We start from the raw sequence: 57,671 nt of genomic DNA on the forward strand, positions 1-57,671 counted from the left end.
TGCGGATCGATGCGCGCGCAATCGCGCTCGCGGGCTGGCTTGTCACGCTGGCGCTGAACCCGGCACAAGCCGCGGACACGCAAATGACCGGCGATCCCGCTGCAACCTGCTCTGGCCTTACCGGTCCCGCCGACGGCGCCGTGAGCATCGACACGGCCACGCTGCAGGCGCCGACACAGCTCGCGGTCTCCGACAAGGCGCCGACACCGGCCGGCCGCATCGTCCCGGCCAATCCCGCGTTCTGCAAGGTGCTCGGCCACATCACACCCACCGATCCTGCCGCGCCGCCGATCAAGTTCGAGGTCAACCTGCCCGTCGAGTGGAACGGCCGCTCGCTGCAATATGGCGGCGGCGGCTTCAACGGCGTGCTGATCTCAGGCCTCGGACTGCCGCCGGCCTATCCGTTCGACAAGGCCTCGCCGCTGGCGCTCGGCTTCGCAACCTACGGCACCGACTCCGGCCACGAGTCTAAGCCCGGCGAACCGCCGCAGCTGTTCGCGCTCAACGACGAGGCGTTCGAGAATTTTTCGCACAAGGCCTACAAGAAGGTGCGCGATGCGGCGCGGGCGCTGATCACCCGCGCCTACGGCAAGCCGCCGGCGAAAATGTATTTCATGGGATCGTCCGAAGGCGGCCGCGAGGCGCTGACCATGGCGCAGCGCTATCCCGACGATTTCGACGGCATCTTCGCCCGCGTTCCCGTGATCAACTGGGTCGGGCTGCAGCATGCCGGCACCCGCTCCGGCCTCGTGACGATGGGCGACGGCTGGATCAGGCCGGCGCAAGTCAAGCTCGTCGCCGACGCGGTGCTGAAGGCCTGCGACACGCAAGACGGCTCCGACGACGGACTGGTGCAGGATCCGGTCGGCTGCAAGGCCGCGTTCAAGCCGGCCACGCTGGCCTGCGCCGCGGGCCAGAGCGGCGACGACTGCCTGACCGACAAGCAGATTGCCGCGATCGAGACGCTGCATGCGCCGTACAAATTCCCGTTCCCGCTCGCCAACGGCCTCGACGACTATCCAGGCTGGGGCGTGTCGGGCGAGAACACGCCGGCGCTCGGCCCGACCGGCGGCTGGAAGGCCTGGTGGCTCGGCAGCACGGCGCCGGCGCAGCCGCCGGCTCCGACCAACGGCATCGCCTGGATCTACGGCGCCGGCGGCATTCAATATGTCTTCGCCCGCGATCCGAAACTCGACGTCACGACCTACAAGCCCGAGGACCACAAGGCACGGGTGCTGGAAGTCTCCGCGCTGATGGATTCCACCGATCCGGACCTCAGCCGCTTCCACGCCCGCGGCGGCAAGCTCGTGATGCTCGAACACATGGCCGACTACGCGCAAAGCCCCTATGCCGGCATCCGCTACTTTGAGAACGTCGAGAAGAAGCTCGGCAAGGACAAGGCCGCGGAATTCGCCCGGCTCTACACCGCGCCCGGCGTCGATCATGTCGGCTCCGGCGCGCCCGCCAATGTCGACATGCTGGCCGCGCTGGTCGACTGGGTCGAGAACGGCAAGGCGCCCGGCGATCTCGAGGTGCGCGAGCAGAAGACCGAGGGCCCGACCTTCGACACAATCCGCGCGCTGCCGCTGTGCCGCTGGCCGGCCTGGCCGCATTACAAGACAGGGCCGGTGAATGCGGCGGCGAGCTTTGCTTGCGCGCCGTGAGGTGGGTTTCATCACAATCTCGGATCGTCTCTCGTCTTGTGGCGAGAGAGCGCAGCGGAGCATGCGGCGATGATGGGCGGCTCCGCCAGCGGGGCTACCCCCTCTTAGCCAGCGGCATCGCCCTGTCGCGGCGAGCCGGCGGCTCTCATCGAATGGTGGTGTGCTAAACCATCACGGTCCCGGCTGACCGAGACGGACACCCAACAATGATTTTGAGGAGGGGAATGCAATGCGAATGTCTTCCGCCTTATATCTGTTCATTGCGTTACTCGCGATGCCCGCGGCCGCAACCGCCGGCGACGAAAGCCTGAAGCAACAGGTCGAAAAGGTCGCGGCGGCCTACGCCGACAGCTTCAACAAGCAGAATGGTGCCGGGATCGCAGCGCTCACGCATCCGGCGGCATGATTGTCAATGCAGCCGGGCCGCACGCAGATATTGCGCAGACCTATGAGGGACTCTTCAAGGCCGGGTTCAACCACAATGAAATAACGGTGGACGAAGCCATGCCGCTCGGCACCGATACGGCCCTCGCAATCGGCGAGTATCACATCACCGGCAAGAAGCAGACTGGCGAGCCTCTCGATGTTGTTGGCCGCTGGACCGCTGCGTACAGCAACCAGGGCGGAAACTGGAAGATCCGGATGCTGTCGGCCTTCCCGAAGGCGCCTCCGGCGAAATAGTCTCTTGTGATGCACACAGCAGCGGGTGCTGCCGCCCCATCCCCGGAGTGAACCCCTGCCTTTCACCCTCCCCTGGAGCGGGAGGGTCGGATCGCAACGAGCGTAGCGACTGCGATCCGGGGTGGGGTGATCTCTCAACACCGGCACTGTTCGATCGGAGGGACCTTCACCCCACCTCGGTTCGCATTTTCATGCGAACCGATCCCAGAGCGAGCTTCGCTCGTCTCGCGCCTCCAGGGGAGGATGGAGTGCGCGGCGAAGAGCTCACTTCATCAGCAACCTCACTTCACCAGCGAACAACCGCCATCCGCCAGCGGCCGGAACGCTTGCTCGGCCGGGATGGTCGCGATCAGCTTGTAATAGTCGTAGGGGTACTTCGACTCCTCCGGCTTCTTCACCTCGAACAGATACATCGGGTGGATGACGCGGCCGTCCTGGCGGATCGCGGTGTCGCCGAACAGCCTGTCCTTGCCGTTGAAGGTCTTCATCTGCGGCACCACGACCTTGGCATCGTCGCTGCCGGTGGCGGCAACCGCGTTGAGGTAAGCGAGCGTCGAGGCGTAAACGCCGGCCTGGTTGCCGCTCGGCATCTTGCCGTTCATGCCGGGGCGCGCCGCGAAGCGTTTTGCGAACGCGCGGGTGTCGTCGTTCATGTCCCAGTAGAAGGCTTCCAGCAGTTGCAGGCCCTGCGCGACCTTCAGGCCCATGCCGTGGACGTCGTTCACAAACAGCAGGAACGCGACCATGGTCTGGCCGCCCTGCTGGATGCCGAACTCGGCCGCCTGCTTCACCGCGTTGATGGTGTCGCCGCCGGCATTGGCGAGCCCGATCACCTTGGCTTTCGAGCTCTGCGCCTGCAGCAGAAAGGAGGCGAAGTCCGACGTACCGAGCGGATGCTTGCTCGATCCCAGCACCTTGCCGCCATGCTTCTCGATGTAATTCGTCGCCTCGGCCTCGATGCCCTTGCCCAGTGCATAGTCGACCGTGACAAAATACCAGTCCTTGCCGCCACGCTGCATCATCGCGGCCGCAGTGGTGTTGCCGGTCGCCCAGGCGTCGTTGACCCATTGAATGGTGTTCGGCGAGCAGGCCTTGCCGGTGAGATCGGAGCTTGCGGTCGATGACGCCAGGAACGTCATCCTTGAGTCGCGCAGGACGGTATTGATGGCGAGGCCGACGGCCGAGTTCGGCACGTCGACGATGGCGTCGACGCCCTCGACATCGAGCCATTTGCGCGCGATCGCCGATCCCACGTCGGCCTTGTTCTGGTGATCGGCATAGACGATCTCGACCTTGATGCCCTTGCCGCCGCCGTTGAAATCCTCCGCCGCCATCCGCGCGGCTTCCACCGAACCCATGCCGTTGGTGTCCTGGAAGATGCCGGAAATGTCGTTGAGCACACCGACGCGCACGACATCGCCGGAAATCTCCGCGCGCGCGCTGCCCGCGGCGCAGGCCAATGCCAGCGCAAGTCCAATCCTCAATCGTCCGACCCCAAAGCGCCTCATCCTATCCCCTCCCTTTGCGTCATGCCGCAGCCAGCGAATGTCGTCAGGCCGGCGTGATTTCAACCGGCAGCCTCTCGAGCCCGCGCAGCGTGTTGTTGAACAGGCGCTTCGGCTCACCCGTCATTTCGATCTTGGCGACCCGGCGCGCCAGCGCCGCCATCATCACCTCGCCTTCGAGGCGGGCGACCAGCTGGCCGACGCACATATGGATGCCCGAACCGTAGCCGACATGGCCCGAGGTGCGGCGCGTGATGTCGTAGCTATCGGGCGCCTCCCAGCGGCGCGGATCACGATTGGCCGCAGCCAGGAACATCAGCACCTTCTCGCCTTCGGGGATACTGGCCCCGCTGAGCTCGACGTCGCGGGTCGTGGTGCGGAAGAAAGTCTGGACCGGGCTCTCGAACCGCACCGCTTCCTCGAAGGCATTGCGCGCCAAGGTCGGATCGTTGCGCAGCTTCTCGAACTGGTCGGGAAAGCGGGCGAGACAGTAGACCGCAGCGCCGATGCCGTTGACGGTGGTGTCGAGACCGGCCGACAGCAGCGAGCGCACCAGGAGCGGCGCCTCGGTCGCGGTGATGGCACCGCTGTCGACATGGGCGTGGATGCAGGCGCCGATGCCGCCCGGGGTGAGATTGTCGCGCTGACACTGCTCGGCAATATAGTCCTGGTGCGGCGCCGAGCGCTCGATCGCCTGCTTGCGCAGCTCGTTCGGCGGCCCGAAGGCGTTGAACACCAGGCTGGCGTAAGGCAGCAGATGCTCCCGGCCCTCCGGCTTCAGGCCGAGCGCATCCGGGAAGATCGACAGCGGATAGGCTTCCGCAAGGTCCTCGATCGCATCGAACCTGCGCTTGTCCAGCAGTGCATCGACGCAGGCCTCCGCCGCGGCGGCAAATCGTCCGCGGAGCTGCTTCATCACGGTCGCGGACAGCACCGAGCTCAGCACAGTGCGGGTGCGGGTGTGGGCGGGCGGGTCGGCCTCCAGGATCAGGCTCGGCGGCCGCCACGGCTTTTCCTTGGAAAAGTCGCTGAGGCCGACGCCGCGGCTGGAGCAGAACGTGGCGGGATCGTTCAGGACGGCGTACACCTCGGCGTAGCGCGCCACCCCATAGACATTCCACTTGTCCAGATAAACCACCGGCCCGGCCTCGCGCAGCCGCTCATGGGTCGGGAATGGATCGGCGAAGAATTCGAGCGCGAACGGATCGACGTCCAGATGCGGGACGGACGCATCGTCTGTTGCAGTCATCGGGACCTCCCGAGGTTTGATCTTGTCAACACGGGCCGCATGTCACTTGCTCCCGAACAGTTTCGCAGCGATGATTTGAGAGATGAGCAGTCAGCCCCTCCCCCGAAAGCCCCGCCGGCCGAGACCGGCCGATCCCGCAGATGCCACCGACGGGCCGCTGCTGGACCTCAATCGCTATGTGCCGGCGTTCATCACCTTCATCGGCAATAAGCTGTCGAACAGCGCCACCGCATTTTACCAGAAGAATTTCGGCGTCAACGTCACCGAGTGGCGAATCATCTCGCAACTGGCGATCGAGCCGGGCATTCCCGCCTCCCGCATCTGCCAGGTGATCGGCTTCGACAAGGGCCCGGTCAGCCGCAACCTCGCAGCGCTGCAGAAGCGCGGCCTGTTGACGATCCGCACCGCGCCGGATGACGGCCGCACCCATTCGATCACCCTGACCGCGCGCGGCCGCGCCGTCCACGACAAGGTCATCGTCGCGGCGCTGGAGCGCGAGCGGCGGCTGCTGTCGTGCCTGAAGAAGGACGAGCGCGAGGTGCTGATCGACCTGCTGCGCCGGCTGCACGAGAATCTCGGCGCCGTGACCGGGCAAAGCACGACCTGACCGCATAGCGGCGCCCTGCGCCACCGCGGCATTCACCGGCTGTTCCAAGCGTGCTGCTCGCGCGCTGCTGCGCAACATTGTCCTCCCAAATGCGAGGCCGTTGACCGGCCCTGTCCCGATTGGGTGCAAACTCGCACAGACTAGTTGCCTTGGCAACTAAAAAGGCGGCCTTGGGACGTCGGAGCCATTCAGCGAACTGTAGGGAACGCCGCCCACAGGTCAGGTAGGCACGCTGCTCAGGCTCCCTCCCCCCTTGCGGGGGAGGTTGGGGAGAGGGGTAAGCCCCGGGCGAGGCGATCAAAGCATGCATCGCCCTCGCAACGTGCGTCGGCGTGACACGAATGAGGATAGCGCGTGCCGTGCGGTACCCCTCTCCCTAACCCTCCCCCGCAAGGGGGGAGGGAACCCTTCCGCCGGAGCCTTTCTTACCAAGCTGCTCTATCGGCCCTCAGCCCGCGCACCCAATCGGCTCGGGCGCCCCATCATCCTCCAGGACCGCCACTGCTGCGGCGCGGCGCGTCAGCACGGCGCGCTGGTTGATGTAGCCCTTGTCGGTGATCTCGCCGCCGTCGACCGAGGCCGGTTCGGCGAGCAACAGCGCACGGGTGGCATGGCCGGAGGAATGGCCGCCTTGCGCCTTCAGCCGTGCCAACCCCTGCCCGATCCCGGACCGGACCGCCGGATGTCTGATCACTTCGCGTGGGTCGGCGGTCTCGGGCAGTCCCGCCAGCGAGCGGCAGGCGGCAAGGTTCGGGAACACCAGGAAGCGCACCTCATCGCGGCCGTGGCCCGTCACGACGATATCCTGCGCGAGCGGTGCAAGCGCCGCGATGCCCGCGACGCGCAACGTGCCGACGCTGACCCAGGTGCCGGAGTTGAGCTTGAAATCCTCGGCGACGCGGCCGTCGAAGAACAGGCCAAGATCGGGCCGGTCGGGATCGGCGAAGGTGACGGCATCGCCGATCTGGTAGAAGCCTTCGTCATCGAAGGCCTCGGCGGTAAGTTCGGGCGCCTTCCAATAGCCCGGAGTGACATTGGGCCCGCGCACACGGACCTCGAGCTTGTCGCCCGACGGCACGAGCTTGAGCTCGGTGCCCGGGATCGGCACGCCGATATTGCCGGAGCGCTTTGCGAGGAAGTGGCAGTCGGTCGCGAGCGGCGAGGTCTCGGTCGAGCCCCACGCAGACACCATCGGCAGCCTGCGGCCGACCGTCTGCAGCGACAATTCCTCCAGCGCATCCCACAGATTCTGCGGTAGCGCCGCGCCGGCATAGAAGGCGAATTTGGTGCCTTCGAAGAACTTGCGGCGCAGCTCCTCGTCGGTGCGGAGTGCCGCGATCAGCATGTCGAAGCCGCGCGGCACATTGAAATAGACCGTCGGCACCGCGCTGCGCAGATTGGCGAGCGAGGTCGCGAACAGACCCGGAGCCGGCTTGCCGCCGTCGACATAGAGCGTGCCGCCATTGCGCAGCACCAGGTTGAAATTGTGGTTGGCGCCGAAGGTGTGGCTCCACGGCAGCCAGTCCAGGATGATCAGCTCTTCGCCAGCCTGCTCCAGGAACGTCCAGGTCTGCGCCTTGGCCTGCTGGCTCGAGGTCAGCATGCGCTGGGTGTTGATCACGGCCTTCGGCGTGCCTGTTGACCCCGAGGTGAACAGGAATTTTGCGATCGTGTCCGGCGTCACCGCGGCGAAGGCTTTTGCCACGTCCGGCTTTTCTAGCGTCGCCGCGATGGCTGGGAATGCCAGCGCGTCGGCATCCTCGGGATTGCCGCTGATGATGACGGCGCGATGCAGCGGCCTGATCGCGGCAAGCGCCGCGGCGAACGGCTTTGTGCCCGCGACATAGATCGCACCGGGATCGAGCAGGCCGATCATGCTTTTCAGCTTGTCGAAGTCCTTCGACATCAAGGAATAGGCCGGTGAGATCGCGGCCGAGGCCACGCCGACATGCTGGGCTGCGAGCGCGAACAGCGCGTGATCGATGCCGTTGTCGGAGAGGATGACGAGCGGCCGCGCGGTGCTCAGCCCTTGCGCCAAAACCCACGATGCAGCGCGCCGCACGATTCCGAGCGCGTCGCGATAGCTGACGGTGCTCCAGGGTAGTTCGGCATTGGCGCGCTCGCCGAGGAAGATGCGATCCGGCGCCTGTCGCGCCCAGTGCTCCAGCCAGTCGCCGACGCAGCGCGCACTTTCCTTCAAGGGCGTGGTGGAACGAACCAGGATGCTGCCGTCGCCACGTCGATCCGCCACGATGGCAGGCGTCGCAAACAGGCGGTGCGGATCGTCTCCGCTGGCGGCGGCTATCGTCATGGTTTCCTCCTCGCCCATGTCGTTTCGGGATCGCGCTGCAACATCGTGCCGCGCCGCGCTCCCGGCCGGGCGCTTTGGCGATAATGTTGCGGACATCAATTGTTGTCGTCAACAACAATCTTTCCCTCCGGCCTCAAGCGCGCTAGCCTCGCGGTATGGCAAGCCAGCAAAAGACATCGCGCAAGGCGGCAGCAGCGGCAATCCGCCGCCCCCAGGCGCGCGCCGCGAATGGCCGGGCGCATGCCGGCGACGCCGGTGACGACATCGGTCTTGACGCACTGGTCGGCCATGCCGGCTATGCGGTGCGCCGCTTCCAGCTCTGGATCTTCCAGGACTTCATCAAGACGCTGGCGACCGTCGATATCCGTCCGACCCAATATTCGGTCATGACCGTGATCGGGGCCAATCCAGGCCTCAGCCAGATGGCGGTCGCCAAGCGGCTCGGGATCGAGCGCGCGCGCCTCGTGCATCTGCTCGACAGCCTGGAGGAACGCGACTTCGTCAGCCGCATCCCCTCGGCCACCGACCGCCGCTCCCACGCGCTGCATTTGACCGCGCGCGGCAGAAGCGCGCTGGCGCAGTTCAAGCGGCTCGCCGCCGAGCACGAGCGGCATGTCGCCGACAAGATCGGCAAGGACAACCGCGAGCGGCTGCTGCAAATCCTTGCCTGCTTCACTTGATCCCGCGGCCGGATTTCCGCTTGGTCATGCCTGCTCTAGAATTAGGCATCGATACTCGCAAGCCAGCTTGCATCAGCTACCAGCGAGCAATTCAAACAACTGATATCGTGCAATAATTCGTCGCGTCGCGACCGCGGATGGATTGTACACAATGGCACATTGCTTGCTTCGATCGGGCTGCAATTCCCTCGCGACGGGCATCCGATGCCTCACCGCGCCAGAGACGAGGCCAACCACGTGACTGAAACTGTCGCCGCGATCGTTGCCGCACACCGCTCCAAGACCATGACGCCGGCGCAGACCGTGGCGCGCAGCTACCAGCGCATCCGCGCGCACAACGACCCCGCCATCTTCATCAGCCTGCGCGACGAGCAAGACGCGATCGCCGAGGCCGCACGTCTCACCGATCCGACGCTGCCGCTCTACGGCGTGCCGGTCGCCGTGAAGGACAATATCGACGTCGCCGGGATGCCGACCACTGCCGCCTGTCCGGCATTCGCCTATACGCCGGTGAAGGACTCCACTGTTGTCGCCAGGCTGCGCGCGGCCGGCGCCATCATCATCGGCAAGACCAATCTCGACCAATTCGCCACCGGCCTGGTCGGTGTGCGCTCGCCCTACGGCATTCCCAAGAACCCGGTGCGCGACGACCTCGTGCCGGGTGGATCGAGCTCGGGCTCCGCGGTCGCGGTATCGGCGGGCCTCGTGCCGTTCGCGCTCGGCACCGACACCGCGGGCAGCGGCCGCGTCCCGGCGATGCTCAACAACATCGTCGGCCTCAAGCCGAGCCTCGGGCTGATCTCGAACGCCGGGCTGGTGCCGGCCTGCCGCACACTCGACTGCATCTCGGTGTTCTCGCTCACCGTCGATGACGCATTGGCCGCGCTTGCCGTGATGGCCGGGTCGGACGATGCCGATCCGTTCTCGCGCGACCGGCCGCTCGGGCCGCTCGCGGCGTTTCCGGCGAAGCTGAAGCTCGGCATTCCCAGGTCCGGCCAGCTGATTTTTTTCGGCGACCGCGAAGCCGAAACGGCCTATGGCGCGGCACTGACACGCTGGCAGACGCTCGGCGCCGAACTCGTCGAGTTCGACCTCGAGCCGTTCTACGAGACCGCGCGGCTGCTCTATGAGGGCCCGTGGGTCGCCGAGCGCTATCTCGTGATCCGCGACCTCTTGGCATCGTCGCCGGATGCGATCCATCCGGTGACCCGCGAGATCACCATCGGCGGCGCGCGGCCCACCGCAGCCGATACCTTCGCCGCGCTCTATCGCCTGCAGGCGCTGCGCCGCGTGGCCGCGCGCAGCTTCACGCAATGCGATGCGATCGTGCTGCCGACCGCCCCGACGGTCTATTCCACCGCCGACGTGTTGGCCAACCCGATCGAGCTCAACTCGCGGCTCGGCACCTACACCAACTTCGTCAACCTGCTCGATCTCTGCGGCCTCGCGCTGCCGGCAGCGATGCGTCCCGACGGCGCGCCGTTCGGCATCACGCTGCTCGCGCCTGCCGGCTGCGATGCGAAGCTTGCCGGCATCGGCCGGGTGTTCCATGCCGATACTGCACTTGGCCTCGGCGCAAAATCGCTGCCGCAACCCGCGCTCGCTCAAGTGCCGGCGCAAGCGACATCGAACGAGATCACCATCGCGGTGGTCGGCGCGCATCTCTCCGGCATGGCGCTGAACCACGAATTGACCACGCTCGATGCGCGCCTGCTGGAGGAGACCACCACCGCAGCGGACTACAAGCTCTATGCGCTCGATACCACGCCGCCGAAGCCCGGCATGCTGCGTGTCGAGGCCGGCGCGGGTGCATCGATCAAGCTCGAGCTGTGGGCGATGTCGGCCGCCGCGTTCGGCAAATTCGTCGCCGCGATTCCGCCGCCGCTCTCGATCGGCACGATCCGGCTCGCCGACGGACGGCAGGCCAAGGGCTTCATCGTCGAGCCCGCCGCGATCCATGGCGCGAAGGATATTTCCGCCTATGGCGGCTGGCGGGCGTTCATGGCGGAGCGGGCGAAGGTGTAGCCGCTAGGCTGGCGCACTCCCTTGCTTCGCTCTTGCGGGGCAGCAAGATCTCACCTTCGTCATTGCGAGCGAAGCGAAGCAATCCATATCTCCGCGTGGATCGACAGATGGATTGCTTCGTCGCTTCGCTCCTCGCAATGACGGGAGGAGCGAGAGCTACACCGACACCGCGTAGGTCTCGTATTCGCCGCGCACCTGCGCTATATGAGCGCGCATCGCAGCCGCAGCGCCGGTTTTGTCGCCGCGCAGGATGGCGACGACGACGCGGTCGTGCTCGGCATGGGACTTTGCCAGACGCCCGAGGTTGCGGAACTGGGCGCGGCGGAACGGCTGCACACGCACCCGTGTCGCCAGTGTGATCTCGGCGATATAGGCGTTCTGCGAGCCGGCGTAGATCGCGTTGTGAAAGCGCTCATTGACCTCGTGGAAGCGCTCGGGATTGCCGGTGTAGCTCAACACCCGCAGCTCCTCGTGGATCGCCTCCAGCGCATGGCGCTCCGCCGGAATCATCCGCTCGGCGGCAAGGCCGGCGCAGATCGCTTCCAGCTCGGCCATCGCCTCGAACATGCCGGTGAGCCGCTCGAGCGAGGGCCGCGCCACCACCGCGCCGCGATGCGCGCGGGCATCGATCAGGCCGCTCGCAGCAAGCTGCCGCAATGCCTCCCGCACCGGGGTGCGCGAGACATTGAAGCGGCGCGCAAGGTCGGTTTCATCGAGCCCGGCGCCGGGCGGCAGCGTGCCGCGCACGATCTCGTCGGCGAGTTGCAGGCGCAGCTCTTCGGCGCGCGTGACCTTGTCGACCAGCGACGACGGGCGATCGACGCGCGGCACGACCGGCTCGGATTCAGTGGCTTGCTGCGCGCGGGTCGGAAGATCGTCCAGGCTCATGGCTCAAGCGCTCTTGTTCAAACGCCTTTGGGCTCGTCGATGACGCTGACATGGGCCGCGACGATTCTCCAGCCCTCGGGGAAGCGAATCCACGTCTGCATCTGCCGTCCCACCCTACCCGGCGTGCTGTCCCGATAGAACAGCGTCGAGGCGATCGCGGTGTCGCGGCCATAGGTCGTGATGACGGTACGGTCGATCTTGCGCATCAGGCCGACCGGCGAGCGCCCGGCGCGAAACGCCATGATCTCGGCATAGCCATAAAGGTTCTCGCCGATGCCGTAGCGCAGCGTGCGAGCGTCGTTGTGGAAGAGCTCGTCGAGCACGGCCACATCGTTCGACACCAGCGCCGTCTCGTAGCGCTCGAACTGCGCGGTCACCTCGGCAACCACATCGGGGAGATCGACGTACATACTAGAATCCCTTCGGCGCAGGCGCGTTCGCAACGCCCATCTGTTCGAGTGCGTAGGCGACCCGCAGCGCGATGTCCTCGCGCCAGGGCGCGGCAATGATCTGCACGCCGATCGGCATTGGTTCAAGCGGCACCGGCACGGCAGCCACCGGCAGGCCGATGAAGGAGATCGGCTGGGTATGGATACCGATATTGGGACGCACCGGAAGCTCGACCCCATCGAGCGTAAAAGTGGCCTGACCGATCTTCGGCGCGGTGCACGGGGTTGCCGGCGCCAGGATCACGTCGACCGACTGGAACAGCTCCAGCACCCTGGCACGATACCAGCGGCGGAACTTCTGCGCCTTGTCGACATGAACCGCCGGGATCATCGCGCCCGCAAACAAGCGGTCGCGCACCGCCGGATCGAAATCGCCCGCACGCTTGCGCAGCCGGTCGAGGTGCAGCGCGACGCCCTCGGTCGTGGTGATGATGAAGGCCGCCGCACGGGCACGCGCCGCTTCCGGCAGCTCCACGGTCCGCGTCGCGCCGAGCGCCTTTGCCACGCGCGCGACCGCTTCGACAGCCTCCGGCAACAGATTCTGCTGGAAATAGCCGCCGGCGATCGCAACCCGCAGCCCGCTGATCCCCTCGGCAAGCAGCGGCATCGTGGGCTCGAGCGGCCGCGCGACGCAGGCGGGATCATCCGTGTCGGGCCCCTGCATGACGTCGTAAGCGAGGGCGAGATCCGTCACGCCGCGCGCAAACGGACCGAGATGATCGAGGCTCGCGACGAACGGAAAGGATCGCGCGCGCGACAGCCGGCCATAGGTCGGCTTCAGGCCAAAGATGCCGCAGAATGACGACGGCACCCGGATCGAGCCGTTGGTATCGGAGCCAAGCGCGATCGGCACCAGCGCGCCGCCGACGGCGCTGCCGGAGCCGCCCGAGGAGCCGCCGGCCATCCGCGTTGGATCGTGCGGATTGCGCGATGGACCGTCATGCGCGTTCTCGCCGGTGAAGTCGTAGGCGTATTCGCCCATGTTGAGCGCGCCGACCAGCACGGCACCGGCCGCCTCCATCCGCTCGATCAGCGTGGCATCGCGCGGCGAGGCCGGCAGGTCGCGATTGATCTTCGAGCCGGCGCGGGTCGCGAGGCCCTCTACGTCGAACAGGTTCTTCACCGCGAACGGTACGCCGGCCAGCGGACCGACGGATTTTCCCGCTGCGATCTCCGCATCGATCGCACGCGCCTTTGCACGGGCGCGATCGGCGGTGACGTCGGTGAAGGCATTGAGGACCTTGTCGTGAACAGCGATGCGCACGAGCGCCGCCTCGGTCGCCGCAACGGCGGTGATCTTGCGGTTCGAGACGGCCTGCGCGATTTCGCCGGCCGACATGGACGCGGGAGCTTCGGACATCGCGATCTCAGGCCGAATAGATCGCAGCCGATGCGGCGTCATCGGGCAGCGGGAAGTCATCGACCAGTTTCGCCAGCCGCAGCGCGACCTCGAGATTGGCGCGCACCGCGGGACGCCAGGCGTCATCCAGCGGCAGCTCCAGCGCGCGGGCGGCGGCATTTACGTAGTCGTCGAGTTGATCGGCCATTTCGCTCCCAACGATTTTGCGCATGATCTGTTCGGAAAACCGGTTCCCACTTTTCCGGATCATGCGTCAGGAAACCGGCAACGGCGGATGCGGGATCGCCGTCAGCAGTTCTTTTGTATAGGCATCCTGCGGATTGCCCAAGACGCCTTCGGATGTGCCCTGCTCCACGATGCGGCCGGCGCGCATCACGATGACGCGATCACACAGCAGGCGCACCACGTTGAGATCGTGCGACACGAACAGATAGCTCATGCCCATCGACTGCTTGAGGTCCTGCAGCAGATTGAGCACGACGGCCTGCACGGAGACATCGAGCGCCGCGGTCGGCTCGTCGAGGATCACGAGCTTCGGATGCAGCGCGATGGCGCGTGCGATACCGACGCGGGCCTTCTGGCCGCCGGACAGCTGGTGCGGAAAGCGGTCCAGCAGATTGACCGGCAGGCCGACCAGCCGCGCGAGGTCCTCGCAGCGGTCGCGGAGCGCGTCGCGCCCCCTGATATCGCCGAGCTGCATGATCGGGTCTGCGATCGCGCGCGCCGCGGTGAAACGCGGATTGAGGCTGTCGGTCGGATCCTGGAACACCATCTGGATCTGGCTGCGCCGCGGCAGCCGCGCAAAGGATTGCGGCATGATGCCGCCGATGTCCTCGCCGTCGAACATGATGCGGCCGGAGGTCTGGTCCAGGAGCCGCATCACCATCATCGACGTCGTCGACTTGCCGCAGCCGGATTCGCCGACCAGGCCTACGCTCTCGCCATGGTCAACCGAGAAACTGATGCCGTCGACGGCGCGGAAGATGTCCTCCTCGGCCGGCGGCTTGCGGCCGAACAGTTTTGTCAGCACCGAGCCCGCGCCCTGGCGGGGGTATTCCTTGACGAGCTTTTCGACTGACAGGAGGGGCTCGATCCGCTCCCTCTCCCCGTTCTTTACCGGGAGAGGGTCGGGGTGAGGGGCTGCATCCAAGAACACGGCTCGTGGAGAGTCCCCCTCACCCGCCCCGCTCAGGCGCGCAGGTGCGCTGCCGAGCGGGTCGGCCTCTCCCCGCGTGCGGGGAGAGGCGAGAGAGTCCTCCTCCGGCAACAAATCGCGCAGCGACACGCCGAGCCGCGGCGTCGCGCGCATCAGCTTCTTCGTGTAGTCGTGCTGAGGCGCGGCGAAGATGTCGGCCGACTTTGCGGTCTCGACCACGCGGCCCTTCTCCATCACCACGACGCGGTCGCAATAGGCGGCGGCGAGGCCGAGATCATGCGTGATCAGGATCGTCGACATCGCGCGGCGCTTTGTCAGCTCGACGATCAAATCCATCACCGCCTTCTGGGTGGTGACGTCGAGGCCGGTGGTCGGCTCGTCGGCGATCAGTAGCTGCGGGTTGCAGGCCAGCGCGAGCGCGATGACGACGCGCTGGCACATGCCGCCTGACAGCTCGAACGGATAGGCGTGATAGCGCTCGCGCGGCCGCGCGATCTTGACCTGCTCCAGCGCCTCGATCGCGGTCTCGCCGCGGTCGGTGACCTGGGCCTGCTGCACATGCTGGCGCAGCACGTCCTCGATCTGGTGCCCGACCTTGCGGATCGGATTGAGCGCGGCGCGTGGGTTCTGGAAGATCATCGAGACTTCGCGGCCGCGCAGATCGCGCATCTGGCTCTCGGAGGCCGACTTGACGTCGATGCCGGAGAACATCACCGAGCCCTCGGCGATCCGCCCCGCCCGGTCGAGGATGCGCATCACGGCATATGAGGTCACCGACTTGCCGGAGCCGGACTCGCCGACGATGCCGACGGTCTCGCCCTTGCCGACGGATATGTTGACGTGCTGCACCGCCTTGACGATGCCGCGGCGGGTGGTGAACTCGACGGTGAGGTCCCTGACGTCGAGCAGCGGCTGGGCGGTCATGCGCGCCTCCCCGCATGCGAAAATCCGCAAAACAACCCCATGCAAAGCAAGGCGGGCACCGCTCTCACGCTCCCTCCCCCACGCAACCGGGGTTCACCCCGGTTGCGTATTATTGAACTGCGCAAGTCGGGCAGGCCCGACTTGCGATGGGGGAGGGTTGGGGAGAGGGGTGGCCCCAGGCAAGGTCGGAGTTCGTGGCTACCCCTCTCCCTGCCCCTCCCCCGCAAGGGGGGAGGGAATGAGAGAGCAGTGCGCTCCTCACTTCCAAACGTTGCGCTTCCCTCCCCGCATTTGCCTATCATCACGTCCTCCGCTGCGGGTCGACGATGTCGCGCAGGCCGTCGCCGAGCAGGTTGAAGCAGAATACCGCGATCATCAGTGCAAGGCCGGGGAATAGCGCGATCCACCATTCGCCGGACACCATGAAGCCGGCACCCTCGGCGACCATGATGCCCCACTCCGCAGTCGGCGGCCGGACGCCGAGGCCGATGAACGACAGGCCCGCAGCATTGAGGATCGCATAGCCCATGGTCAGCGACATCTGCACGATCATGATCGGCATGATGTTGGGCAGGATGTGCCCGAGCAGGATGCGGTATTCGCCATTGCCGGACAGCCGCGCCGCCTGCACGAAGCCGGCGTTGCGGCGAACATTGGCTTCCGCGCGCGCGACGCGGGCATAGAGCGGAAAATTCACGATCGCGGTCGCGATGATGATGTTCTGCACCGTGTTGCCGAGCGCCGCGACGATGCCCATCGCGAGCACGAACAGCGGAAACGCCATGATGGTGTCGGCGATCCGGCCGACGATACGGTCGGTCCAGCCGCCGAAATAGCCGGCGGCGATGCCGGCGAGCCCGCCCATCAGGAACACCAGCACGACGGAGGCCACCGCGATGAAGGTGTCCAGTCGCGTGGCGACGATGACGCGGCTGAAGATGTCGCGGCCGAGTTGATCGGTGCCGAACCAGTGCGCGGCGGACGGCGGTTTCAATGCCGCCGCAGTGTCGGACGCGAGCGGGTCGTATGGCACGACGTACGGACCGAACAGCGCGGCGAACATGATCAGGATCAGCAGCGCGAAGGCAAAGCCGGTGACCTTGTTCTCGCTCAGCACATAGCGGGTCTGTTCGAAGACTGCGGCAAGCCCGGAGGTGCGGGCGGGACCTGCGGGTTCGACGGTCGGTGCAACGCTGCTCACGCTCTAGCCCTCCAGCCTGACGCGCGGATCGATCACGCCGTAGAGGATGTCGATCAGGAGATTCAGCAGCACGTACATCACCGCCATGGTCAACACGAAGCCCTGGACGGGCGCGAAGTCGGATGCGATCAGCGCCTCGACCGCGTAGGAGCCGATGCCGGGCCAGGCGAACACCTTCTCCACCAGCACATTGGCGCCGAGCAGGAAGGAGAACACCATGCTGAGCGTGGTGATGACCGGCAGCATGGCGTTGCGGAAGGCGTAGGTGACGATCACCTTGCCGGGCGACAGGCCGCTGGCGCGTGCGGTGCGGACGAAATCCGACGCCAACACCGCCAGCATCGAGGCCCGTGTCATGCGCGCGATCGGCGCCAGCGAAAAGATCGCAAGCGTCACCGCCGGCAGGATCAATTGGCTGAGCGCCGAACGAAACGCCTCGACGTCGCGCGCGATCAGCGTGTCGATCAGATAGAAGCCGGTGACGGTCGGCGGCGCGCTATAGAACACGTCGAGCCGGCCGAGCGGCGCCGGCGCCCAGCCGAGCCGGAAATAGAACACGTAGACCAGCACGAGCCCGGTGAAGAACACCGGCAGCGATACGCCGGACGTGGTGGTGACGCGGCAGAGATGATCGATCCAGGAGCCCGGCCGCGTCGCGGCCAGCACGCCGAGCGGAATCGCGATCAAGATCGAGACGACAAGACCAAGCAAAGTGAGCTCGGCCGACGCCGGCAGGCGGTTGCGCAGCTCAGCGGCGACCGGCTGGCCGGTGGTCAGCGAGGTGCCGAGATCGCCATGGGCGAGATCGCCGGTGTAGCGGACGAACTGCTCGATCAGCGGCTTGTCGAAGCCGAGCTTCTTCCTGATCTGGTCCACAGCTTCCTTCGTTGCCGCAGGTCCCGCGAAATACGCCGCGGGATCGCCCGGTAGCGCGCGTGTCAGCAGGAACGTCACGATCACGACCCCGATCAATGACGGAATCGCGAACAAGAGCCGCTTGCCGATCAGGGTCAGCATGGCGCTCTCCCGATCCAAACACGCAAAGCCACAACGGTAGTGGCCGGGCTCCCTCCCCCCTTGCGGGGGAGGGTTGGGGAGAGGGGTAGCCACGAGCACCGCCGCCTGGGCTTACCCCTCTCCCTGCCCCTCCCCCGCAAGGGGGGAGGGAATGAGAGAGTAGTGCTCACCTCACTTGGGTGAAGAGCCGACACGGCGTCAGGCAAAGCCCCGACGGGATTGGCAGGGCTCCCTCCCCCACGCAACCGGGGTGTACCCCGGTTGCGCATCATTGATCTGCGCAAGTCGGACAGGCCCGACTTGCGGCGGGGGAGGGTTGGGGAGAGGGGTGCCGCTTGCTCAGAGGCCAGACGGAACGCACCTCTCGTCCGCGCGTGATGCAGCGAATGATTTGGCGCGATCTTGCCTGACGTCGTCCTTCCGAGTTCGCGGCTTACCCCTCTCCCCACCCTCCCCCGCAAGGGGGGAGGGAGCCTGAGAGGTGTGCTCACCTCACGAAACGCGGCATGCACCAGAGTGTCGTGGACGAAGCGCATCACCCCTCACCCCTTCGCCATCGCGCGATAGTCCAGCCGGCGGTGGAACCAGTACTCGTAGCCCGAGATGTTCTTCTGCATCGCGACGTTGACGAAGGGCTGATAGAGCGGGATGCGCGGGATGTCGGCGAAGGCGAGATCGACGAAGCCCTTGACGTCGGCGTCGTAGGCCGCGGTGTCGCCGTTGGCGGCGGCGATGCGCGCGCCGTCGATGAGCTTGTCCATCTCGGGCGACTTGTAGCTCATCGTGTTGAAGATCGAATTGTTGCCGTGATAGCACCAGTAGAAGAAGTACTCTGGGTAATCGAGCCAGCCCGAGAACACGTTGGTGAACAGCGGCATCTCCTTCTTGGTGAGCTCGGTGCGCCAGTTGGCGCCGGGCACCTTGTTGATCGTGGTCTTGATGCCGAGCTGCGCGAGGCTCTCCTGCACCAGCACGCAGAGCGGCTCGTTAACCCCTGCGAAATTCAGGTCGAACGAGATCGTGGTCTCGAAGCCGTTGGCGTAGCCGGCCTCCGCGAGCAGCGCCTTGGCCTTCTCCATGTCGGTGAAATATTTGGTCGGTTGCGGCCAGGCGACCTCGGTCGGCTTGTCCTTGGCGGCACCGAACATCGGGTTGGCGAGACCGAACAGCACCGCATCCATGATTTTTTGGTAAGGCATCGCGTAGGCCATCGCCTGCCGCACTTTTGGATTGTCGAACGGCGGCTTGGTGACGTTCATGCCGATATACTGGATGCCGTTCGAGAACGGCAGCGAGACCACGTTGAGCTTGCCGTTCGCCTTCATCTCCTGGAAATCCTTGAACGGCAGCTCGTAGGAGATGTCGGCATCGCCGCGCTCGAGCAGCGCACGGCGGTTGCCGGCCTGCGGCACCATGCGCCAGATCACGCGCTTGATCTTCGGCAGCGGACCGCAGACCCAGTCGTCGTTGCGCTCCATGACGACTTCGGTGCCGGCGGTCCATTTGGTCACCTTGTAGGCGCCGGAGCCCGCGGTCTGCTGCTTGGTGAATTCGAGACCCCAGGGATCCTTCTCGCTGGCGTTCTTCTTGACGAGCTCGGAGTTGACGACGCAGGGCACGATGACCGCGAGGTCGGGGATCGTGAGCTTGTCCTTCCTGAGGAAGTCGACGCGCACCGTAGCGTCGTCGACGACGACGAATTGCTCGGGCTTGGTCAGCGAGCCTGCGCTCATCTGGAAGGTCGGGAAGCCGCCGACGCTGACGGCACGATCCAGCGACCATTTGACGTCCTTTGCCGCGACCGGCGTGCCGTCATGGAATTTGGCGTTCTTGCGCAGCTTGAAGGTGACCGACATGTCGCCGATGTTGAAATCCTCGGCGAGCTCGGGCTTGAACTTGTCGCGGTCGTAATAGGGCACGCCGCCCGGACCGCTTTTCATCTCGTGGCTGATCAGCCGGTCGTAGCAATTCCACGACACCTCGTAGCCGGGCACGTTGGTGCCGACGCCGTGGATGTCGAGGTTGTTAGGGCCGCCTTCGGAGACGATCAGCAGCGTCTCGGCGCGCGCATCGGCCTTGGCCGGCGACCAGATCGCGGGCGCGGTCGGCGCCAGCGCCCCCGCGGCCAGTCCGGACACCGATTTGAGGAAATCGCGACGCTTCATGTGATGCTCCAACGCCCCGGGAACGGGCCTTGGAACTCAGTTCGCAAGGATTATGCCAGCTGCCCATCATTGAGCTGTTGGTGTCCTAACCCGCTGACGGAACCGCGGAATGCCATGAAATTGACGTTCCGTAGGGCAGCAGTGCCGCGCCGAATTGCATACAAAGAACGATCGTCTGCTCAAATTGTATGCATCACCCTTCGGTTGGACTCAATCGTTCGAGCCGGTCAGATGGTCCACCGCAACAGCACCAGCACGGCGGTGACCGTGATGGCGCCGCCGATGCGCGTTGCGATCTGCGCGAATGGCATCAGCTGCATCCGGTCGGCTGCGGTCAGGATCGCGACGTCACCGGTACCACCCTGCCCCGAATGGCAGGCGTTCACGATGGCGGTCTCGATCGGATACATGCCCATCAGGCGCCCGACCAACGCTCCAGTGGCCATCAGCGTGAACACGGTGGCAACGATCGTGATCAGATTTGGTACTGTGAAGGCAGACATCAGCTTGGCCCATGGTGTCATCGCCACACCGATTGCGAACAGCAGCGGATAGGTCATCCCGATCTGGACAAACCGAAACACGATCAAGCCGCCCGACTGCAGCCGGGGCGACACTGCGCTCGACAGCTTGGCGGCGACGGCAAGAAACAGCATTGCGACCGGCGCGGGCAAGCCGATCAGATGGTTGAGCATGACGCCGAGCAGGTAGAGCACGATCGCGGTCAGCCCCGCGCCGGCGATCGCGGGGATATCGATCGTGGACACCCTGTCGTGCGCGTCAGTCGAAGCGGATTCCAGCACGTCGGCACCGCCCGGCTGCAGCCGCCCCTCTCCCGTGAGGTGCGGATATTTCTTGCCGACGTAGTTCAGCATGCCGCTGAACAGGATCGCCGTCAGGCTTCCGAGCATGACCGGCGGCAGCACCATCGCGAAGAAATCCCCCTGCGGTTGGCCGAGGATGGCCGAATATCCGATCGACAATGGGATCGCGCCCTCGCCGACGCCGCCGGCCATGATCGGCACGACAATGAAGAAGAAGGTCTTGTAGGCGCCGAGCCCAAGCAGCATGCCGACCAGCGTTCCGACCGCGCCGGCAGCGATCGAGCCGACGCCAAGCGGCACGAAAATCTTGAGGAAGCCCTTGATGAGGACGTTGCGGTCCATGCCAAGGATGCTGCCGACGATGATCGCGGCGATGTAGATGTAGAGGAAGTTGGTGAACTTGGTGAATTCGACGATCGATTTCTCGATCGGGCCGGGAAGCAGTTTGTAATAGACCAGCGCGGACGGAATGAAGGTTGCGAAGATGGCAGCGGCGCCAACGTTGCGCAGAACCGGCAGCCGCTTGCCTAGTTCCGCGCAGGAAAACCCGCCGAGCACCAGCACTGCGATCATGGTCGGCGCGTCCGGCTTGATCTGGCCTTCCATCGTCAGGATAGCGAGCAGGCCGACCAGGATGGCAAAGATCGGAAGCGAGATGATTCCGATCTTGTAGTCCATCACGCGCCACCAGCCGGTCGGCCAGAACGGCGCAGGCGTAGGCGCCTCGACCGTGACATCGGTCGCCGTGCGCTCGTTCCAGACCGCGGTCCCGGATTGGGATTTGTCCAACATTACGCTCTCCCGTTGATTTCAACCGGCGACCGGAATCGCCGGCGCGTTTTCGAACGCGATTGTTCGGCCGCGGCGCAGGGCAGCGCACCGAAATTCCCTTGATCTTGGATAGTCCCCGATTCCCCTGCCGTGAGCCGTTCGGCAGGGGAATGGGATGGCCCGACGCCGCGCGAGGGGCATCTCTCCGGCGTCAGGGCTCGGCGCGAGGCGCGGAGCCAAAGCTGCAATCCGCTACCACTTGTAGCGAACGCCGGTGGAAACCTCGTTGGCGGTGTTATGCAGATGCGCCTGGCTCGCGCTGTACCCACCGGTGGTCTGCAAGTGGTCGCCGGCGACATAGACGTCGACGTTCGGAATCGGGTGGTACATGAACGATGCGTAGGTGGTCATGCGCGTGCCGGTCCCGGTCGCCACGCCTCCAGTGGCGTCCTGGAACGGCGTAATGGTGTAGCCTGCGGCGTTGATCGCCGCGTTGTGGGCAAAGAAGTCCTGCCAGCCGAGTTCGAAATCATAGAACTTGGAAGGCGTGATCTTTCCCGACACCGTCACGACGTCATCGGACCGCGTGCCGAGAAGGGTTCCCTGGTCTGCGGTGTAGTGCATATAGCCGGTGTTGAGGCGAAGCAGCCCGCCGTCCCAATTGCCGCCGATACCGTAAGACTGATGGCTGTGCCCGATATTGCCCGAGCCAATCGTCGGAATTTCCAGCACGTTGGCTTGGGTGTAGAAGGACGACACGTGGAATTGGCCGGCATTGTAGCCGACAGCGACCGCCTCGGTGCTTCCCTTGTCGACGCCCGCGCCCGGGATCGGGCCACTGCCATTCGGGCCACCGGGGCCGTTGCCGTCACCGAAATTGTAGGCTGCGCCGAGATAGAGCCCGTTGTCGAACACCTTCTTCCAGACAAAGCCCTGATCGTAGCGGGTATCGCCCTGACCGTTCGCGCCGTTGCCGCCGCCGGTATAGAAGATGAGCTGCTTGAAGTTGTTGTTGTTGGTGAAGCCGCCTTCACCCGTATTGAGCGCCGAGGCCCCGTAAGGGTCACCCCAGATGTTGGCGACGTCCCGCGGCAGCGTGTTCTGGCGACCGACGCTGAACTTGCCGAGCGTCGGGCTCTCGAAACCGACCCAGGCGTCGCGGTTGAAGAGCACGCCGGGCGTATCCATGTTGCCGCTGGGCAGCTCGAACTCGCTTTCCATCCGCGCCAGCAGGTTGAAGCCGTATTCGGGGAAGACCTTCTGGGTGACGTAGAGACCCCACCGATTGCCGCTGAACCAGGATACGTTCAGACCCACCTTGGAGCGTCCGGCGGTGTCGGTATTGGTCTGGTAAAAAAGCGATGGCTCGATGAGGCCGTAGAGCAAAACGTCCGTATTATCGGTTTCGACGATGTGGACGGGCCTCCCGGTCTTGAGGCTTTCCCACGGTCCGGCCTTGGCCGGCATCGGGCCGGGAGGCGGAGCCTCGGCGCGTGCCTCCTGCGCGCGCTCGACCTTCTGGACCCGGTCGTCGAGCTTCTTGACCTTCTTCTTCTGCTCTTCGATTTCGGTCAGGCGCTTGCTCAGCGCCCTGATCTCGGCCTTCAACTCACTCACGTCATCGGCGGCCTTCGCCGGCGCCGAGGTCAGCATTGCAATCGCCACAAGTGAAGCGCCCGCCCAGAAATATCTGCTCGCGACGCCGGGCCTGCCGCGCGCGCGGCTGCGCGCCACAGCCTCGGCACACGGCTGCTGGAATTGCACGTCCTGCTTCATATCACCCCCCTTGAGAGAATTTTGGTTCGCTCGGGGAAATTGGCGGCGATAGCTGTCAGAACCCTGTCATCGCCGCGCCGGCGCATGCCAGGCCGCCAATCGATGAAGGCCGTTGCAGGATCAGCACACCTTGCGACGCGACGGCCGCGGCGGCGCGATCACCTCGCAGTTGCGTGAAAGTCGACTTCCGGCCGGACGTCGACGCGCGATCTGGAACCCGGTGGGTCATGAACAATGCTTGACCGGATCGCTGCAGCTGATTTAGTTGAGCAAAAGGTGAAGAATGCGCGCCAACGCAATGGCGCCCGACCTAGAGGGAACGATCGGCTGCGAACAGCGAGGTTCTGTCGCGCCGACTATGAAGACGGAACCTGCCGTCTTTGAGGGGTGCGTCACGTGCGCAAGATGTCATGCGTGCGCTTCTGATCGAGGACACCGCCGATCTGGGAGCTGCGATCGCCGCGCGCCTGCGTGGCCAGGGGCACGCGGTCGAATGGTTGACTGATGGCGGAGACGCGTCCCGCCGCATTCAGGAAGATCCCTTCGATCTGATCATTCTCGATCTGATGCTGCCCGGCATGAGCGGTTCGGATCTGCTGACGCTGTTGCGTAGCCGGCGGATTCGCACGCCAGTCCTTGTGATCACCGCCCGGGGCGATATCGGCGACAAGATCAACGTGCTCGACATCGGAGCCGACGACTATCTCGTCAAGCCATTCGACCTGCGCGAGCTGGAAGCAAGAATGCGGGCCGTGGTGCGACGGCACAGCGGCGTTTCGACCAGCAGGATCGAGATCGCCGACATCGCCATCGATATTGCGGCACAATCGATCACCGCGGCCGGCGCGCGCATCGAGCTGACACGGCGCGAATTCCGCCTGCTGGAGCTTCTGGTCCTGGCGCCGGGTCAGGTCGTGCCGCGAGAGCGCCTGATCGATCAGCTGTTCGGTTACGAAAACGCCGTAAACCCGAATGCGCTCGAGTTGTACATCTCGCGCATCCGGCGGCGACTGAAGGCATCGAGGCTTCGCATCGAAACGGTGTGGGGCGTCGGCTATGTGGCAAAGACCGACGATGCAGCGGCCGCAGACCTCAATTAAGCGCGACATCCTGCTCGGCGCCATTTCGCTGCTGGCGATCCTCGGCGTCGGCCTGTTCCTCTATGTCCGCAATTTCTCCCTCAACGCCGCCGACACGGCATTTGATCGCGTCCTGGCCGCATCGGCCTTCTCGATCGCCGACAGTATCCGGGTCGACGACGGGAATCTCACCGTCGAACTGCCGCTGGCCTCGCTGGAGATTCTCGGCGCGGCACGCGAGACGCGAGCCTTCTATGCGGTCCGCGCGCCCGATCATTCCCTGATCACCGGGTATGCCGATCTGCCCGACGCCGCAAAGGCGAACGAGCTTGACCGATCGCCCGCTTTTTCCGACGCCGTCTATTCGGGCGCACAGGTCCGGATCGGCACGGTCTGGCGCTATATCGACTTCGGCGAGAAATCCGGCTGGGTCAATGTCAGCGTCGCCGAGACGCGGGAAGCCCGCTCGCAGCTTGCCTCCGACATCCTCAAGAATTCGCTCGCGCCGATGATGCTCGCCGGGCTGGTCATTTGCCTGCTCATTTCGAAGGGCCTCAACCGGGCGTGGGCGCCGCTGGTGGCGCTGGAGGCCGAGCTGACCGAGCGCGCGCCCGGCGACCTGACCTCGATTCGGACGCCGGTCCCCAAAGAGGTCACATCGCTCGTCTCCAGCCTCAACGGCTTCATGCAACGGCTTGACGGCGTGCTCAATACGTTGCGCGGCATTGCCGTCGACACGACGCATGACATGCGGACGCGGCTGGCCTCAATTCGCGCCCTCGCGGAGGTCGCGGCGACCGAACCCGACCCGGGGCTGCTGCGAAGCTACGCCGGCCGAATCCTGGCCAACGCGGTCGACGCCACGCGGATCGTCAACCAATTGCTGGCAGATGCCGCGATTGCCCATCACATCGAAACGTCCGGCAACCCGCGTTGCGATTTTCTCGAGCTCTATCTGGAGGCGGTGGAACGCCTGCCGACCGAGAACGTTCAGCGCTGCCGGTTGGCCGATCTGTCGACCGCGCACGACGACTTTCCGGTTAGCGGGGCCCCCTTCGCGCTGCGCGAGTTGATCGACAACCTTCTGGACAACGCGTTGAAATACGCGCCCGACGGCACGATCGACGTCGATCTGCGCACGTCGGTCGATGGTTCGACCATCGAATTCGACGTGGCCGACCGCGGGCCGGGCATTCCCGACAAGGACAAGTCCCGTGTGCTGGAGCGCTTCCAGCGGGGCTCGGAGCAAGATCATGTGGCTGGCAGCGGGCTTGGCCTGAACATTGCCAAGAACGCGGCCGTCTCCGCTGGTGGCAATCTTGCCTTGCTCGATCGCCCAGGCGGCGGTCTCGTGGCGCGCGTGACGCTGCCGAGGTCACCATGACCCCGCGCCATTCAGGGCTGCAAGCTCGGCGGCTGGCGCTATTGGTGGCCCTCGGTGCGGCACTGCTGCTCGGCAGCCTCGATTGCCGCGCAGACCAGTCAAAATCCACCAACGAGTTGAAGAGCTTCGCCGCGCCGGCGAGCGCTGCCGCTTCGCTGCTCATTCACGGAACGGCAGATATCGCCGCCATGGCCCCCGTCATCGAAGGGTTCCAGAAGGAGCACCCGGATATCGAGGTTCAGTACCGCCTCTACGAAACATTGCCGCTTTATCAGGAGGCCGCCGGCCTGCCGAACGACAAGTCCGCCGCGGACCTCCTGATCAGTTCGGCGATGGACCTGCAGGTCAAGCTGGCCAATGACGGCCATGTACAACCAGCTGCGATTGCCAAGCGCGGCCTGCCCAGCTGGGCGGTCTGGCGCGACGAGATCTTTGGCTTCACCGTGGAGCCGGCGGTCATCGTCTACAACAAGGATGTGCTGGATGGCAACGAGGTCCCGAAGTCGCATCAGGACCTGATCCGGCTTTTGGAACGATCGCCGGAGAGATTCCGCCGCAAGATCGCGACCTACGACATCGGAGTCAGCGGCGTCGGCTATCTGTTCGCGACGACCGAGTCGACGCTGTCCGCGAATTTCTGGCGTCTCGCCCATGCACTTGGCGTTGCGAAGGCGAAGCTCTTCTGCTGCACGCAGGACATGCTCGACTCGCTTGGCCGCGGTGACACGCTGATTGCATATGACGTCCTCGGCTCCTATGCGCTCCGGCAGGTGCAACGGCATCCAAACCTCGGCATCGTGCTGCCTGAAGACTATGTGACGGTCGTGTCCCGGACCATCGTCATCCCGCGGCGGGCGCAACATCCCGCGCTGGCCCGAACCTTCGTGGACTATGTGCTCTCCGAGGCTGGCCAGGCTGTCGTCGCGGAGGGCTTTGGACTATCGATCGCCGGAGTGGGTACCGATCGCGAGCAGTTGAAGACGCGGTATGTCGCCGAAAAGCCCGGCCTGCTCAATTTCCCGACGCTCGGCCTTCCTGCACTTGCCTATCTCGATCTCGTCAAGCGCGAGCAGTTCGTAAGGACCTGGCGCCAAATTGTATCGCCCTAACTCGCCAGGGCTGGACTCTGCGGCCAGATCAATTCCTGCAACTGCACGAAATCATCGACCCGGTCCGGCCAGCCCGCGATGCAGATGTGCCGCAGCGGATCGCTGGCGGAGTGCAGCATCATCAGCGCCATCAGCCGCCGCTTCAGCGTGAAATTCACCTCACTGCGCGGGATGCCGAAGCCGTCGAACAGGCTGCGCACAAGGCGGGGATGCCCGACGGCCATGAAGGCGCTGGGGCCGAGCAGATCGTACTCGCCCCATCCGGTGCGGACGTCGCCGAAGTCGAACAGGCCTGCGACATGCCAGCCGTCGGGGCGGCGCGCCAGCAGGAAATTCTCCGGGATGTACTCGCCGGTCAGGATCACCGGCGGCGCGTGCATCGGGATCAATTCAGTGGCGTCGCGCAGGAGATCATCGAGCGAGGTGAGGAATTTCGCCGGCAGGCCGAGCCGTTCATGCCGCGCCCGGCACTGCGCGATCTGGGTGCGCATGAAGGCCTCCCAGCGCGGCTCGAGCGCCAGCAGACCGCCGGGCGGCACGCGCTGCACCTCGGCGATCACGGCGCCGATCTCGCCGAGCACGCGCTCCCGCTCGGCCTCCGGCAGTGATGGCCAGACCTCCGAGCCGACAGTGCCAGACAGGCGGGTGATGACGAGATAGGGCCAGCCGTCGCGCTCGCCCTCCGCGATAAGATCGGGAATCGGAATGCCGAGCCGTCCGCGCAACTGCGCGAGCGCGCCGCGCTCGGACACGAATTGCGAACGCAGGAATGGCGGGAACAGCTTCAGGATCACGCCGCCGTCGAGCCCGACGACGAGATTGGTGCCGGTCGAGAACACATGCGGCGTGCCCCAGGATAGCCCGTGGCCATCGGCAATCTCGCGCACGACCGGCAGCCAGCGCGACGTGTCGCCGCGCCAGGCGCGGTAGGTGTCGTAGGTGGAGAGGGGTGGAAGGGATATCATTTCAAAGGAATCTCGTAGCCCAATCTATCTCGTCATCCCCGCGCAAAGGCTTGTTCAACTGTCGTCCCTGCGAAAGCAGGGACCCATACTCCGCGGCGGATGTTATGAGAGAGACTCGTCGTCCCAGCGGTACGCAGCTATGAGCTTCGGTGGTTATGGGTCCCTGCTTTCGCAGGGACGGCACCGAATCTGTTGCACAGTCACTGGGTCATACACCCATCCAGGCTGCTCGACTGCTTCTCCGTCATCTGGGGAGGATGTTTGCCCATCACCGGTCCGGATTGGCGCGCTCGAACTGGCGCAAGAGGCGGTTGCCGCGCTCGACGGCGTTGTCCATCGCGGCCTGCGCCGAGCGCTTGCCGGCGAACACCTGCTCGAGCTCCTCCTCGATCACGTCGCGGATCAGGACGAACGAGCCGAGCCGGATGCCCTTCGAATTGTCGGTCGGCGGCTTCAGCGTGACTTCCTCGATCGAGATCGAGGCGCCGGGATTGCGGTCGTAGAACCCCTGCGTGCGGCTGAGATCGAATGCGGCGCGGGTGATCGGCAGGTAGCCGGTGTTCTGATGCCAGGCGGCCTGCACCTCGGGCCGCGACAGATAGGCGAAGAATTTCGCCACCCCGGCATATTCGGCGCGCGGCCGGTCGCGCAGCACCCACAGCGTGGCGCCGCCGATGATCGAGTTCTGCGGTGCGCCCTGCACGTCGGGATCGTACGGCATCATGCCGTAGCCGACCTCGAACTTCGAATTGGCCTTGATGTCGGCGCGGGTGCCCGACGAGCCGATGAAGACGCCGCACTCGCCCTTCTGGAAGCGCGGCTCGGCCGCCTGGCCGCGGCCGCTATAATCGAAGGTCTTGTCGGCCTGCCATTGCGCGAGCTGCGCGATGTGGCGGATCACCAAGGGGTTGTTGAAGATCAGCTGCGCGTCGAGCCCGGAAAAGCCGTTGGCCTTGGTCGCGATCGGCAAATTGTGGAAGGCGGAGAAGTTCTCGACATTGATCCAGGACGGCCATGACGTGGTCACGCCGCACATCGCACCGGCAGCGCGCAGCCGCTTGGCGACGACGCCGAGCTCCGGCCAGGTCTTCGGAGATTCGCTCGGGTCGAGCCCGGCGGAGCGGAACATATCCTTGTTGTAGTAGAGGATCGGGGTCGAGGCGTTGAACGGGAACGACAGCATGTTGCCGTCGACATCGGCGTAGTAGCCGGCCACCGCGGGCAGATAGGCCGATGGCGCAAACGCCTCCGATTGATCGCGCATCAGCTCGAACACCGGATAGATCGCGCCGCGCGCCGCCATCATGGTTGCGGTGGCAATCTCGTTGACCTGAACGATCGCCGGCTGGCTGCGCGAGCGGAAGGCGAAGATCGCCGCGGTCACGGTCTCGGTGTAGTTGCCCTTGTAGGCGGGCACGATCCGGTAGTCGGATTGCGAGGCGTTGAAGTCGGCGGCGAGCTTCTCGAGCTGCTTGCCGAGCTCGCCCGACATCGCGTGCCACCACATGATATCGGTCGCCGCCTGCGCTGGTGCCACCAGCAGAAGGGTCACGACGACGAGATGCAGGAACTTCAAGGCGAGCTTCAAGGCAAGCTTCATGGCGGACTTCACGACGATTCGTTCCCGAATGCCAACACGCCGTCATAAGGCGCTACAACCGCAGATTCAATCGACACCGCTGGTTGCAGCGCCAAATTAACGTTTGGCCGATGGGCGAACCATCGCCATTCTGCTAGAAAGCGTTGAACCTTTTGCTCCCGCCCTGGACACAAATCACAAGGGGAATTGTAGCCTGTGTATCGCCGCGCCGGCCTTTCGCGGACAATAACGCTTGCCGTCGCGCTGTTATGGACAGCGGTTTCGGCGAGTGCTTTTGCGCGCGAGTTCCGCACCGCCGACACCCAGAATGAAGACTATCCGACCGTCCAGGCGCTGAATTACATGGACCGCCTGATCGCCGAACGCACCGGTGGCCTGCACCGCATCGTGGTCTTCCATTCCCGCCAGCTCGGTGAGGAAAAGGAGACGCTGGAGCAGACCCGGGCCGGTGCCATCGATCTGAACCGGACCAATGTCGCGCTGATCGGGACCATGGTGCCGTCCGTGAACGTGCTGGCGATGCCGTTCCTGTTTCGATCGCATGAGCACCTGCAGCATGTGCTGGACGGGCCGATCGGCAACGAGATCCTCAATAGTCTCGAGGCCCACGGCTTCGTCGGGCTCACCTTCTACGATTCCGGCGGCCGCTCGATCTACAACAGCGTGCGCCCGGTGCGTTCGCTCGACGACCTCAAGGGGTTGCGGCTGCGCGTGCAGCAATCCGAACAGATGTCGGATATGGTCCGCGCGCTCGGCGCCCAGCCGGTCCAGATGGCCTACGGCCAGGTGCTGACCGGGCTTGCCAACCGGCTGATCGACGGTGCCGAGAACAACTGGCCGTCCTTCGTCACCACCGGCCACTACAAATATGCCGGCTATTACACCTTGACCCAACACACCGTGAGCCCCGAAGTGCTGGTGATGTCGCGCAAGGCCTGGGCCAGCCTCTCGCCCGATGAGCAGATCATCTTCCGCGACGCCGCGCAGCGCTCCAGCCTTTACATGCGCGAGAAGTGGCAGGAGCTCGAGGAGCGCTCGCGCAAGCAGGCGGAGCTCGCGGGCGTCCAGGTCGTCACCGACTTCGACCGCAAGCCGTTCGAGGCGGCGATGGCCGGCATCTATGCCAAGGCCGAGCGCGATCCGGCGATCGCAGCGCTGATCGAACGCATCCGCAACGTGGAGTGACCGGATCTTGGACGCACCCCAACAGGACGGGACGATGCGACGGCCGGCGGTCCTCGGGCCGCAGGGCCGCTTCCGCATCGTCCAGTTGCTGCGTGCGGTGCCGATCCGCTGGCGCATCCTGTCGATCGCGCTGCTCAATTCCGCAGTCGTGATCGTGCTCGCGGTGCTGATCTGGAACGGCTCGAAGGTGCTCGGCTCGGCCTGGGACGATGTCCGCCAGGTGCGGGAATCCGACAAGATCCTGGCCAAGCTGGAAAGCGAGACCAGCCGGCTGCAGAACCTGATCCATCGCTACATCAACCAGCCGAGCCCGGACCTGTTCGCGGAAATCCTGCTGCTGCGCGAGGCCGTGCTCGGCACGCTGACCAACCGCGCCTCGACCGACCCGATGCTGTCCGGCTCGGTCGAGCAGCTCGAACGCGCCACCAGCCGCTTCCTCGACGGCTTCGGCGAATTGCGCACGGTGCAGACCAAGATCTCCAAGACCTATGACGAGCAGGTGCTGTCACCGACCAGGGACATGGCCGGGCTGTATTCGATCATCGAGGGCGCCACCGGCCATCGCGACGCGCTGATCTGGCCGGCGCTCGGCAAGTCGCGCGAGGCGTTCACCTCGCTGCTGGTCGCCGCCAACGCCTACTACCTCTCGCTGGCCTCCTCGTCGGCCGAGGAAGCCCGCCGCAACATCGATACGATCGAGAAGACGATCCCCGTCATGACCGATCTGGCCGAGAACGATCTGCAGCGCATGGCGCTGGCGCGGCTCAAGGTCAAGACCGCCGAGCTGCGCGACGGCCTCGGCAAGCTCAGCGAGCAGCTCACCAACCGCACCGATTTGCTTCGCAACTCGATCGACGCCAGCCAGGCCGACGCGATCGGCGCGATCGACGATCTCTCGGTGAAGATGCGCCAGCGCGAGCAGAAGGCGCAGGAGACGTTCGACAAGACGCTGACGTCGATCTCGCGCCGGGTGCTGTCGATCGCGGTGATCTTCCTCGGCGTCATCATATCCGCCGGCGTGATGATCGCATTGTCGATCCGGCTGCCGCTGGCGCAGATCATGGCGGCGATGCGCACCATCACCTCGGGCGACCTCGACCGGCCGGTGCAGGGCACGTCGGCCAAGGACGAGGTCGGCGCGATGGCGCGCGCCGTCGAGGTGTTCCGCGAGAATGCGATCGCCAAGCGCAAGACCGAGGACGAGCTGCGCACCGCCAAGGAGAAGGCCGAGAGCGCGCTGCTCGAGCTCAACACCGCGCAGCAGAACCTGATCGATGCCGAGCGCCTCGCCGCGCTCGGCGGCCTCGTTGCCGGCGTCGCCCACGAGGTCAACAATCCGATCGGCATCAGCCTGACGGTCGCCTCGAGCTTTGCCCGCCGCAGCGAGATGTTCGAGAACGATCTGAAGACCGAGCCGCTGCGCCGCTCCAGGCTCGACGACTTCGTGCGCGCCTCGCGTGACGCATCGCAGCAACTGGTCTCGAATCTGCAGCGCGCCGGCGAGCTGATCCAGTCGTTCAAGCAGGTCGCCGTCGATCGCTCGCATGCCGAGCGCCGCCAGTTCTCTTTAAGCGAATCCACCGACCAGATCGTGGCGAGCCTGCGGCCGGTGCTGAAGAAGGCGGCGATCGCGCTGTCCGTCGACGTGCCCGACGGGCTCTTGATCGACGGCTATCCGGGCGCCTATGGCCAGATCTTAACCAATCTTTTCCTCAACGCCGTCAATCATGCCTTTGCCGACGGCCGCTCCGGCAACATCACGATCTCGGCGCGCGGGCGCGGCGCTGACGATGTCGAGATCATCTTCGCAGACGACGGGGCTGGCATGACGCCGGACGTGCAGCGACAGGCGTTCGACCCGTTCTTTACGACGCGCCGCAACGAAGGTGGTACGGGCCTCGGCCTCCATATCGTCTATAACCTCGTCACCCAGCAGCTCGGCGGACGCATGATGCTGGAGTCAAGGGTAGGACAAGGCACCACTTTTCGCATTATCATGCCCAGGATCGCCAAGGGGGCTGCCAAGGGCGAGCCCACGATCACTGACGCAGCAGCCGACGGAAGCAGTCAATGGCCGAACAGGACGATGTCCTCCAACTGATCGACGATACCGAGAGCCCCCCGGAGGACTCGTCGGCCCGCAAATGGAAGATCGCCGTGATCGACGACGATCACGCCGTCCATGAGGGCACCCGTTTTGCACTGAGCGACTACAACCTGAACGGCGCGACGCTGGAGATCCTGTCGGCCTACTCTGCGGCCGAAGGCCGCACGCTGATGCGGGACAATCCCGACATCGCGGCCGTGCTGCTCGACGTCATCATGGAGACCGACGTCGCCGGCCTCGAGCTCGTCGAATACATCCGCAACGAGATCAAGAACGAGACCGTCCGCATCATCCTGCGCACCGGCCAGCCCGGCCAGGCGCCGGAGCGGCGCGTCATCGTGCAGTACGACATCAACGACTACAAGGCGAAGACCGAGCTCACCGCAGACAAGCTGTTCACCTCGCTGACCGCGGCGCTGCGCAGCTACCAGCAGCTCGAGCGCATGGTGCAGACCAGGCGCGGGCTCGAGATCATCATCGACGCCGCCTCGACGCTGTACGACTTCAAGTCGATGCAGCGGCTGGCCGAGGGCGTGCTGACCCAACTCGCCTCGCTGCTCAATGTCGATTGCGCGGGGATCCTGGTGCTGCGCGACGACGGCAATGCGGCCGCATGCGATTTTTCGGTGCTGGCCTGCTCGGGCTGCTACAGCCGCTTCATCGGCACCACCTCGTCGAAGGCGCTCGACGCCGACCTGCGGCACATGGTCGAGGAAGCGTTCCAGCGCCGCAAGAACGAGTTCGCCGACCACCGCAGCGTGCTCTATTCGCGCACCGGCTCTGGCCGCGAGGTCGTGGTGCTGTTGCAGGCCGAGCGCCAGCTGTCCGACACAGATCGTGCGCTGGTCGAGATCTTCTCGAGCCGGCTGTCGATCGCGTTCGACAACGTGATCCTGTACCAGCAGCTGCACGAGGCCAACACCCAGCTCGAGGACCGCGTCGCGCAGCGCACCCGCGCGCTGTCGCAGGCCAACCGGCGGCTGTCGGCGCAATGGCTGAGGCTGCAGCGCGCCAACGGCTTCAAGAACGAGATCCTCGGCACCGTTGCCCACGACCTGAAGAATCCGCTCGGCGTGATCCTCGGCCGCACCGAGATGCTGACCGAACTGATCGGCGCCGGCTCGCCGAAGGAAAACGTCACCTCGCAGGTCGAGCACATCAGGGACGCCACCAAGCGGCTGACCTCGATGGTCGATCACCTGATCTCCGATGCGATGGCGGACGCCTTCGACATCACCATCCGCCGCGAGCCGGTCGACGTCGCGGCCCTCGTCAACGAGGTCACCGAGGCCAATCTGCCCTCGGCCGTCAACAAGCAGCAGAGCATCTCGGTCTCGGGGCCGCAGCACTTCGTCACGATGTGCGACGCCGACCGGATCCGCGAGGCGATCGACAATCTGGTCAGCAACGCCATCAAATATTCGCCGATCGGCGGCAAGATCACGGTCACGGTCAGCCACGAGGGCGACGACACGGTGATCCGGATCGCCGACCAGGGCCCCGGCCTCAGCCCGGAGGATCTCGGCCGGCTATTCGGCCGGTTCCAGCGGCTGTCGGCCAAGCCGACCGCGGGCGAAAGCTCGACCGGCCTCGGCCTTTCCATCGTCAAGCGTATCATCGACATGCATGGCGGCCATGTGGCCGCACAGAGCCCGGGCCCCGGACAGGGGTCGACCTTTACGGTTACACTGCCGGCGACAGAGACATGAACCAGAACCCGCATATCTTCATCGTCGACGACGAGGCGCCGGCCCGCGAGATGGTCGGCGATTACCTCAAGATGCACGGCTTCGGCGTGACGCTGTGCGATGGCGGCAAGAGCCTGCGCAAGGAGATCGAGAGCAGCACGCCCGATCTCGTGGTGCTGGACCTCAACATGCCCGAGGAAGACGGGCTGTCGATCATTCGCGACCTCAAAAGCAAGATCAACGTCCCCGTCATCATGCTGACAGCTACTGCCAGCCCGATCGACCGCGTGGTCGGGCTCGAGATTGGCGCCGACGATTACGTGGCAAAGCCCTGCGAATTGCGCGAGCTGATGGCGCGGATCCGCTCGGTGCTGCGGCGGAGCGGGCCGGCGAAATCAGCCGCGCCGGAACCGGCGAGCGCCAAGGCGGAAAAGGAGCAGCTGGTGCGGTTCGGCACCAAATGGCTCGATCTCGAGGCCCAGGCGCTGCGCGACGACGAGGGCAATGAGCACCCGCTGACCGCCTCCGAATTCGGCCTGCTCAAGGTGTTCGCGGCCAACCCGAAGCGCGTGCTGTCGCGCGAGCGGCTCTTGGAACTGGCCAACGCCCGCGACGCCGAGGCGTTCGACCGCGCCGTCGACCTCCGCATCATGCGCATCCGCCGCAAGATCGAATTCGATCCGACCAAGCCGTCGGTGATCCGGACCATCCGCGGCGGCGGCTATCTATTCTCGCCGACCGGGGATAAGGCTTAGCTCGGCGCCGTCCTGAGTTGATCGTCGTCCCGGCGAAGGCCCGGGACCCATTACCCCGACTGCCAGTGGTGAGACGACGATGGGGCCACAGCGAGCCCATTAGCGAACGGCTGTGGTTATGGGTCCCGGCCTTCGCCGGGACGACGATTTGGTTGTGTGGCGCGGGCGGATTCAACGACACAAAGGCTGTCAATCCGCGCAAAAATCCCTAAGTTTCGGCCATGCCGAAAACAGCCTCCAAAGACCCCGCCAAGCCCGCTCCGAACACCGCCCCCAAGCCCGTCGCCGCCAAGCCGGTTGCGAGCAAGGCTGCGGCCAAGGGCGACCACGTCTTTCTGGTCGATGGTTCGTCCTACATCTTCCGCGCCTATCACGCGCTGCCGCCGCTCAACCGCAAGTCCGACGGGCTGCAGGTCAACGCCGTGCTCGGCTTCTGCAACATGCTGTGGAAGCTGCTGCGCGACATGCCGGAGGACAACCGGCCGACCCATCTGGCGATCGTGTTCGACAAGTCCGAGATCACGTTCCGCAACAAGCTCTATCCCGATTACAAGGCGCACCGGCCGCCGGCGCCCGACGACCTGATCCCGCAATTCGCGCTGATCCGCGAGGCGGTGCGCGCCTTCGACCTGCCCTGCCTCGAGCAGGCGGGATTCGAGGCCGATGATCTGATCGCGACCTATGCGCGGCAGGCCAACGAGCGCGGCGCGAGCACCACCATCGTGTCGTCAGACAAGGACCTGATGCAGCTCGTCACCGACAAGGTCGTGATGTACGACACGATGAAGGATCGCCGCATCGGCATCCCGGAGGTGATCGAGAAATTCGGCGTGCCGCCGGAGAAGGTCGTCGAAGTGCAGGCGCTGGCCGGCGATTCCACCGACAACGTGCCCGGCGTGCCCGGCATCGGCATCAAAACCGCGGCCCAGCTGATCATCGAGTATGGCGATCTCGATCAGCTGCTATTCCGCGCCACCGAGATCAAGCAGCCGAAGCGGCGCGAGGCGCTGCTCGAGAACGCCGAGAAGGCGCGGATCTCGCGCCAGCTGGTGCTGCTCGACGACAAGGTCGATCTCGAGGTGCCGCTCGACGACCTCGCCGTGCACGAGCCGGACTCGCGCCGGCTGATCGCCTTTCTCAAGGCGATGGAGTTCACCACCCTCACCCGCCGCGTCGCCGACTACGCGCAGATCGATCCCGCCAATGTCGACGCCGATCCCGGCAACAAGAGCGGCGCCAGCGTGTTCTCGCCGCTGCCGCCGTCGGATGTGACGCCGGCGCCGGGAGATGCACCGACAGCCGGCGCGGCACCACCTGCGAAGGCCAAGCCGACCGGCGCGCGCGACGACAAGAATTCCAACCGGAAGGGGACTCCGGCCATGCTGGCCGAGGCCCGCGGCGAGGCAATCCGCAAGATCGGCTTCGACCGCAAAGCATACCAGCCGATCGGCAATCTCGATCCGCTCAATGCCCTGATCGCGCGCGCGCACGACACCGGCTATCTCGCGATCGAGGCGATGTCGGAATCGATCGACCCGATGCAGGCCGAGTTGTCGGGACTGGCACTCGCCGTGGCGCCCAACGAGGCCTGCTATGTACCGCTCGGCCACCGGGAAGCCGGCAGCGGCGCGGGCCTGTTCGATACCGGCTTCGCGCCCGGCCAGATCAAGACCGCCGATGCGCTGAAGGCGCTGAAGCCGCTGCTGGAGTCGGCGGGTATCCAGAAGGTCGGCTTCAACGTCAAATTCACCTCGGTGACGCTGGCGCAGCACGGCATCACGCTGCGCAACATCGACGATGCGCAGCTGATGTCCTACGCGCTCGATGCCGGCCGCGGCTCGCATGCGCTGGAACAGCTCGCCGAGCGCTGGTTCGGACACGCGGTCGTCAATTACGGCGGCCTCGTCGGCAGCGGCAAGGGCAAGCTGACCTTCGACCAAGTGACGATCGACAAGGCCACCGAATACGCGGCCGAAAGCGCCGACGTGATCCTGCGCCTGTGGCGCGTGCTGAAGCCGCGCCTCGTCGCCGAGCGGATGACGACGGTCTACGAGACGCTGGAGCGGCCGCTGGTCTCGGTGTTGGCGCGGATGGAGCGCCGCGGCATCTCGATCGATCGCCAGGTGCTCTCACGCCTGTCGGGCGACTTCGCAGAGACCGCAGCGCGCGTCGAGGCCGAGATCCAGGAGATCGCGGGCGAGCCGGTCAATGTCGGCAGCCCGAAGCAGATCGGCGACATCATCTTCGGCAAGATGGGATTGCCCGGCGGCAGCAAGACCAAGACCGGCGCATGGTCGACCACCGCGCAGGTGCTCGACGATCTCGCCGAGCAGGGCCACGAATTCCCGAAGAAGATTTTGGAGTGGCGCCAGGTCTCGAAGCTGAAATCGACCTACACCGATGCGCTGCCGACCTACGTCAACCCGCAGACCCATCGCGTCCACACCACCTACGCGCTGGCCGCGACCACCACGGGCCGGCTGTCGTCGAACGAGCCGAACTTGCAGAACATCCCGGTCCGTACCGAGGACGGCCGCAAGATCCGCCGCGCCTTCATCGCGACGCCGGGCCACAAACTTGTGTCGGCCGACTACTCGCAGATCGAACTGCGGCTGCTCGCCGAGATCGCCGACGTGCCGGTGCTGCGTCAGGCATTCCGCGACGGGCTCGACATTCACGCCATGACCGCCTCCGAGATGTTCGGCGTGCCGATCAAGGACATGCCGAGCGAGGTGCGCCGACGTGCCAAGGCGATCAATTTCGGCATCATCTACGGCATCTCGGCGTTCGGCCTTGCCAACCAGCTCGGCATCGCGCGCGAGGAGGCTTCGGCCTACATCAAGAAATATTTCGAGCGCTTCCCCGGCATCCGCGCCTACATGGACGAGACCAAGGATTTCTGCCGCCGCAACGGCTATGTGACAACGCTGTTCGGGCGCAAGTGTTACTACCCGGACATCAAGGCGTCGAACGCCTCGGTGCGCGCGTTCAACGAGCGCGCCGCGATCAACGCGCGTCTGCAGGGCACCGCCGCCGACATCATCCGCCGCGCCATGATCCGGGTCGAGGATGCGCTCGCCGAGAAGAAGCTCTCGGCGCAGATGCTCTTGCAGGTGCATGACGAGCTGATCTTCGAGGTGCCCGACGACGAAGTCGCGGCGACGCTGCCGGTGGTGCAGAAGGTGATGCAGGACGCGCCGTTCCCGGCCGTGATCCTGTCGCTGCCGCTGCAGGTCGACGCCCGCGCGGCGAACAATTGGGACGAGGCGCATTAGACTCCACCTCGCCGCGCAAGAGCGGGGCTCCCGAATGGTGGCTGAGGCTCTTTGACGAAGTAACGCCATCGCCGCATATGCGGCTTCACTCTACGTCAGATGAGCACCGGTAGACGGGCTCCCTCCCCCACGCAACCGGGGTCTACCCCGGTTGCGCATCGTAAATCTGCGCAAGTCGGGCAGGCCCGACTTGCGTTGGGGGAGGGTGGGGAGAGGGGTGTCACACGACGCGCTCTCTCAACATGAGCTTGAATGACGCGCGGTTTGATATTGCACGGGCCGCGTGTCCATTAATCATCTCGCCCGGGGCCACCCCTCTCCCCACCCTCTCCCGCAAGGGGAGAGGGAGCCTGACCGATGTGCTCACCTTACTTGCCGTGTGCGATCAGCCGTTCTGGCCGAAACTCTCACGCCACCACCTCCGCGCCACATTGCTCCGAGAGCAATTCCAGCATGGCCGCGCGGAGGATGACACGCTAGAAGTGCGTGTATCCCCTCGCGAGACCCATCATGCCCCATACATCCGCCCTGCTCGGCTTTGCGCTCGTCTGCCTCGGCATGGTGCTGACGCCGGGACCGAACATGATGTACCTGATCTCGCGCTCGATCACGCAGGGGCCGGCGGCCGGCATCGTCTCGCTCGGCGGTGTCGCGCTCGGCTTCGTGTTCTACATGCTGTGCGCGGCGTTCGGCATCACCGCGCTGCTGTTCGCAATTCCCTACGCCTATGACGCACTGCGCTTCGCCGGTGCCGCCTATCTGCTGTGGCTGGCGTGGCAGGCCGTGAGGCCCGGCGGCCGCTCGCCGTTCCAGGTCAAGGCGCTCAAGGTCGACGGCCCGCACAAATTGTTCGCAATGGGCTTCCTCACCAATCTGCTGAACCCGAAGATCGCGATGCTTTATCTCGCGCTGCTGCCGCAGTTCATCGACCCCGCCGGCGGCAGCGTGCTGACGCAGTCGCTCGCGCTCGGCTCGATCCAGATCGTGATCAGCGTCAGCGTCAACGCGATGATCGCGCTCGCCGCCGGCTCGATCGCAGTGTTCCTCGGCACCCGCCCGACCTGGCTTTTGGTGCAGCGCTGGCTGATGGGCACCGTGCTCGCCGGGCTTGCGATGAAGATGGCGCTCGAGGCGCGGCGGGCGTGATCAATCTTCCTTCTCCCCTTGTGGGAGAAGGTGGCGCGGACGCAGTCCGCGACGGATGAGGGGTCTGCATCCGCGGAGAGAACCCCTCACCCGCCCTCGTTTCACTCGGGCACCCTCTCCCACAAGGGGAGAGGGTGAGATCAATCCAGCTTCGCCTCCATCCCCCGCTTCGTCGCGGGGCGGGCCATCAACGTCTCGTACCAGCGCTTGACGTTGGGGAAGTCGGCCAGGTCGACCTTGTGGCGCGGATGGCGCCAGGCCCAGCCGAGGATAGCGAAATCGGCGACCGAGAGATCGCCGGCGACGTAGTCGCGGCCATCGAGCCGGCGGTCCAGCACGCCGTAGAGCCGCCGCGTCTCGGCCATGTAGCGCTTCAGGCCGTAGGCGCGATCCTGCTCGTTCTCCAGCGCGATGAAATGATGCACCTGGCCCGGCATCGGTCCGAAACCGCCCATCTGCCACATCAGCCACTCATAGACCGGGATCCGCTCGGCCAGCGGCTTCGGCAGGAACTTGCCGGTCTTCTCGCCGAGATAGAGCAGGATCGCGCCGGACTCGAAGATGCTGACCGGCTTGCCGCCGGGACCATCGGGATCGACGATCGCCGGGATCTTGTTGTTCGGGCTGATCGCGAGGAAGGCGGGCGCCATCTGCTCGCCCTTGCCGATATTCACCGGGATCACCTTGTAGGGCAGCCCCATTTCCTCCAGCGCCACCGAGATCTTGCGGCCATTCGGCGTGTTCCAGGTGTGCAGCTCGATGGTCATTTCCGCTTCCCTCGCAAGTGTTTGGCCAAATGTTTAGCCGAGTGTTTGGCCGAGCGTTTGGGCCTGCTTACGGGGATCGAGACGGCCGCACAACCGCGCTTTCCGGAAAGCTCGCCCGCGCAAATCGCGGCTTGAGCGCTGTTGACGCGCGCATATCGGCGCTGGAATCTGCCGGTCAGCGTGGATAGATTGCCGCCCGCCTCAAACCCTCAAGGGAAAAAGTCTTTGTCCAAATCAGCCTCCCGCGCCCGCCTCGCCGAGATCATCCGCAAGCGCTCGTTCGGCCGCGGCGAGATCACCTTGGCGTCGGGTCGCAAGAGCGACTTCTATTTCAACCTGAAGCCGACGATGCTCGATCCCGAGGGCGCGGCGCTGCTTGCCGAGCTGACCTATGAGGCGCTGAAGGACGACAAGCTCGATTTCGTCGGCGGGCTCGAGATGGGCGCGGTGCCGCTCGCGGGCGCCATCGCGCAGCTGTCCTGGCTGAAGGGCCACCCGATCGCCGCCTTCTTTGTGCGCAAGAAGCCGAAGGAGCACGGCGCGAAGCTTTCAGTCGAAGGGCTCGCCAAAGGCGAGAGCCTCGCGGGCAAGCGCATCGTGATCGTCGAGGACGTCACCACGACCGGCGGCTCGGCGCTGAAGGCGGTGGAAGCGGTGCGCGAGGCCGGCGGCGAGATCGCGCTGGTCTTCACCATGGTCGACCGCGAGGAAGGCGCGACGGAGACGTTCGCCGAAGCCGGATTGCAATTCCGCGCGCTCTACAAGGCCGGCGAGTTCCTGAAGGACTGATGGTCTTTCGTCTCCCTCGCCCCGTTCTTACGGGGAGAGGGTTGGGGTGAGGGGCTGTCTCCACGAGCCGTGAAGGCGGTGAGACCTGTACCCCCTCACCCGGATCGCATCTCGCGATGCGATCCGACCTCTCCCCGCAAGCGGGGCGAGGTAAGCAAGACTCGCGCAACCCCGCTTTCTTCTTGTGACGCCGTCACGCTCAATCAATCGCTCGTTTACCATCCCACCTTAAGGTGAATCCGCCGGGCACCTTGCCGCCGCGGCGCGTCGGGTGGAGTTGGCGTTGCGTACAGAGTTGAGTGATCGGCGCGTGCGGCGCCGTGTGATACTTGCCGCCGCAGCCTTTGCGGGTTCCGTCCTGGTCGTGCCCGCTCCCGTCTCGGCCGAAGGGCTTTTCGACTTCTTCTTCGGTGGTGCCCAGAAGCAGCAGGGCCGGCAGGCCCCGCCGCAAGCCAATTTCTTCGCCGATCCGTTCGGCCTCAACCAGCAGCCGGAACGCCAGACATCCGCTCCCGCCTCGGCACCGCGCGTGGCCGGTTCCGGGCCGGCCTATTGCGTGCGCACCTGCGACGGCAAGTATTTCCCGCTGACGATGCGCGGCAACGCGACGCCGGCCCAGCTCTGCCAGGCCTTCTGTCCGGCGAGTGCGACCAAGGTCTATTACGGCAGCCATATCGACAGCTCCGCATCGACCACGGGCGAGCGCTACGCCGACAGTGAGAACGCCTTCGCCTATCGCAAGGCGCTGCGCGCCGACTGCACCTGCAACGGCCGCGACCCGGCAGGCCTCGCGCCGGTCGACCTTGCGCTCGATGCCTCGCTGAAGGCCGGCGACGTGATCGCGACCACCGATGGCCTGGTCGCCTATACCGGCGTCCGCGTCGGCAACGAGCAGTCGTTCGACTTCACGCCGGTCGCCTCCTATCCCGGATTGACCGCGCAGGTCCGCGCGCGGCTCGGCGAAATGAAGGTCGCGCCCGTCAGCGCCGAGCTCGCCGGCGATGCGCCGTTGCCGGAGACCAGAAGCGATGTCGCGCCGCCGGCGCCGTCGTCCGTCGTGCCGAAGGGCAACGCGGCAAAGCCCGCCAAGCGGGCCGAGGCGAACTGACGCCTTCGAGCTGCGCCGATCACCGCGCCACGATCACGCCGATCACGTTCGGCGCCGCCAGGTATTTCTCCTCGATCGCGGCGCGTGCGGCGGCGCGGTTCTCCGGATTGAGGATGCCGCGCTTCTCGGCGAGGATCATCCAGCAATAGCCCCACCAATCCGTCAGCATGCCGTGGTCGTCGACCAGGTCGTAACCCTGCTCGGCGGCGAACATGCGCGCATGCGCCTCGTCGAGCGAGTCGAGCCAGGCGTGATCCTCGAGCGAAAACAGATCGTCGCTGAAATCATCCGTGGTGTAGCCCCAGATCGACATGCAGACCGCGTTGAACTCGCGGTCGAGCTGGTCGTCGTCGATCGACTGACGCCGCGAAGCCAGGTGCAGCCGCGACAGCGAGCGGGCGAAATCCGCGATGCGGGTGAGGGCGAACTGATCGAAGGCGATGGTGGACATGTAGTCCTCGCGGAGGCTGGGGGACCCTAGATATTGTATCGGCACAGCGCCGAATCATAATGATATATCAAAGACTTGCTAAAGTGTTCTTAATTCGTTCTGATGCCATCAATAGAACGTCGCCCCGGCGAAGGCCGGGGCCCATAACCACCGCTATCGGACATCACACGTGACCGGTGCCCCGAATGGATGCCGCAGTCTACTACGTCTACATCCTCGCGAGCCGCCGCCATGGGACACTCTACATCGGCGTCACCAACGACCTTCGCAATCGGCTTACGCTCCATCGCGCTGGACGCGGCTCACAATTCGTCAAGAAGTACGGCGTCACGCGACTGGTTTATGTAGAGGTCTACGCATCACCTCAGGAGGCGATCGCCCGGGAAAAAGCGCTAAAGGAATGGCGCCGCGACTGGAAGATTCGCCTCATCGAGCAAGACAATCCGGAGTGGAACGACCTGTCCCATCTTCCCTGACGGCTGTGGTTATGGGCCCCGGCCTTCGCCGGGGCGACGAATTTGCGGTGACTGCTTTCGCCTCATGAAAGAGCGGTTGCGAAGCGCGCGCGCCAAAAGCAATTCGGGCCGCTGACTAGGTCAGCGGCCCGTTGAAAATTGCTTCGGAATGAAATGCGTCGGAGCTAAAAAATGTGCCCGCCCCACGGGCGACAGGTGTGGTTGTAAAGAACTTCTTAAGTTCTGGGAATCCGTATCACCACGGTGTTCCCGATTCGCGAGAAAACGCGCTGCGCGGCCGTCAATTCGCCGCCGACAGCAGTCTGTCGCCGCAGGCGTTCGCATAGAACTTGCCGCCGCATTGCCGCTTGATGGCGGCGCAGCGCGCGGCCGGCGATGCGTTCTGCGCCACGCTGAAGCCGCACGTCAGGGCGTCGGCGCTGCGGCCCGGTTTGCCCGCCGCATAGGCTGCGCTGGTCGCCGTGATGCACACCACGAGCAACGCCGCGGCCGCGATCTCGATCAAAAGCCTCATCACGCATCCTCCGCCAAATTGTCGTAAAACCCGGCCCGCACCGCCGATCGTAGCACCGCTGACAGCGGCCCTGAAGGGTTCCCGGAGCGGCCCGGTCCTTGCATAAAATACCGGCAGCGCTGTGTACGGCCCCGTCGGGCGGTTTCGATTGCCGAGCAACACGCGTATCATTGCGATCGAGCATGATCGGGAACCGCGGACCGCGGGATTTCCGAGGGAACCGGCTCAAACAGGAGAGTTCATGATGCATGTAATCGCATCATGATCGGTCTGAAGGCAGGGATTGGGCGTTGCAGGAACAGACAAACTACCCGGCATTGAACCAGCCGATCGACGAACTGGCGCTGACCGAGATCAAGGGCGCGATCCTGGCCAAGCTGCGGCTGGCGATCGGCAAGGACGCCACCGTTGCGACCAGGCGCGACTGGTACAAGGCCGCGGCGCTGGCGCTGCGCGACCGCATCGTGCACCACTGGCTGACCGCCGAGAAGCAGACCTACGACGCCGGCGCCAAGCGCGTCTATTATCTCTCGCTGGAATTCTTGATCGGCCGGCTGTTCACCGACGCGCTGAACAATATGGGGCTATTGCCGCTGTTCGAGGCCGCGCTCGGCGACCTCGGCGTCGATCTCTCCGACCTGCGCAAATGCGAGCCGGATGCGGCGCTCGGCAATGGCGGCCTCGGGCGGCTCGCGGCCTGCTTCATGGAGAGCATGGCGACGCTGGCGATCCCGGCGACCGGCTACGGCATCCGCTACGATTTCGGCCTGTTCCGCCAGATCATGAACCAGGGCTGGCAGCAGGAATATCCCGACGAGTGGCTCGCCTTCGGCAACCCCTGGGAATTCCAGCGGCCGGAGGTGGTCTACAACGTCCACTTCGGCGGCCATGTCGAGCATGTCGACGAGCGCGGCCGCGACCGCGCCACCTGGCATCCGGCGGAAACCGTCGAGGCGATGGCCTACGACACGCCGATCGTCGGCTGGCGCGGCCAGCACGTCAACGCGCTTCGGCTGTGGTCGGCGCATGCGCCCGATCCGCTCAAGCTCGACGTCTTCAACACCGGCGACTACGTCTCGGCCAGCGCCGAGCAGGCGCGCGCCGAGGCGATCTGCAAATTCCTCTATCCGAACGACGAGAGCGCGGCGGGCCGCGAGCTGCGGCTGCGCCAGGAATATTTCTTCGTCTCGGCCTCGCTGCAGGATCTGGTGAACCGGCATCTCGCCTCTGACGGTGGCCTGCGCAACCTCGCGCAGAAGGCGGCGGTGCAGCTCAACGACACCCATCCGAGCCTCGCCGTCACCGAGCTGATGCGCATCCTGGTCGACCTGCACAATTTCCGCTGGGACGAGGCCTGGAAGATCACGGTCGCGACGCTGTCCTACACCAATCACACGCTGCTGCCGGAGGCGCTCGAGACCTGGCCGGTCGAATTGTTCGAGCGGCTCTTGCCGCGGCATCTCGAGATCATCTACCGCATCAACGTGGCGCATCTCGCGCTCGCCGAGGAGCGCTTTCCCGGCGACATCGAATACCGCGCCTCGGTCTCGCTGATCGACGAGCGCAGCGGCCGCCGCGTGCGCATGGGCCAGCTCGCCTTCGTCGGCTCGCACCGCATCAACGGCGTCTCGGCGATGCATTCCGATTTGATGAAGGAGACCGTGTTCCACGATCTCCACCACCTCTATCCCCAGCGCATCACCAACAAGACCAACGGCATCACCTTCCGCCGCTGGCTGATGCTGGCCAATCCGCGGCTGACCGCGCTGCTGCGCGAGACCTGCGGCGAGGCCGTGCTCGACGACTTCTCGCTGCTCGAGCGGCTCGAGGCCCATTCGAGCGACCTCGAATTCCAGAAGCGCTTCCGTGACGTCAAGCATCACAACAAGCTGGCGCTGGCCCGGCTGGTCAACGAACGCAACCACATCAAGCTCGACCCGTCGGCGCTGTTCGACGTGCAGATCAAGCGCATCCACGAATACAAGCGGCAGCTGCTCAACATCCTGGAGACCATCGCGCTCTACCACGCGATGAAGGACAATCCAGGTGCGAACTGGGTGCCGCGGGTCAAGATCTTCGCAGGCAAGGCGGCGGCGAGCTACCGCTACGCCAAGCTGATCATCAAGCTGATCAACGACGTCGCCGAGGTCGTGAACAATGATGCGTCGCTCGGCGGCAGGCTGAAGGTCGCCTTCCTCGCCGACTACAATGTCAGCCTCGCCGAGGTGATCATCCCGGCTGCCGATCTCTCCGAGCAGATCTCGACCGCCGGCATGGAGGCTTCCGGCACCGGCAACATGAAGCTCGCGCTGAACGGCGCGCTGACGATCGGCACGCTCGACGGCGCCAATATCGAGATCCGCGACGCGGTGGGACCCGAGAACATCGCGATCTTCGGCCTCGAGGCCGGCGACGTCATGGTCCGCCGCAAGCAGGGCCTCGATGCCTCTGACGTGATCCGCAAATCGCCGCGGCTCGAGCGCGCGATCCGCGCCATCGAGAGCGGCGAGTTCTCGCCGGGCGATGCCGCGCGCTTCGCCTCGATCGGGCACGCGCTGCGCTACCTCGACCATTACATGGTCTCCGCCGATTTCGATTCCTACTACGACGCGCAGCGTAGCATCGACGCGCGCTGGCAGGTGGTGCCGGCCTGGACCCGCGCCTCGATCCTCAACGTGGCGCGCATGGCGTGGTTCTCCTCCGACCGCACCATCCGCGAATACGCCGAGGACATCTGGCACGTGCCGGTGCACCCGAGCGCCTCGCCGCAGCTCGGCAACCAGCGCGAGGCGAAGGGGTAATCCCGGGAAGCGGAAATCGATTACGTCCGACGTCATTGAATTCGGCGCGGTCGCTGGGCTACTGCTGTTGCAGCAGCGTCATTGCGAGCGGAGCGAAGCAATCCATCGCTCCACATTTGCGGAGCCATGGATTGCTTCGTCGCTTCGCTCCTCGCAATGACGGCAGACGAATTCGAATTAGGGACTTTCATGCTCACCAGGACCCCGCACCTTTTCGACGAAGCCACTGCCGTGACCGCCGGCGACAGCCGCTGGCAGGGACGCACCAGCCCGGACTACTGGGCGTTCGTCGGCCCGTTCGGCGGCTGCACCGCGGCGACCATGCTGCGCGCCCTGATGCAGCATCCGCAGCGCGCGGGCGATCCGCTGGCGCTGACGGTCAATTACTGCGCGCCGGTCGCCGAAGGCGTGTTCGATCTCGATGTCCGGCTGGTCAAGGCCAACCGCTCGAGCCAGCACTGGTCGGTCGAGATGACGCAAGGCGGCGGCGAGGTGGCGACCTTGGCGACCGCCGTGTTCGCCAAGCGACGGCCGTCGTGGTCGCACCAGCCGGCGCAGTTTCCCGGCGCCGTGCCGTTCGAACAGCTGCGGTCCTTTCCGAAGCTCGCGATGACCTGGGCCAACCAATACGACTTCCGCTTCGCCGCAGGCGAGCCGAAGTTCGGCGGCAGCGCCGCGACCGAGCCGTCGAGCCCCTACTCCAAGCTCTGGATCGCCGACCGCATGCCGCGCAAGCTCGATGCGCTGTCGCTGATGTCGATGTCGGACGCGTTCTTCGGCCGCGTCTTCCATGCACGGCACGAGCTGGTGCCGTTCGGCACGGTGTCGCTGACGACCTATTTCCACGCCGACGCGGCCGATCTCGAGGCCGAGGATACCACCCGCGTGCTGGCCACAGCCGACGCAAAAACCTTCCACAAGAGCTATGGCGACCAGCACGGCGAATTGTGGTCGCCCTCCGGCCGCCTGCTCGCCACCACGACACAAATTGCTTATTTCAAGGCGTAGCGTTTTCGAGCGGATCGGCTACCGGCTCGCGTCAAGCGGTAGCCAAATATCCACATTGGTCTGCTAGGACCGGATTGCCTATTTCAAAGGTTGGAGGAACATTGGCGTGTCGCTTCTGTTCCACAGCCTTTGGGAGCACTGCCGCATGTCCGAAGCCGACACTTCGAAGCCCTCGCGCATCGCGCTGCTTGGCGTCCCCATCGAGATCGGCGCGTCGCAGCCCGGTCCGCTGATGGGACCGGACGCGCTGCGCACCGCGGGCATCGCGCGCCTGCTCGAGCAGCTCGACTTCCAGGTCGACGACCACGGCGACCTTGCGATCCCGGCTGTCGTGGTCGACGGTCCAGTGCCGGCCAACACCAAATTCTATGACGAGGTGAAGACCTGGACCCGCGCCCTCTCCGAGCGCGCCTACTGGCTGGCGCATTCCGGTGCGATCCCGATCTTCATGGGCGGTGATCACTCATTGTCGATGGGATCGATCAACGGCGTCGCGCGCTACTGGCAGGAGAAAGGTCGGCCGCTGTTCGCGCTGTGGGTCGACGCCCATGCCGACTACAACACCCCGGCCACCACCATCACCGGCAACATGCACGGCATGTCTGCGGCCTTCCTGTGCGGCGAGCCCGGCCTCGACGATTTGCTCGGCGGGCTGCCGCGCGCCTCGATTCCATCAGATCAGCTCGACCTGATCGGCACCCGCTCGGTCGATCCGCTGGAGCGCAAGCTGCTGCGGCAGCGCAACGTCTCGATCGCCGACATGCGCCAGATCGACGAGTTCGGCGTCGCCGTGCTGACCCGCCGCGTGATCGAGCGCGTCCGGGCGAAGAACGGCGTGCTGCATGTCTCGTTCGACGTCGACTTTCTCGATCCGGAGGTCGCGCCCGGCGTCGGCACCACGGTGCCGGGCGGCGCGACGTATCGTGAGGCGCATCTGATCATGGAGCTGCTGCACGATTCCGGACTGGTGCGCTCGCTCGATATCGTCGAGCTCAACCCGTTCCTCGACGAACGCGGCCGCACCGCCCGCGTCGCGGTGGAATTGATCGGCAGCCTGTTCGGCCTGCAGATCACCGACCGGCAGACGCCGAGTAATGCGGTGCTGCCGGAGATGGGGGAATAGCGCGCGGCGAAGCGCGCACCGCCCCTGCCCCGTCACCCTGAGGAGCCCGCAAAGCGGGCGTCTCGAACGGTCGACGGCCACCAGCCGGGCCGTCCATCCTTCGAGACGCGCTACGCGCTCCTCCAGCGACAAAGGCGAAGCCTTTGCGCGGGGATGACGGGGAAATATCGCGGCGCGTCGCACAACATGGAGGTCAAAATAGAAAAGGCGGCCACGAAGGCCGCCTTTCCAATCGCGTATCGCTTGCGCGGATTACTCCGCCGCGAGCTTCACTTCCGGCGCAGCGGCGCGGACTTCGGCGTCGACCTGCGCTTCGAACTTGGCGAAGTTCTTCTGGAACATGCCGACCAGCGCGCGCGCGGTCTTGTCGAACTCGACCTTGTCGGCCCAGGTCTTGATCGGATCGAGGATGTGCGGCTCGACGCCGGGCAGCGAGGTCGGCACCGCGAAGCCGAAATACTTGTCGGTGCGGAAGTCGGCGCTGCGAAGCGAGCCGTTCAGCGCCGCGGTGAGCAGCGCGCGCGTCACCTTGATCGGCATGCGGCGGCCGGTGCCGTACTTGCCGCCGGTCCAGCCGGTGTTGACCAGCCAGCAATCGACATTGTGCTTGGCGATCAGCTCGCGCAGCATGTTGCCGTAGACCGACGGATCGCGCGGCAGGAACGGCGAGCCGAAGCAGGTCGAGAATTCCGGCTGCGGCTCGTTGCCGAGACCACGCTCGGTGCCCGCGACCTTCGCGGTGTAGCCGGACAGGAAGTGATACATCGCCTGCGCCGGGGTCAGCTTGGCGATCGGCGGCATCACGCCGAAGGCGTCGGCGGCGAGCATCACGACGTTCTTCGGATGCGGCGCGCAGCCGGTGCGCGAGGCGTTCGGAATGAAATCGAGCGGATAGGCCGAACGGGTGTTCTCGGTCTTCGAGCCGTCGTCGAAATCCGGCACGCGGTCGCGCTCACCGAGCACGACGTTTTCCAGCACCGCGCCGAAACGCTTGCTGGCGGCGTAGATTTCCGGCTCGGCTTCGCCGGACAGCTTGATGCACTTGGCGTAGCAGCCGCCTTCGAAATTGAAGACGCCGTCCTCGCTCCAGCCATGCTCGTCGTCGCCGATCAGCGTGCGCTTGGGATCGGCCGACAGCGTGGTCTTGCCGGTGCCGGACAAGCCGAAGAAGATGGCGGTGTCGCCGTCGGGACCGACATTGGCCGAGCAGTGCATCGGCATCACGCCCTTCTCGGGCAGGTAATAGTTCAGCGTGGTGAACACGCTCTTCTTCATCTCGCCGGCATATTGCGAGCCGCCGATCAGGACGATCTTGCGCGCGAAATCGATCGCGACGACGTTCTCCGACTTGCAGCCGTGACGCTTCGGATCGGCGCGGAAGCTCGGCAGGTCGATGATGGTGAGCTCCGGCACGAAGCTCGCGAGCTCCGAGGCCTCGGGGCGAATGAGCAGCGTGCGGATGAACAGCGAGTGCCAGGCAAGCTCGGTGAAGACGCGCGTCTTGATCCGATGCTTCGGATCGGCGCCGCCATAGAGATCCTGCGCGAACAGCGTCATGCCTTCGGCATGCTTGAGGAAGTCGGCAAGGAGCGTGGCAAACTGCTCCGAGGTGATGGACTGGTTGCCGGCCCACCACATGTTCTTGTCGGTCAGGCCGTCGCGAACCGTGAACTTGTCCTTCGGGCTGCGGCCGGTGAACACCCCCGTGTCCGCGCACAGCGCGCCGTCGGCCGAGAGCACCGCTTCGCCATTGCGCAACGAATGCTCGTAGAGCTGCGGTGCACCGTAGTTCCAATGCACGCCCTTGAGATTTTTTAAGCCGAATTTGTCGGCGCCGAAGGCACCGTTATGCACGCCCGTCTCTTGCACGAAGAACCTCCTCGAACCCGCGTATCCTTGTTCGCGCGAATGTCGCTAGTCGCGCCCCGTCGCGGTGATGACCGTCATCAGAATATAGCCTCTCGGCCCCGGTCCGGCGACCTAATAGTGGGGATCGCCGGGCTTGCCAAGCCAGTCGAACGGCTTTTGGTTTATTCCAAGGCGGGCGCATCATCTGGCGCAAATACCGCAGCGCGAAACGCTTTCGCTTTGCTTTCGCTTTCGCATTGTTTTCGCGGCGATCAGGCGACGTTTCGTCGTCTTTCCCGCTGCGAACAAGGTCTTGCGATGCACAAAGAGTGCCAGCGATCGGCGGGCACGCGCGCTGATTGCTGCATAAAACAAGGGGAATGCCGGGTATGCGTTTCGCGCTGAGGATGTGTCGTCGAAGTAGACTGCCGCGAGTTGACGCTGCGCCGCACTGCCGAGCATGTCGCCCACGATCGTGTTGCACGCGGATAGCACCATCTGCTCGGCGTTGAGCATTCAGTTGAGCTCAACATGCCGTCGTCGAAGCTGGATAACTTCAATGCGCGGCATCGGCGAATGTTCCGCAACGCTCCTTGCACATGGCGCAACAAGATCGCTGGCCGTCACGATCGATGGTAACGCAATCAGCACCTGACGCCTGCGCATCGTCGCGGCGCGAGCCTCGCAATCCCACTGATTTTCCGATGCAGCGGCAGCGGAGAGTCCCGCATCCGCGTCGAGCCATCAGCGATGACGCGACGCGCCGGCGCGAAATGATCGCGCTATCAAGAGACACCACACTCGGCCCCGGCGACGGCGCACAGAGCCGCGCCGTGCGACACGATGCCTCGCCGGGCGCAACGCAGCCTTCGGTGTCGGCGGCAGGTGCTCCCCTATCCCTTGGCGCGAGCTTCGCCGGCGAGCCGCACCAGCATCTTGCGCAGCTCGGTGCCGTTGCTGACCCGCTCGCGGAAATCCAGCCGCAGCGTGGCGCGGCCGGCCTGCATGTCCATGCCGTCGGGGTCGCAGCCGGTGCAGAGCCAGTCGGCGCTGTCAGCGCCGAGCAGCCGCGTGGCGTAGAGATTCATCGCCTCACGGTGGTCCTCATTCATATGCGCCACCGCACCCGGCTCGGCCTCCAGCAGCGCGTCGGCACCGCCGAGATCGGTCAGAAACTGCGCCGGCTTAAGGTCGACGATGCGGCCGAACCCCGCGACCAGATGGGCGCCGCCCGGCCGGATCAGGAAGAATGAAAAATCCCTAAATTCTACAAAGGCTTCCGCCGACGGATGAGCAGCAAGGTAGCGCCGCTCGGCGAGCTCCCGCTCGACGTCTGCGATCTCCTCCGCTCGCCCCGCCAGCATGATCCGGGCGCCTTCCAGCGGATCGCCCTCGGCGCGCTCGTCCAGCATCAGCGACACCCTGCTGTCGGCCAGGATGTTCTTGGTGTGCAGCGCCAGCCGGGAAATCAGCAGGATCGGCGAGCCGTCGGGATGGCTGGCCAGGTTGACCAGCGAGCAATAGGGATCGCCGGACCCGGCCATCAGCGTGGCGAGCGCACCCTGGCGGCTGCGGCGCAGCAGCGAGCGGGCAAGGTGGGCAGGATCGAAGTCGGCGGTCGGTTGCATGGGCCTATCGGGTCATTTTAGAGGCGAATCGGGCGGTTCCCTTTGAAAAAAGGGCCTTTTCTCACGGTCTCAGGGTGCTATATGGGGGTCCAACGCGTGGGTCGCAGAGCGTTTTTTGCGGAACTCGGTCACACTTCAGCCTAGCTTGCATTGCTCGTTGACCGCGTTCGAAGCCCAATTCCACGGCGCGACGCCAGAGTGCCCGCCGTTTAAGCCACTCTCATTGTGAAAGCAGCTCATGCCCACAATCGCCTTGGTCGACGACGACCGCAACATTCTCACTTCGGTCTCGATCGCGCTTGAAGCCGAAGGCTATCGCATCATGACCTACACGGACGGTGCGTCGGCGCTGGATGGGTTTCGTACGTCGCCGCCGGATCTTGCGATCCTGGATATCAAGATGCCGCGCATGGACGGCATGGAGACGCTGCGCCGGCTGCGCCAGAAATCCGACCTCCCGGTGATCTTCCTCACCTCGAAGGATGAAGAGATCGACGAATTGTTCGGCCTGAAAATGGGCGCCGACGATTTCATCCGCAAGCCGTTCTCGCAGCGCCTCCTGGTCGAACGCGTCAAGGCCGTGCTCCGCCGTGGCCAGCCCAAGGATCCGACCGCCGCGCCGAAGGAGCCGGACGCCCGCGCACTCGACCGCGGCCTGCTGCGGATGGACCCGGAGCGCCACACCTGCACCTGGAAGAACGAGCCGGTCACGCTGACCGTGACCGAATTCCTGATCCTGCAGGCGCTCGCCACCCGCCCCGGCGTGGTGAAGAGCCGCAACGCGCTGATGGACGCGGCCTATGACGACCAGGTCTATGTCGACGACCGCACCATCGACAGCCACATCAAGCGGCTGCGCAAGAAGTTCAAGGTGGTCGACGACGACTTCGAGATGATCGAGACGCTGTACGGCGTCGGCTATCGCTTCAAGGAAGCCTGATCTGCGCCTCCCGGGCGGCTTGTTGACTGACAGGCTGCGCACGGCTGGGGTAAGCTCGGGCAACCATCTGCTTCGCGGGACGACATCCATACCAACCGGCAGCTTTGCCTGTGCTTGATCGAACGCAGCTCGAGCAGGGACTGAATACCGAGGACGCCTCGCAGCTCCTCGATCAAGAGGCCGTGGCCGACGATCTGGCGCGGGACAAGGGCTGGCGCCGGCCGCTCGGCTGGCTGCGCCGCGCCGGTCAGTTCTTCTTCGCGCTGTCGTTCTCGAGCCTGACGCGCCGCATCGTCTCGCTCAACCTTGCCGGCCTCGTCGCGCTGGTCGCCAGCATCCTCTATCTCTCGCAATTCCGCGCCGGCCTGATCGAGGCGCGCACGCAGAGCCTGCTGGTCTATGCCGAGATCATCTCGGAGGCGATCGCGGCGTCCGCGACCGTCGAAGGCAACACCGTCACCATCGATCCGGACCGGCTGCTCGACCTCAAGCCCGGCGAGAGTTTCGGCCAGCCGGATGAATCGGCGGACTTCCCGATCAATCCCGAGCGCGTCGCACCGATCCTGCGCCGCCTGATCGCGCCGACCAAGACGCGGGCCCGCATCTTCGACCGCGATGGCGGCCTGATCCTCGACAGCCGCAATCTGTTCGCGCGGGGCGACGTGCTGCGCATGGAGCTGCCGCCGCCGTCCGAGAAGCCGTCGCTGTACGAGAAGACCAAGGCCACGATCAAGACCTGGCTCAACCGCGGCGACCTGCCGATCTACCGCGAGCTCGGCCCCGAAGGCGGCAAAGGCTATTCCGAAGTCGCGCAATCGCTCGAGGGCATGAAGGGCAGCGCGGTACGCGTCACCGACCGCGGCGCGATCATCGTCTCGGTTGCGGTTCCAGTGCAGCATTTCCGCGCCGTGCGCGGCGCATTGATGCTGACGACGCAGGGCGACGACATCGACCAGCTGGTGATGTCCGAGCGTCTCGCCATCCTCAAGATCGGCGGGGTCGCATCCGCCGTCATGATCATGCTGTCGCTGCTGCTCGCGAGCACGATCGCAGGCCCGGTGCGGCGGCTTGCCGAAAGCGCCGAGCGCGTCCGTCACCGCATCCAGACCCGCGTCGAGATTCCCGACTTCACCGGGCGCCGCGACGAGATCGGCCATCTCTCCGGCGCGCTGCGCGACATGACCAACGCGCTCTACAGCCGCATCGAGGCGATCGAGATGTTCGCCGCCGATGTCGCCCATGAGCTGAAGAACCCGCTGACGTCGCTGCGCTCGGCGGTCGAGACGCTGCCATTGGCGCGCAACGAGAACAGCCGCTCGCGACTGCTCGCCGTGATCGAGCATGACGTCAAGCGGCTCGACCGCCTGATCTCCGACATCTCGGACGCCAGCCGGCTCGACGCCGAACTGCAGCGCCAGGACATGGCGCCGGTCGATCTGCGCCGGCTGCTGACGACGCTGACCGGCGTCGCCAACGAGACGCGGCTCGGCCACGACGTTGCCGTCGAAGCCCGCTTCGAAGGCCGCGGGCCGACCGATACGCTGTCGGTGCCCGGCCATGATTCCCGGCTCGGCCAGGTGATCTCGAACCTGCTGTCGAACGCGCAATCGTTCTCCAAGCCGGGCGACAAGGTGCGCATCGTCTGCCGACGCACCCGCGGCGAGGTCGAGATCGTGGTCGACGACGACGGGCCCGGTATCGGCGAGGACGCGCTGGAGCGGATCTTCGAGCGCTTCTACACCGACCGGCCGCACCAGGGCTTCGGCCAGAACTCCGGCCTCGGGCTTTCGATCTCCAAGCAGATCATCGAGGCGCATGGCGGACGGATCTGGGCCGAGAACCGCCCGGGCCCTGCGGACGAAGACGGCAATCCAACCGTGGCCGGCGCTCGCTTCGTGGTCAGGCTGCCGACACTATGAGCGACAATTCAAGCGTGCACGCATCCGCCGTTCTGGTCGGCGAGCGTGCGGTGCTGATCCGCGGCCCGTCGGGCGCCGGCAAGTCGCGCCTCGCCTTCGAACTGATTCTCGCCGGGCGCACCGGAGCGCTCCCGCCGGCCATTTTGGTGGGGGATGACCGTGTCCATCTCGACACAGCCGGCGAACAATTGTGGGTCCGCCCGGCCCGGCAATTGGCCGGTCTGATCGAGATCCGGGGCCTCGGAATCCGCCATTGCCCGTTCGCGGACGAGGCCGTGGTCGGCTTGGTCGTCGACCTTGCCGCCGACGATGCCGAGCGCCTGCCATCGCCCGAAGCGCTCAAGACCAGCCTAAATGGTGTTTCGATACCGCGAATTCCCGTGCCGGCCGGCTTCCAACCCCTGCCGCTGGTTGTCGCCGCGCTGACGACAACCTGAAAGTTCATCGTCCCGTAATCTTGCGGCCAATTGTGGGAAGGGAATTGGTAACCATATCACATCCACTATCGCGTCGGATTTTGCCGGCGCAGCCTCCCCTCTCTACCGCCAGGAACCGGGAGACTAGCCAAGATGCCCCCTTGCGCGGGGGCTCTGGATGGTCAAAGTGGCGCGTTCGTGCGGTGCACCAAAGGGCGCCCGCGAGGAGTTTCCGATGATTGGTCTAGTGCTGGTGACCCATGGGCGCCTTGCCGACGAGTTCAGAGCGGCGCTCGAACACGTTATGGGTCCGCAGAAACAAATTGAAGCAATTACGATCGGGGCCGAGGACGATTCCGATCTCTGTCGAAGCGACATCATCGAGGCGGTGAACCGCGTCGATAGCGGCGACGGCGTTGCGATCCTCACCGACATGTTCGGCGGCACGCCGTCGAATCTCGCCATCTCCTGCATGAGCCGCCCGAAGGTGGAAGTGCTCGCGGGCATCAATCTTCCCATGCTGGTCAAGCTTGCCAAGGTTCGCGAGGAGCGTTCGCTGCCCGACGCGATCGCGATGGCGCAGGAAGCCGGCCGCAAATACGTCACCATCGCCAGCCGCGTTCTCGCAGGCAAATGAGCGACGAGGCCCCGGGCGCAAACCATGTCGGCCCGGGCGTGCCTGCGGGCGCCATTTCACGTGAGATGCTGATCGTCAACAAGCGCGGCCTGCACGCGCGGGCGTCGGCGAAATTCGTCCAGCTGGTCGAGCGCTTCAACGCCGAAATCTGGGTCACGCGCGGCGGCGAGACCGTCGGCGGCACCTCGATCATGGGCCTGATGATGCTGGCCGCAGGGCCCGGCACCACCGTCGTCGTGTCAGCGAAAGGCGACGAAGCGCAGCAGGCGCTGGATGCCATCGCCGAACTCGTCGCCAGCAAGTTCAACGAGGAAGGCACGTAAGTGCCGCGCCGCCCTGGGCGGCCGTGTTTTATCCGTCCCGTCATTGCGAGCGAAGCGAAGCAATCCATCGCGCGGCATACGCGGACGCATGGATTGCTTCGTCGCTATCGCTCCTCGCAATGACGAGGTTGATAGATTCGCGGACTCTGAGCGGGCGCTACTTCGCCGGCGGCACCAGGTAGACTTTCCACACCGTCGACGGGCCGGGATGGCCGTTGAAGAAGCGCATGGTGGTCATCACCACCGGCTCGGCATTCTTGGCATGCTCCGCCATCCACGCCTCGCATGGCTGCAGGAACACCGGATCGGTGGTGTCGCAGACGCCGATGAAGCCGAGGCGCTTGGCTTCGTCGAGCGACGTCAGCCCCGACGTCCAGGCTTCGCCCGGCACCAGCGAGGCCGGATGATCCGGACTGTAGAACGTCATCGGCTCGCCGATGTCGGAGCGTGCAACGACCACCGCCCAGCGTGAATGGAACCTGTCCTGCCAGGTCTGGGTCAGCTCACGCGCAAGCTCGGAGCGCGCGGCGTAGGTCGAGCCGCCGATGCGGTTGGACGCGATCTCCTGCGTGGCGATCGAGGGCGCGGCGATCAGCGTTGCGATCGTGGCCACGAGCCAGACCGCCGTGATCGAGAACAGCGCCATGCGCGGGAATCTGAGCGAGGGGATCGCAACCAGCGCAAGCGGCACCAGGAAGAACAGCGGGATGCCCCAATCGGTCTTGATATAGACGGTGAACGCCAGTGCGCCGAGCGGCGGCCCGATCGCGACGATCGCCTGGATGATCCAGACGTTGAGCGCCTGCGGAAGGTTGACGGCCGGATTGGGTCCGCGCGACCAGATCCGCGCCAGCACGTCCGACGGCCGCCACGGCATCGACCCCAGCAGCAGCGCGATGAGGCCCAGCACGATGGGAATCGCGAGCAGCCCAAGATTGTGCAGGATGTAGCCGATCACGAGCTGGACGTTGAGCTCGCGGCTCGACAGCGCATAGACGTCGCCCGCATAGGTGAACGGCACGAAGTTCACCTCCTCCAGCCACACCAGATGCGGAATCATCGCCACGATCATCGTGCCGATCGCAACCCATGGCGCCTGCGAGCGCAGGAACTGCATCCGCTGCGGATGGATCAACGCGGCAAGCCCGATGGCGCCGATCATCGTCACCACCCAGTACTTGGTCATCAGCGCCAGCATGCCGGCAAAGCCGAGCCAGAGACCCGATTTGAAGCTGCGCTTCTCGAACGCGTTCAGATAGGCCAGCACCAGCAGCGGCAGCGGCACCAGCTGCGCGAGGTCGGCGTTGTATTTGAAGCCCTTGAAATTGAAGATCGGGTAGAGCGCGAGCATCACCACCATGAAGAAGGCGCGGCGGC

At 65.2% G+C, this 57,671-nt stretch carries 48 protein-coding genes (1 of these 48 cut by a window edge); 26 read left to right on the top strand and 22 right to left on the bottom strand.

Annotated elements, in window-relative coordinates:
- The first annotated feature begins 83 nt into the window (after window positions 1–83).
- The 3 genes from FBZ93_RS22145 to FBZ93_RS22150 all read left to right on the top strand — a co-directional run bounded on the left by FBZ93_RS22145 (window position 84) and on the right by FBZ93_RS22150 (window position 2,345).
- Window positions 84–1,664, top strand: a complete 1,581-nt coding sequence (locus FBZ93_RS22145; RefSeq protein ID WP_246667606.1) for a tannase/feruloyl esterase family alpha/beta hydrolase — start codon at window positions 84–86, stop codon at window positions 1,662–1,664.
- Between the two features lie 229 nt (window positions 1,665–1,893).
- Window positions 1,894–2,070 carry a hypothetical protein gene (locus FBZ93_RS41360; RefSeq protein ID WP_246667589.1) on the top strand — a complete coding sequence of 59 codons (177 nt, stop codon included), beginning with the start codon at window positions 1,894–1,896 and terminating at the stop codon, window positions 2,068–2,070.
- Window positions 2,067–2,345, top strand: coding sequence for a DUF4440 domain-containing protein (locus tag FBZ93_RS22150; protein WP_246667590.1), 279 nt, complete (start codon window positions 2,067–2,069; stop codon window positions 2,343–2,345). The genes FBZ93_RS41360 and FBZ93_RS22150 overlap by 4 nt, the downstream gene beginning before the upstream one ends.
- A 281-nt stretch (window positions 2,346–2,626) precedes the next feature.
- Here the strand turns inward: FBZ93_RS22150 and FBZ93_RS22155 are convergent, their stop codons facing one another.
- Together FBZ93_RS22155 and FBZ93_RS22160 are read right to left on the bottom strand one after the other, a co-directional pair.
- Window positions 2,627–3,853, bottom strand: coding sequence for an ABC transporter substrate-binding protein (locus FBZ93_RS22155; protein ID WP_146988451.1), 1,227 nt, complete (start codon window positions 3,851–3,853; stop codon window positions 2,627–2,629).
- Window positions 3,854–3,896: 43 nt separating this feature from the next.
- Window positions 3,897–5,099, bottom strand: a complete 1,203-nt coding sequence (locus FBZ93_RS22160) for a cytochrome P450 (RefSeq protein ID WP_146988453.1) — start codon at window positions 5,097–5,099, stop codon at window positions 3,897–3,899.
- Between the two features lie 82 nt (window positions 5,100–5,181).
- Between FBZ93_RS22160 and FBZ93_RS22165 the strand changes: the two genes are divergently transcribed.
- Complete coding sequence (locus tag FBZ93_RS22165) at window positions 5,182–5,706, top strand: MarR family winged helix-turn-helix transcriptional regulator (RefSeq protein ID WP_246667591.1); 525 nt, start codon at window positions 5,182–5,184, stop codon at window positions 5,704–5,706.
- A gap of 448 nt (window positions 5,707–6,154) precedes the next feature.
- Here FBZ93_RS22165 and FBZ93_RS22170 read toward each other — a convergent pair whose 3' ends face one another.
- On the bottom strand, window positions 6,155–8,017 hold the full coding sequence (locus FBZ93_RS22170; RefSeq protein ID WP_146988455.1) for a feruloyl-CoA synthase: 1,863 nt from the start codon (window positions 8,015–8,017) through the stop codon (window positions 6,155–6,157).
- Between the two features lie 155 nt (window positions 8,018–8,172).
- On the opposite strand from FBZ93_RS22170, the gene FBZ93_RS22175 reads away from it, so the two are divergent.
- Complete coding sequence (locus FBZ93_RS22175) at window positions 8,173–8,697, top strand: MarR family winged helix-turn-helix transcriptional regulator (protein WP_146988457.1); 525 nt, start codon at window positions 8,173–8,175, stop codon at window positions 8,695–8,697.
- Between the two features lie 237 nt (window positions 8,698–8,934).
- Complete coding sequence (gene atzF, locus FBZ93_RS22180; RefSeq protein ID WP_433995434.1) at window positions 8,935–10,722, top strand: allophanate hydrolase; 1,788 nt, start codon at window positions 8,935–8,937, stop codon at window positions 10,720–10,722.
- A gap of 156 nt (window positions 10,723–10,878) precedes the next feature.
- Here the strand turns inward: atzF and FBZ93_RS22185 are convergent, their stop codons facing one another.
- The 10 genes from FBZ93_RS22185 to FBZ93_RS22230 form a co-directional block, all read right to left on the bottom strand.
- Complete coding sequence (locus tag FBZ93_RS22185) at window positions 10,879–11,610, bottom strand: GntR family transcriptional regulator (RefSeq protein WP_146988460.1); 732 nt, start codon at window positions 11,608–11,610, stop codon at window positions 10,879–10,881.
- A gap of 17 nt (window positions 11,611–11,627) precedes the next feature.
- Complete coding sequence (hpxZ, locus tag FBZ93_RS22190; protein ID WP_146988462.1) at window positions 11,628–12,020, bottom strand: oxalurate catabolism protein HpxZ; 393 nt, start codon at window positions 12,018–12,020, stop codon at window positions 11,628–11,630.
- A 1-nt stretch (window position 12,021) separates the two neighbouring features.
- A complete protein-coding gene (locus tag FBZ93_RS22195; RefSeq protein WP_146988745.1) occupies window positions 12,022–13,398 on the bottom strand; it encodes an AtzE family amidohydrolase in 1,377 nt (458 codons plus the stop codon).
- Window positions 13,399–13,426: 28 nt separating this feature from the next.
- Window positions 13,427–13,606 (bottom strand): DUF4089 domain-containing protein, encoded by a 180-nt coding sequence (locus FBZ93_RS22200; protein WP_146988746.1) that lies wholly within the window; start codon window positions 13,604–13,606, stop codon window positions 13,427–13,429.
- 66 nt (window positions 13,607–13,672) lie between these two features.
- On the bottom strand, window positions 13,673–15,499 hold the full coding sequence (locus FBZ93_RS22205) for a dipeptide ABC transporter ATP-binding protein (RefSeq protein ID WP_146988464.1): 1,827 nt from the start codon (window positions 15,497–15,499) through the stop codon (window positions 13,673–13,675).
- A 301-nt stretch (window positions 15,500–15,800) separates the two neighbouring features.
- A complete protein-coding gene (locus FBZ93_RS22210) occupies window positions 15,801–16,700 on the bottom strand; it encodes an ABC transporter permease (RefSeq protein ID WP_146988466.1) in 900 nt (299 codons plus the stop codon).
- Window positions 16,701–16,703: 3 nt separating this feature from the next.
- Window positions 16,704–17,717, bottom strand: a complete 1,014-nt coding sequence (locus tag FBZ93_RS22215) for an ABC transporter permease (RefSeq protein WP_146988468.1) — start codon at window positions 17,715–17,717, stop codon at window positions 16,704–16,706.
- 542 nt (window positions 17,718–18,259) lie between these two features.
- Window positions 18,260–19,882, bottom strand: a complete 1,623-nt coding sequence (locus tag FBZ93_RS22220) for an ABC transporter substrate-binding protein (RefSeq protein WP_146988470.1) — start codon at window positions 19,880–19,882, stop codon at window positions 18,260–18,262.
- Between the two features lie 227 nt (window positions 19,883–20,109).
- Window positions 20,110–21,498 (bottom strand): 2-hydroxycarboxylate transporter family protein, encoded by a 1,389-nt coding sequence (locus FBZ93_RS22225; RefSeq protein ID WP_146988472.1) that lies wholly within the window; start codon window positions 21,496–21,498, stop codon window positions 20,110–20,112.
- 231 nt (window positions 21,499–21,729) lie between these two features.
- Window positions 21,730–23,253, bottom strand: coding sequence for a porin (locus tag FBZ93_RS22230; protein WP_146988474.1), 1,524 nt, complete (start codon window positions 23,251–23,253; stop codon window positions 21,730–21,732).
- Between the two features lie 410 nt (window positions 23,254–23,663).
- On the opposite strand from FBZ93_RS22230, the gene FBZ93_RS22235 reads away from it, so the two are divergent.
- Genes FBZ93_RS22235 through FBZ93_RS22245 form a run of 3 tightly spaced genes read left to right on the top strand, consistent with a single transcriptional unit; the run spans window position 23,664 to window position 26,825 of the window.
- Window positions 23,664–24,353, top strand: coding sequence for a response regulator transcription factor (locus FBZ93_RS22235; RefSeq protein WP_146988475.1), 690 nt, complete (start codon window positions 23,664–23,666; stop codon window positions 24,351–24,353).
- Entirely contained in the window at window positions 24,328–25,716 is a 1,389-nt protein-coding gene (locus tag FBZ93_RS22240; RefSeq protein WP_167529161.1) for a sensor histidine kinase, read from the top strand. The genes FBZ93_RS22235 and FBZ93_RS22240 overlap by 26 nt, the downstream gene beginning before the upstream one ends.
- Window positions 25,713–26,825 (top strand): ABC transporter substrate-binding protein, encoded by a 1,113-nt coding sequence (locus FBZ93_RS22245; RefSeq protein WP_146988479.1) that lies wholly within the window; start codon window positions 25,713–25,715, stop codon window positions 26,823–26,825. The genes FBZ93_RS22240 and FBZ93_RS22245 overlap by 4 nt, the downstream gene beginning before the upstream one ends.
- Here the strand turns inward: FBZ93_RS22245 and FBZ93_RS22250 are convergent.
- Together FBZ93_RS22250 and ugpB are read right to left on the bottom strand one after the other, a co-directional pair.
- Window positions 26,822–27,790, bottom strand: a complete 969-nt coding sequence (locus tag FBZ93_RS22250; RefSeq protein ID WP_208764040.1) for an aminoglycoside phosphotransferase family protein — start codon at window positions 27,788–27,790, stop codon at window positions 26,822–26,824. The two genes, FBZ93_RS22245 and FBZ93_RS22250, sit on opposite strands and share 4 nt — an antisense overlap.
- A gap of 268 nt (window positions 27,791–28,058) precedes the next feature.
- Window positions 28,059–29,390, bottom strand: a complete 1,332-nt coding sequence (gene ugpB, locus FBZ93_RS22255; RefSeq protein WP_146988481.1) for a sn-glycerol-3-phosphate ABC transporter substrate-binding protein UgpB — start codon at window positions 29,388–29,390, stop codon at window positions 28,059–28,061.
- Between the two features lie 195 nt (window positions 29,391–29,585).
- Between ugpB and FBZ93_RS22260 the strand changes: the two genes are divergently transcribed.
- From FBZ93_RS22260 to FBZ93_RS22285, 6 genes are all read left to right on the top strand, one after another.
- The gene (locus FBZ93_RS22260) at window positions 29,586–30,575 is read left to right on the top strand and encodes a TRAP transporter substrate-binding protein (protein WP_146988483.1); all 990 of its coding nucleotides are present in this window, start codon (window positions 29,586–29,588) and stop codon (window positions 30,573–30,575) included.
- A 34-nt stretch (window positions 30,576–30,609) separates the two neighbouring features.
- A complete protein-coding gene (locus tag FBZ93_RS22265; RefSeq protein ID WP_167529162.1) occupies window positions 30,610–32,676 on the top strand; it encodes a sensor histidine kinase in 2,067 nt (688 codons plus the stop codon).
- The gene (locus tag FBZ93_RS22270; protein ID WP_146988485.1) at window positions 32,646–34,391 is read left to right on the top strand and encodes an ATP-binding response regulator; all 1,746 of its coding nucleotides are present in this window, start codon (window positions 32,646–32,648) and stop codon (window positions 34,389–34,391) included. Before FBZ93_RS22265 ends, FBZ93_RS22270 begins: the two co-directional genes overlap by 31 nt.
- Window positions 34,388–35,125: a response regulator gene (locus FBZ93_RS22275; protein ID WP_021076615.1), complete on the top strand. Its 738-nt coding sequence runs from the start codon at window positions 34,388–34,390 to the stop codon at window positions 35,123–35,125. The genes FBZ93_RS22270 and FBZ93_RS22275 overlap by 4 nt, the downstream gene beginning before the upstream one ends.
- A 221-nt stretch (window positions 35,126–35,346) precedes the next feature.
- Window positions 35,347–38,400 (top strand): DNA polymerase I, encoded by a 3,054-nt coding sequence (gene polA / locus FBZ93_RS22280; RefSeq protein ID WP_146988487.1) that lies wholly within the window; start codon window positions 35,347–35,349, stop codon window positions 38,398–38,400.
- Between the two features lie 510 nt (window positions 38,401–38,910).
- On the top strand, window positions 38,911–39,546 hold the full coding sequence (locus tag FBZ93_RS22285) for a LysE family translocator (RefSeq protein WP_146988489.1): 636 nt from the start codon (window positions 38,911–38,913) through the stop codon (window positions 39,544–39,546).
- Window positions 39,547–39,686: 140 nt separating this feature from the next.
- Here the strand turns inward: FBZ93_RS22285 and FBZ93_RS22290 are convergent, their stop codons facing one another.
- A complete protein-coding gene (locus FBZ93_RS22290) occupies window positions 39,687–40,313 on the bottom strand; it encodes a glutathione S-transferase family protein (protein WP_146988491.1) in 627 nt (208 codons plus the stop codon).
- A gap of 225 nt (window positions 40,314–40,538) precedes the next feature.
- Between FBZ93_RS22290 and pyrE the strand changes: the two genes are divergently transcribed.
- Window positions 40,539–41,102, top strand: a complete 564-nt coding sequence (pyrE, locus tag FBZ93_RS22295; RefSeq protein WP_057019495.1) for an orotate phosphoribosyltransferase — start codon at window positions 40,539–40,541, stop codon at window positions 41,100–41,102.
- A 283-nt stretch (window positions 41,103–41,385) separates the two neighbouring features.
- On the top strand, window positions 41,386–42,210 hold the full coding sequence (locus FBZ93_RS22300; protein WP_246667592.1) for a DUF2865 domain-containing protein: 825 nt from the start codon (window positions 41,386–41,388) through the stop codon (window positions 42,208–42,210).
- 19 nt (window positions 42,211–42,229) lie between these two features.
- Here the strand turns inward: FBZ93_RS22300 and FBZ93_RS22305 are convergent, their stop codons facing one another.
- On the bottom strand, window positions 42,230–42,661 hold the full coding sequence (locus FBZ93_RS22305) for a hypothetical protein (protein ID WP_146988493.1): 432 nt from the start codon (window positions 42,659–42,661) through the stop codon (window positions 42,230–42,232).
- 185 nt (window positions 42,662–42,846) lie between these two features.
- Between FBZ93_RS22305 and FBZ93_RS22310 the strand changes: the two genes are divergently transcribed.
- Complete coding sequence (locus FBZ93_RS22310) at window positions 42,847–43,137, top strand: GIY-YIG nuclease family protein (RefSeq protein WP_146988495.1); 291 nt, start codon at window positions 42,847–42,849, stop codon at window positions 43,135–43,137.
- A 280-nt stretch (window positions 43,138–43,417) separates the two neighbouring features.
- Here the strand turns inward: FBZ93_RS22310 and FBZ93_RS22315 are convergent, their stop codons facing one another.
- A complete protein-coding gene (locus tag FBZ93_RS22315) occupies window positions 43,418–43,651 on the bottom strand; it encodes a hypothetical protein (protein ID WP_146988497.1) in 234 nt (77 codons plus the stop codon).
- Between the two features lie 290 nt (window positions 43,652–43,941).
- Between FBZ93_RS22315 and FBZ93_RS22320 the strand changes: the two genes are divergently transcribed.
- From FBZ93_RS22320 to rocF, 3 genes are all read left to right on the top strand, one after another.
- Complete coding sequence (locus FBZ93_RS22320) at window positions 43,942–46,452, top strand: glycogen/starch/alpha-glucan phosphorylase (protein WP_146988499.1); 2,511 nt, start codon at window positions 43,942–43,944, stop codon at window positions 46,450–46,452.
- Between the two features lie 189 nt (window positions 46,453–46,641).
- Complete coding sequence (locus tag FBZ93_RS22325; RefSeq protein WP_146988501.1) at window positions 46,642–47,460, top strand: acyl-CoA thioesterase; 819 nt, start codon at window positions 46,642–46,644, stop codon at window positions 47,458–47,460.
- A 145-nt stretch (window positions 47,461–47,605) separates the two neighbouring features.
- Window positions 47,606–48,583 carry an arginase gene (rocF, locus tag FBZ93_RS22330; RefSeq protein ID WP_146988503.1) on the top strand — a complete coding sequence of 326 codons (978 nt, stop codon included), beginning with the start codon at window positions 47,606–47,608 and terminating at the stop codon, window positions 48,581–48,583.
- A gap of 252 nt (window positions 48,584–48,835) precedes the next feature.
- Here rocF and FBZ93_RS22335 read toward each other — a convergent pair whose 3' ends face one another.
- The 3 genes from FBZ93_RS22335 to FBZ93_RS22345 form a co-directional block, all read right to left on the bottom strand.
- The gene (locus FBZ93_RS22335) at window positions 48,836–50,452 is read right to left on the bottom strand and encodes a phosphoenolpyruvate carboxykinase (RefSeq protein WP_146988505.1); all 1,617 of its coding nucleotides are present in this window, start codon (window positions 50,450–50,452) and stop codon (window positions 48,836–48,838) included.
- A 180-nt stretch (window positions 50,453–50,632) separates the two neighbouring features.
- Window positions 50,633–50,947, bottom strand: a complete 315-nt coding sequence (locus FBZ93_RS22340) for a hypothetical protein (RefSeq protein WP_146988507.1) — start codon at window positions 50,945–50,947, stop codon at window positions 50,633–50,635.
- A 377-nt stretch (window positions 50,948–51,324) separates the two neighbouring features.
- Window positions 51,325–52,059, bottom strand: a complete 735-nt coding sequence (locus FBZ93_RS22345) for a HugZ family protein (protein ID WP_146988509.1) — start codon at window positions 52,057–52,059, stop codon at window positions 51,325–51,327.
- A gap of 238 nt (window positions 52,060–52,297) precedes the next feature.
- Here FBZ93_RS22345 and FBZ93_RS22350 point away from each other — a divergent pair, with 238 nt between their 5' ends.
- The 5 genes from FBZ93_RS22350 (at window position 52,298) to FBZ93_RS22370 (ending at window position 56,294) form a co-directional block, all read left to right on the top strand.
- Window positions 52,298–52,999: a response regulator transcription factor gene (locus FBZ93_RS22350; RefSeq protein WP_016843287.1), complete on the top strand. Its 702-nt coding sequence runs from the start codon at window positions 52,298–52,300 to the stop codon at window positions 52,997–52,999.
- Window positions 53,000–53,109: 110 nt separating this feature from the next.
- Complete coding sequence (locus tag FBZ93_RS22355; protein ID WP_167529163.1) at window positions 53,110–54,918, top strand: sensor histidine kinase; 1,809 nt, start codon at window positions 53,110–53,112, stop codon at window positions 54,916–54,918.
- Window positions 54,915–55,355, top strand: coding sequence for an HPr kinase/phosphorylase (locus FBZ93_RS22360; RefSeq protein ID WP_146988512.1), 441 nt, complete (start codon window positions 54,915–54,917; stop codon window positions 55,353–55,355). Before FBZ93_RS22355 ends, FBZ93_RS22360 begins: the two co-directional genes overlap by 4 nt.
- A 214-nt stretch (window positions 55,356–55,569) precedes the next feature.
- A complete protein-coding gene (locus FBZ93_RS22365) occupies window positions 55,570–55,971 on the top strand; it encodes a PTS sugar transporter subunit IIA (RefSeq protein ID WP_021076632.1) in 402 nt (133 codons plus the stop codon).
- Window positions 55,968–56,294: an HPr family phosphocarrier protein gene (locus FBZ93_RS22370; protein ID WP_146988514.1), complete on the top strand. Its 327-nt coding sequence runs from the start codon at window positions 55,968–55,970 to the stop codon at window positions 56,292–56,294. The genes FBZ93_RS22365 and FBZ93_RS22370 overlap by 4 nt, the downstream gene beginning before the upstream one ends.
- A 157-nt stretch (window positions 56,295–56,451) precedes the next feature.
- Here the strand turns inward: FBZ93_RS22370 and FBZ93_RS22375 are convergent, their stop codons facing one another.
- A protein-coding gene (locus tag FBZ93_RS22375) for a glycosyltransferase family 39 protein (RefSeq protein WP_167529164.1) crosses the window boundary here: on the bottom strand, window positions 56,452–57,671 show its 3' portion. The gene runs 394 nt beyond the window's last position; 1,220 of the gene's 1,614 nt are visible here — the last part of the coding sequence; its start codon lies off the right edge, out of view; its stop codon occupies window positions 56,452–56,454.

Source organism: Bradyrhizobium macuxiense, from assembly GCF_007993935.1.
Taxonomy (GTDB): Bacteria; Pseudomonadota; Alphaproteobacteria; order Rhizobiales; family Xanthobacteraceae; genus Bradyrhizobium; species Bradyrhizobium macuxiense_A.

Bases quoted from the DNA above. Each gene is read 5' to 3' on its own strand.
- FBZ93_RS22145 (WP_246667606.1), top strand. From the start codon at position 84: ATGACCGGCGATCCCGCTGCAACCTGCTCTGGCCTTACCGGTCCCGCC.
- FBZ93_RS41360 (WP_246667589.1), top strand. From the start codon at position 1,894: ATGCGAATGTCTTCCGCCTTATATCTGTTCATTGCGTTACTCGCGATG.
- FBZ93_RS22150 (WP_246667590.1), top strand. From the start codon at position 2,067: ATGATTGTCAATGCAGCCGGGCCGCACGCAGATATTGCGCAGACCTAT.
- FBZ93_RS22155 (WP_146988451.1), bottom strand. From the start codon at position 3,853: ATGAGGCGCTTTGGGGTCGGACGATTGAGGATTGGACTTGCGCTGGCA.
- FBZ93_RS22160 (WP_146988453.1), bottom strand. From the start codon at position 5,099: ATGACTGCAACAGACGATGCGTCCGTCCCGCATCTGGACGTCGATCCG.
- FBZ93_RS22165 (WP_246667591.1), top strand. From the start codon at position 5,182: ATGAGCAGTCAGCCCCTCCCCCGAAAGCCCCGCCGGCCGAGACCGGCC.
- FBZ93_RS22170 (WP_146988455.1), bottom strand. From the start codon at position 8,017: ATGACGATAGCCGCCGCCAGCGGAGACGATCCGCACCGCCTGTTTGCG.
- FBZ93_RS22175 (WP_146988457.1), top strand. From the start codon at position 8,173: ATGGCAAGCCAGCAAAAGACATCGCGCAAGGCGGCAGCAGCGGCAATC.
- FBZ93_RS22185 (WP_146988460.1), bottom strand. From the start codon at position 11,610: ATGAGCCTGGACGATCTTCCGACCCGCGCGCAGCAAGCCACTGAATCC.
- hpxZ (WP_146988462.1), bottom strand. From the start codon at position 12,020: ATGTACGTCGATCTCCCCGATGTGGTTGCCGAGGTGACCGCGCAGTTC.
- FBZ93_RS22195 (WP_146988745.1), bottom strand. From the start codon at position 13,398: ATGTCGGCCGGCGAAATCGCGCAGGCCGTCTCGAACCGCAAGATCACC.
- FBZ93_RS22200 (WP_146988746.1), bottom strand. From the start codon at position 13,606: ATGGCCGATCAACTCGACGACTACGTAAATGCCGCCGCCCGCGCGCTG.
- FBZ93_RS22205 (WP_146988464.1), bottom strand. From the start codon at position 15,499: ATGACCGCCCAGCCGCTGCTCGACGTCAGGGACCTCACCGTCGAGTTC.
- FBZ93_RS22215 (WP_146988468.1), bottom strand. From the start codon at position 17,717: ATGCTGACCCTGATCGGCAAGCGGCTCTTGTTCGCGATTCCGTCATTG.
- FBZ93_RS22220 (WP_146988470.1), bottom strand. From the start codon at position 19,882: ATGAAGCGTCGCGATTTCCTCAAATCGGTGTCCGGACTGGCCGCGGGG.
- FBZ93_RS22225 (WP_146988472.1), bottom strand. From the start codon at position 21,498: ATGTTGGACAAATCCCAATCCGGGACCGCGGTCTGGAACGAGCGCACG.
- FBZ93_RS22230 (WP_146988474.1), bottom strand. From the start codon at position 23,253: ATGAAGCAGGACGTGCAATTCCAGCAGCCGTGTGCCGAGGCTGTGGCG.
- FBZ93_RS22235 (WP_146988475.1), top strand. From the start codon at position 23,664: ATGCGTGCGCTTCTGATCGAGGACACCGCCGATCTGGGAGCTGCGATC.
- FBZ93_RS22240 (WP_167529161.1), top strand. From the start codon at position 24,328: ATGCAGCGGCCGCAGACCTCAATTAAGCGCGACATCCTGCTCGGCGCC.
- FBZ93_RS22245 (WP_146988479.1), top strand. From the start codon at position 25,713: ATGACCCCGCGCCATTCAGGGCTGCAAGCTCGGCGGCTGGCGCTATTG.
- FBZ93_RS22250 (WP_208764040.1), bottom strand. From the start codon at position 27,790: ATGATATCCCTTCCACCCCTCTCCACCTACGACACCTACCGCGCCTGG.
- ugpB (WP_146988481.1), bottom strand. From the start codon at position 29,390: ATGAAGCTTGCCTTGAAGCTCGCCTTGAAGTTCCTGCATCTCGTCGTC.
- FBZ93_RS22265 (WP_167529162.1), top strand. From the start codon at position 30,610: ATGCGACGGCCGGCGGTCCTCGGGCCGCAGGGCCGCTTCCGCATCGTC.
- FBZ93_RS22270 (WP_146988485.1), top strand. From the start codon at position 32,646: ATGGCCGAACAGGACGATGTCCTCCAACTGATCGACGATACCGAGAGC.
- FBZ93_RS22275 (WP_021076615.1), top strand. From the start codon at position 34,388: ATGAACCAGAACCCGCATATCTTCATCGTCGACGACGAGGCGCCGGCC.
- polA (WP_146988487.1), top strand. From the start codon at position 35,347: ATGCCGAAAACAGCCTCCAAAGACCCCGCCAAGCCCGCTCCGAACACC.
- FBZ93_RS22285 (WP_146988489.1), top strand. From the start codon at position 38,911: ATGCCCCATACATCCGCCCTGCTCGGCTTTGCGCTCGTCTGCCTCGGC.
- FBZ93_RS22290 (WP_146988491.1), bottom strand. From the start codon at position 40,313: ATGACCATCGAGCTGCACACCTGGAACACGCCGAATGGCCGCAAGATC.
- FBZ93_RS22305 (WP_146988493.1), bottom strand. From the start codon at position 42,661: ATGTCCACCATCGCCTTCGATCAGTTCGCCCTCACCCGCATCGCGGAT.
- FBZ93_RS22310 (WP_146988495.1), top strand. From the start codon at position 42,847: ATGGATGCCGCAGTCTACTACGTCTACATCCTCGCGAGCCGCCGCCAT.
- FBZ93_RS22315 (WP_146988497.1), bottom strand. From the start codon at position 43,651: ATGAGGCTTTTGATCGAGATCGCGGCCGCGGCGTTGCTCGTGGTGTGC.
- FBZ93_RS22325 (WP_146988501.1), top strand. From the start codon at position 46,642: ATGCTCACCAGGACCCCGCACCTTTTCGACGAAGCCACTGCCGTGACC.
- rocF (WP_146988503.1), top strand. From the start codon at position 47,606: ATGTCCGAAGCCGACACTTCGAAGCCCTCGCGCATCGCGCTGCTTGGC.
- FBZ93_RS22340 (WP_146988507.1), bottom strand. From the start codon at position 50,947: ATGCTCAACGCCGAGCAGATGGTGCTATCCGCGTGCAACACGATCGTG.
- FBZ93_RS22345 (WP_146988509.1), bottom strand. From the start codon at position 52,059: ATGCAACCGACCGCCGACTTCGATCCTGCCCACCTTGCCCGCTCGCTG.
- FBZ93_RS22350 (WP_016843287.1), top strand. From the start codon at position 52,298: ATGCCCACAATCGCCTTGGTCGACGACGACCGCAACATTCTCACTTCG.
- FBZ93_RS22360 (WP_146988512.1), top strand. From the start codon at position 54,915: ATGAGCGACAATTCAAGCGTGCACGCATCCGCCGTTCTGGTCGGCGAG.
- FBZ93_RS22365 (WP_021076632.1), top strand. From the start codon at position 55,570: ATGATTGGTCTAGTGCTGGTGACCCATGGGCGCCTTGCCGACGAGTTC.
- FBZ93_RS22370 (WP_146988514.1), top strand. From the start codon at position 55,968: ATGAGCGACGAGGCCCCGGGCGCAAACCATGTCGGCCCGGGCGTGCCT.